General features: G+C 62.2%; 46 protein-coding genes and 1 pseudogene. 21 read left to right on the top strand and 26 right to left on the bottom strand.

From position 1 onward, the window contains the following. From AWB82_RS28850 to AWB82_RS28840, 3 genes and pseudogenes are all read left to right on the top strand, one after another. Positions 1-193: transposase (locus AWB82_RS28850; RefSeq protein WP_143756905.1), on the top strand; the 193-nt coding region annotated here is incomplete at its 5' end. Positions 194-212: 19 nt separating this feature from the next. Next, positions 213-1,565, top strand: a pseudogene (locus tag AWB82_RS28845) (glutamate decarboxylase); the annotation flags it as partial. 213 nt (positions 1,566-1,778) lie between these two features. Further along, a complete protein-coding gene (locus AWB82_RS28840; protein ID WP_086972740.1) occupies positions 1,779-2,342 on the top strand; it encodes a low affinity iron permease family protein in 564 nt (187 codons plus the stop codon). 161 nt (positions 2,343-2,503) lie between these two features. Here AWB82_RS28840 and AWB82_RS28835 read toward each other — a convergent pair whose 3' ends face one another. The 8 genes from AWB82_RS28835 to coxB form a co-directional block, all read right to left on the bottom strand. Then, a complete protein-coding gene (locus tag AWB82_RS28835; protein ID WP_086972734.1) occupies positions 2,504-3,379 on the bottom strand; it encodes a manganese catalase family protein in 876 nt (291 codons plus the stop codon). A 268-nt stretch (positions 3,380-3,647) separates the two neighbouring features. Continuing rightward, on the bottom strand, positions 3,648-4,883 hold the full coding sequence (locus tag AWB82_RS28830) for a cytochrome c (protein ID WP_235023479.1): 1,236 nt from the start codon (positions 4,881-4,883) through the stop codon (positions 3,648-3,650). A 50-nt stretch (positions 4,884-4,933) separates the two neighbouring features. Further along, the gene (locus AWB82_RS28825) at positions 4,934-5,293 is read right to left on the bottom strand and encodes a c-type cytochrome (RefSeq protein WP_086972732.1); all 360 of its coding nucleotides are present in this window, start codon (positions 5,291-5,293) and stop codon (positions 4,934-4,936) included. Between the two features lie 4 nt (positions 5,294-5,297). Next, positions 5,298-6,224, bottom strand: coding sequence for a cytochrome c oxidase assembly protein (locus AWB82_RS28820; protein WP_086972731.1), 927 nt, complete (start codon positions 6,222-6,224; stop codon positions 5,298-5,300). Continuing rightward, complete coding sequence (locus AWB82_RS28815; RefSeq protein WP_086972730.1) at positions 6,203-6,535, bottom strand: hypothetical protein; 333 nt, start codon at positions 6,533-6,535, stop codon at positions 6,203-6,205. Before AWB82_RS28815 ends, AWB82_RS28820 begins: the two co-directional genes overlap by 22 nt. Before the next feature lie 8 nt (positions 6,536-6,543). After that, positions 6,544-7,197, bottom strand: coding sequence for a cytochrome c oxidase subunit 3 (locus tag AWB82_RS28810; RefSeq protein ID WP_086972729.1), 654 nt, complete (start codon positions 7,195-7,197; stop codon positions 6,544-6,546). Continuing rightward, positions 7,194-9,128 (bottom strand): cytochrome c oxidase subunit I, encoded by a 1,935-nt coding sequence (ctaD, locus tag AWB82_RS28805; protein WP_086972728.1) that lies wholly within the window; start codon positions 9,126-9,128, stop codon positions 7,194-7,196. Before ctaD ends, AWB82_RS28810 begins: the two co-directional genes overlap by 4 nt. After that, entirely contained in the window at positions 9,125-10,081 is a 957-nt protein-coding gene (gene coxB / locus AWB82_RS28800) for a cytochrome c oxidase subunit II (RefSeq protein ID WP_086972727.1), read from the bottom strand. Before coxB ends, ctaD begins: the two co-directional genes overlap by 4 nt. Positions 10,082-11,449: 1,368 nt before the next feature. On the opposite strand from coxB, the gene AWB82_RS28795 reads away from it, so the two are divergent. Further along, a complete protein-coding gene (locus AWB82_RS28795; RefSeq protein WP_086972726.1) occupies positions 11,450-12,376 on the top strand; it encodes a hypothetical protein in 927 nt (308 codons plus the stop codon). Beyond that, the gene (locus tag AWB82_RS28790; protein WP_086972725.1) at positions 12,373-12,627 is read left to right on the top strand and encodes a hypothetical protein; all 255 of its coding nucleotides are present in this window, start codon (positions 12,373-12,375) and stop codon (positions 12,625-12,627) included. Before AWB82_RS28795 ends, AWB82_RS28790 begins: the two co-directional genes overlap by 4 nt. A 371-nt stretch (positions 12,628-12,998) precedes the next feature. Here AWB82_RS28790 and AWB82_RS28785 read toward each other — a convergent pair whose 3' ends face one another. The 3 genes from AWB82_RS28785 to AWB82_RS28775 form a co-directional block, all read right to left on the bottom strand. Then, positions 12,999-13,808 (bottom strand): DeoR/GlpR family DNA-binding transcription regulator, encoded by an 810-nt coding sequence (locus tag AWB82_RS28785; RefSeq protein WP_086972724.1) that lies wholly within the window; start codon positions 13,806-13,808, stop codon positions 12,999-13,001. A gap of 47 nt (positions 13,809-13,855) precedes the next feature. Beyond that, positions 13,856-15,205, bottom strand: a complete 1,350-nt coding sequence (locus AWB82_RS28780; protein ID WP_096031469.1) for a GntT/GntP/DsdX family permease — start codon at positions 15,203-15,205, stop codon at positions 13,856-13,858. Between the two features lie 62 nt (positions 15,206-15,267). Further along, complete coding sequence (locus AWB82_RS28775) at positions 15,268-16,650, bottom strand: homoserine dehydrogenase (protein WP_086972738.1); 1,383 nt, start codon at positions 16,648-16,650, stop codon at positions 15,268-15,270. A gap of 181 nt (positions 16,651-16,831) precedes the next feature. Between AWB82_RS28775 and otnK the strand changes: the two genes are divergently transcribed. Both otnK and otnC read left to right on the top strand, forming a co-directional pair. Beyond that, complete coding sequence (gene otnK, locus AWB82_RS28770) at positions 16,832-18,133, top strand: 3-oxo-tetronate kinase (RefSeq protein ID WP_086972723.1); 1,302 nt, start codon at positions 16,832-16,834, stop codon at positions 18,131-18,133. A gap of 8 nt (positions 18,134-18,141) precedes the next feature. Then, a complete protein-coding gene (gene otnC / locus AWB82_RS28765; protein WP_086972722.1) occupies positions 18,142-18,789 on the top strand; it encodes a 3-oxo-tetronate 4-phosphate decarboxylase in 648 nt (215 codons plus the stop codon). A gap of 47 nt (positions 18,790-18,836) precedes the next feature. Here the strand turns inward: otnC and AWB82_RS28760 are convergent, their stop codons facing one another. The 3 genes from AWB82_RS28760 to AWB82_RS28750 form a co-directional block, all read right to left on the bottom strand. Continuing rightward, positions 18,837-20,249: a DEAD/DEAH box helicase gene (locus AWB82_RS28760; RefSeq protein WP_086972721.1), complete on the bottom strand. Its 1,413-nt coding sequence runs from the start codon at positions 20,247-20,249 to the stop codon at positions 18,837-18,839. 417 nt (positions 20,250-20,666) lie between these two features. Next, positions 20,667-21,956 carry an McrC family protein gene (locus AWB82_RS28755; protein WP_086972720.1) on the bottom strand — a complete coding sequence of 430 codons (1,290 nt, stop codon included), beginning with the start codon at positions 21,954-21,956 and terminating at the stop codon, positions 20,667-20,669. Next, the gene (locus AWB82_RS28750) at positions 21,953-22,513 is read right to left on the bottom strand and encodes a hypothetical protein (protein WP_143756903.1); all 561 of its coding nucleotides are present in this window, start codon (positions 22,511-22,513) and stop codon (positions 21,953-21,955) included. The genes AWB82_RS28755 and AWB82_RS28750 overlap by 4 nt, the downstream gene beginning before the upstream one ends. Before the next feature lie 146 nt (positions 22,514-22,659). Between AWB82_RS28750 and istA the strand changes: the two genes are divergently transcribed. Together istA and istB are read left to right on the top strand one after the other, a co-directional pair. After that, positions 22,660-24,159, top strand: a complete 1,500-nt coding sequence (istA, locus tag AWB82_RS28745) for an IS21 family transposase (protein ID WP_086972718.1) — start codon at positions 22,660-22,662, stop codon at positions 24,157-24,159. Then, complete coding sequence (gene istB / locus AWB82_RS28740) at positions 24,156-24,977, top strand: IS21-like element helper ATPase IstB (RefSeq protein WP_086972717.1); 822 nt, start codon at positions 24,156-24,158, stop codon at positions 24,975-24,977. The genes istA and istB overlap by 4 nt, the downstream gene beginning before the upstream one ends. Before the next feature lie 68 nt (positions 24,978-25,045). Here the strand turns inward: istB and AWB82_RS28735 are convergent, their stop codons facing one another. From AWB82_RS28735 to AWB82_RS28680, 11 genes are all read right to left on the bottom strand, one after another. Next, positions 25,046-26,116, bottom strand: a complete 1,071-nt coding sequence (locus AWB82_RS28735; protein WP_086972716.1) for an McrB family protein — start codon at positions 26,114-26,116, stop codon at positions 25,046-25,048. A gap of 959 nt (positions 26,117-27,075) precedes the next feature. Continuing rightward, positions 27,076-27,810, bottom strand: a complete 735-nt coding sequence (locus AWB82_RS28725) for a uracil-DNA glycosylase family protein (RefSeq protein WP_086972714.1) — start codon at positions 27,808-27,810, stop codon at positions 27,076-27,078. A gap of 642 nt (positions 27,811-28,452) precedes the next feature. Continuing rightward, positions 28,453-29,100, bottom strand: coding sequence for a glutathione S-transferase family protein (locus AWB82_RS28720; RefSeq protein WP_086972713.1), 648 nt, complete (start codon positions 29,098-29,100; stop codon positions 28,453-28,455). 75 nt (positions 29,101-29,175) lie between these two features. Continuing rightward, complete coding sequence (locus tag AWB82_RS28715; protein ID WP_086972712.1) at positions 29,176-29,922, bottom strand: glucose 1-dehydrogenase; 747 nt, start codon at positions 29,920-29,922, stop codon at positions 29,176-29,178. A 189-nt stretch (positions 29,923-30,111) separates the two neighbouring features. Next, positions 30,112-31,311, bottom strand: coding sequence for an MFS transporter (locus AWB82_RS28710; RefSeq protein ID WP_086972711.1), 1,200 nt, complete (start codon positions 31,309-31,311; stop codon positions 30,112-30,114). Beyond that, entirely contained in the window at positions 31,311-32,057 is a 747-nt protein-coding gene (locus AWB82_RS28705; RefSeq protein ID WP_086972737.1) for an SDR family NAD(P)-dependent oxidoreductase, read from the bottom strand. Before AWB82_RS28705 ends, AWB82_RS28710 begins: the two co-directional genes overlap by 1 nt. Before the next feature lie 45 nt (positions 32,058-32,102). Next, positions 32,103-32,969: an alpha/beta fold hydrolase gene (locus AWB82_RS28700; protein ID WP_086972710.1), complete on the bottom strand. Its 867-nt coding sequence runs from the start codon at positions 32,967-32,969 to the stop codon at positions 32,103-32,105. 195 nt (positions 32,970-33,164) lie between these two features. Beyond that, positions 33,165-33,908, bottom strand: a complete 744-nt coding sequence (locus tag AWB82_RS28695; protein ID WP_086972709.1) for an SDR family NAD(P)-dependent oxidoreductase — start codon at positions 33,906-33,908, stop codon at positions 33,165-33,167. A 9-nt stretch (positions 33,909-33,917) separates the two neighbouring features. Next, the gene (locus AWB82_RS28690) at positions 33,918-34,316 is read right to left on the bottom strand and encodes a DUF427 domain-containing protein (protein WP_086972708.1); all 399 of its coding nucleotides are present in this window, start codon (positions 34,314-34,316) and stop codon (positions 33,918-33,920) included. Between the two features lie 16 nt (positions 34,317-34,332). Beyond that, the gene (locus AWB82_RS28685; protein WP_086972707.1) at positions 34,333-35,481 is read right to left on the bottom strand and encodes an alkene reductase; all 1,149 of its coding nucleotides are present in this window, start codon (positions 35,479-35,481) and stop codon (positions 34,333-34,335) included. A gap of 76 nt (positions 35,482-35,557) precedes the next feature. Next, on the bottom strand, positions 35,558-36,304 hold the full coding sequence (locus AWB82_RS28680) for an SDR family NAD(P)-dependent oxidoreductase (protein ID WP_086972706.1): 747 nt from the start codon (positions 36,302-36,304) through the stop codon (positions 35,558-35,560). A 204-nt stretch (positions 36,305-36,508) separates the two neighbouring features. Here AWB82_RS28680 and AWB82_RS28675 point away from each other — a divergent pair, with 204 nt between their 5' ends. Further along, positions 36,509-37,387 (top strand): LysR family transcriptional regulator, encoded by an 879-nt coding sequence (locus AWB82_RS28675; protein ID WP_086972705.1) that lies wholly within the window; start codon positions 36,509-36,511, stop codon positions 37,385-37,387. Positions 37,388-37,472: 85 nt separating this feature from the next. Here the strand turns inward: AWB82_RS28675 and AWB82_RS28670 are convergent, their stop codons facing one another. Beyond that, complete coding sequence (locus AWB82_RS28670) at positions 37,473-38,186, bottom strand: IclR family transcriptional regulator (protein WP_086972736.1); 714 nt, start codon at positions 38,184-38,186, stop codon at positions 37,473-37,475. A 199-nt stretch (positions 38,187-38,385) separates the two neighbouring features. Between AWB82_RS28670 and AWB82_RS28665 the strand changes: the two genes are divergently transcribed. The 11 genes from AWB82_RS28665 (at position 38,386) to AWB82_RS28615 (ending at position 50,900) form a co-directional block, all read left to right on the top strand. Continuing rightward, positions 38,386-39,078 (top strand): RraA family protein, encoded by a 693-nt coding sequence (locus tag AWB82_RS28665; RefSeq protein WP_086972704.1) that lies wholly within the window; start codon positions 38,386-38,388, stop codon positions 39,076-39,078. Then, a complete protein-coding gene (locus AWB82_RS28660; protein ID WP_086972703.1) occupies positions 39,078-40,022 on the top strand; it encodes an NAD(P)-dependent oxidoreductase in 945 nt (314 codons plus the stop codon). The genes AWB82_RS28665 and AWB82_RS28660 overlap by 1 nt, the downstream gene beginning before the upstream one ends. A gap of 20 nt (positions 40,023-40,042) precedes the next feature. Next, the gene (locus tag AWB82_RS28655; RefSeq protein WP_086972702.1) at positions 40,043-40,969 is read left to right on the top strand and encodes an SMP-30/gluconolactonase/LRE family protein; all 927 of its coding nucleotides are present in this window, start codon (positions 40,043-40,045) and stop codon (positions 40,967-40,969) included. Positions 40,970-41,040: 71 nt separating this feature from the next. After that, on the top strand, positions 41,041-42,420 hold the full coding sequence (locus tag AWB82_RS28650) for an MFS transporter (protein WP_086972701.1): 1,380 nt from the start codon (positions 41,041-41,043) through the stop codon (positions 42,418-42,420). A gap of 47 nt (positions 42,421-42,467) precedes the next feature. Next, entirely contained in the window at positions 42,468-43,619 is a 1,152-nt protein-coding gene (locus tag AWB82_RS28645; RefSeq protein ID WP_086972700.1) for a porin, read from the top strand. A 12-nt stretch (positions 43,620-43,631) separates the two neighbouring features. Then, positions 43,632-44,675, top strand: coding sequence for an amidohydrolase family protein (locus AWB82_RS28640; RefSeq protein WP_086972699.1), 1,044 nt, complete (start codon positions 43,632-43,634; stop codon positions 44,673-44,675). Further along, positions 44,675-45,955, top strand: coding sequence for an MFS transporter (locus tag AWB82_RS28635; RefSeq protein WP_086972698.1), 1,281 nt, complete (start codon positions 44,675-44,677; stop codon positions 45,953-45,955). Before AWB82_RS28640 ends, AWB82_RS28635 begins: the two co-directional genes overlap by 1 nt. Further along, entirely contained in the window at positions 45,952-47,181 is a 1,230-nt protein-coding gene (locus AWB82_RS28630; RefSeq protein ID WP_086972697.1) for an MFS transporter, read from the top strand. The genes AWB82_RS28635 and AWB82_RS28630 overlap by 4 nt, the downstream gene beginning before the upstream one ends. 25 nt (positions 47,182-47,206) lie before the next feature. Further along, entirely contained in the window at positions 47,207-48,532 is a 1,326-nt protein-coding gene (locus tag AWB82_RS28625) for an MFS transporter (protein ID WP_086972696.1), read from the top strand. A gap of 2 nt (positions 48,533-48,534) precedes the next feature. After that, complete coding sequence (locus AWB82_RS28620) at positions 48,535-49,467, top strand: amidohydrolase family protein (RefSeq protein WP_086972695.1); 933 nt, start codon at positions 48,535-48,537, stop codon at positions 49,465-49,467. Positions 49,468-49,964: 497 nt separating this feature from the next. Continuing rightward, a complete protein-coding gene (locus AWB82_RS28615; RefSeq protein ID WP_086972694.1) occupies positions 49,965-50,900 on the top strand; it encodes an FkbM family methyltransferase in 936 nt (311 codons plus the stop codon). Positions 50,901-51,107 lie beyond the last annotated feature (207 nt).

Below are 51,107 nucleotides of genomic sequence, written 5' to 3'. Positions count from 1 at the left end.
CGCTCGGCGCGGTCAGCCCCACGGTAGCGGATTAGGCAAAACACGCTGGGTGGTGGAGCGGACCATCTCGTGGCTTCACAACTTCCGCAGACTGCGCATCCGCTTCGAACGGCTCGCTTTCATCCACGAAGCCTTCATGAAAATCGCTTGCTGCATCATATGCTGGCGACACCTGCAAAAGTCATTCTGTTAACACCTCTTACTCTGCAAACCCTTTTTCCCAGCGGAGTTTGCCAAAGTTCCGGCTCCCGGAACATTCCAGCGCCCCTGCTACCGCCTATAACCTTGTTCGCGACGAGCTTTTGCTCGACGGCAACTCTCGGCAAAATCTCGCTACATTCTGCACAACTTGGGTAGAGCCTGAAGTTCAACGGCTAATGGCGGATTCGGTCGATAAGAACATGATCGATAAGGACGAGTATCCGCAGACAGCAGAGATAGAAAACCGCTGCGTGCATATCATTGCAGACTTGTGGCATGCGCCAAAATCGTGGGACACGGTTGGCTGCTCGACTACCGGTTCAAGTGAAGCATGCATGCTTGGCGGTCTCGCTATGAAATGGCGCTGGAAAAAAAAGCGTGAAGCGGCGGGATTACCCACGGACAAACCGAACTTCGTATGCGGACCGGTCCAAGTCTGTTGGAAGAAATTCGCACGTTATTTTGACGTGGAGATTCGTGAAGTGCCTCTGCGAGGGGACGCGCTTGGCTTGCAGCCTTCCGACTTACGGGAATACTGTGATGAAAACACAATCGGAGTTGTCGCGACCCTCGGTGTGACATTCACCGGTATCTACGAGCCTGTGGCAGATCTTGCGGCAGAACTCGACGCCATGCAGCGCGATCTCGGCCTTGACATTCCCATTCACGTGGACGCCGCTAGTGGCGGGTTCGTCGCGCCCTTTGTCCAAAAAGAGCTTGACTGGGATTTTGCCATTGAGCGTGTCAAATCCATTAATGCCTCGGGGCATAAGTATGGCCTGGCACCCCTTGGCGTCGGCTGGGTCGTATGGCGCTCACGATCTGACCTTCCGGAAGATCTCATTTTTTATGTTGATTATCTGGGCGGCAATATGGCGACCTTCGCTCTTAATTTCAGCCGCCCTGGCGGCGAGATTATCGCTCAATACTATAATTTCTTGCGGCTCGGGCGCGAGGGATATACGCGAATCCAACAGGCGTGCATCGATACCGGAAAATGGCTAGCTGAAGAGATCCGGACGATCGAATCACTGGAATTGGTCTATGACGGAAACGGCGGCCTCCCCGCGGTGTGCTACAAGCTAAAAGAAGGAAAAGAGCACGGCTTCACCTTATATGACGTGTCTGAACGAGTCCGCATGAGAGGATGGCAAATTGCTTCGTATCCTCTTCCCTCGGATCGTCAAGAAGTCATTGTCCAGCGTGTGCTTATTCGTCATGGCGTAAGCCGAGATCTCATCAGCCTTTTGCTGGACGACATCAAGCGTGCTCTTGAGCACTTGCAGCGCAATCCAGTTCAGAATTCGGACGCTGGCCCAACCTTCAACCACGGCGCGATTAGCGAAGTAAAAGTGAACGCCTAAGGAGATATAAGCATCGAGGGCGCCCTTTGCGTCCTCGGTCTTTCGCCTTCCAGGGGCCGCGACTTATACAGCCGTATCCTTCGTCCGCTGAGCGGCAAGCAAGTCTGGCATGAATTGAGTTGGAGGCATGAACCGGACCCGAAAGGCGCCGGACGTATGTGCTTCGAAAGCTGCGGTTGATACATTGGTTCATTGCCAATCGAAGACACGACCATGAACCTGAAAAATCCCCTTCCCGATGCCGCGCCGATGGACACGGTCCCATCGACGTCGAGCCCGGGCTACGCAAAGGCGCACCCCGTCGCGCGCGCGTTCGATGCGTTCGCCAGCACCGTGACGCGCTGGGCGGGCTCGCCGGTTGCGTTCGGGCTTGCCGTCATTTCCATCGTCGTGTGGATCGTGGCCGGTCCTATCTTCAAGTTCTCGGAGGGCTGGCAACTGGTCATCAATACGGGCACGACCATCGTCACCTTTCTGATGGTGTTTCTCATTCAGCAAAGCGCGAACAAGGACAGTGTCGCAATGCACCTGAAGTTGAACGAACTGCTCGCCTCCGACAAGGGGGCGAGCAATCAGCTGATCGGTATCGAAGACGCGACCGAGGACGATCTGCGCAAGCTCGCCGCCGCGTATCTTCAGCTTGCCGCGGAGAAGGAGGGTGACGCAGCGTCCGCTCATGACGACGGCGCTGCGGCGGAGATCGCGCGTCGGCTCGCGAAGGCGCACGCGAGGAACGCGCGGAAGAATGGAAGCGAAGAAAGCGTCGGCGCGCAATGAGAGCGCGAGCGGCCGGCGCACGCGTTAGCGGCACGCCGGCTTTTACGCGTCAGCACAGGCAAACGTTCATCGCAGGCAAGGATGTTTCGAGCGATCAAATGTCGGGCGCTCGATAGCGCCACGACCGGCGCTGCCCCAAGTTGCAGCAGCGCCGGTCAGTCTTACATTTCGTTGGCCTTTCCCGCGCCCAGATCCGCGCCCGTGGTCGGGTCGGCGGACGGGTCCGAAGCCGTGCGCGACGCCATCGCCTGCAGCACTTCCACGTCCCGTTCAGTAACCGTCACGGTGGCCGTTCCGTCACCGCCATCGACGGCCGGTTGCGGATCTTCGACGAACTTCCAGTCGCCGCCCTCGTTCCACGGCCCGCGCGCGTCGTCGCCCTTCGACATGTTGAAGTAGACGTTCGTGAACTCCGGCACGCCCGGCAGCTTGCCTTGCGGGAAGTTCGGCTGAATCGAGTGAAGCGCCTTTTCGAACGACTTCTGATGCGCGATTTCACGCGTCATCAAGAAGCCCAGCGCTTCCTTGATACCCGGATCATCCGTCACGTTGATGAGACGTTCGTAGACGATCTTCGCGCGTGCTTCGGCTGCGATGTTGGAGCGCAGATCGGCCGTCGGCTCGCCGATGGTGTCGATGTAAGCGGCGGTCCAGGGCACGCCCGCCGAGTTGGTGAGCGCGGGGCCGCCGCCATAGAGCAGCGCGGTGGTGTGCGAATCGTTGCCGCCGCCCGTGAGCGACCGGTACAACTCGGCCTCCGACTCCACGGCTTCCGCGAGTTGCCCCTTCGCGCCCTTGTTCAGCATCGCGACGATCGAGCCGATCACTTCGAGGTGGCTGAGTTCCTCGGTGGCGATATCGAACAACAGGTCCTTGCGGCCCGGATCGTCTTCGCCGACAGCTTGCGTGAAGTACCGGCAGGCGGCCGCCAATTCGCCCTGCGGACCGCCAAATTGCTCAAGCAGCAGATTGGCCAGACCCGGATTGGGGGTGCCCACGCGGACGGTGTATTGCAGACGCTTGTTATGAACGAACATTTGGACGACTCCATTTTTTGAGCGCACGAAACCCTTCACGGTCTCGGCGCGAATCATTAAAGAGAACGGTTTTGCTCGCAGCGACCAAGAGGACCTCGAAGGTCGCTTACGGTCATGCTGCTGCGAGTCTCAGAGCGAAGAATTCGCGCTGGCGTATCGCGGGGGAAGTCCGCGTCGTGACATTAAGGGCCGGTGCCCGATTCGGTTCGGTGACATCGGCCTGAATGCGAATTAGCAACGCGTGTGCCACGCTTTTCGGCTGCTCTCGCTATTTATGAATCGTGGCGCGAAACGAGGCGACGTCGTTCGTCGTGACCGGGCGAGCGTCGTTGCCCCATGACGCGCGCACGTAAGTAAGCACCAGCGCGATTTGCGCGTCGGTGAGGCGTCCGGCGAATGGGGGCATCGGCTGGCGTGCTGGACCGTGGATCGTCGCGGGACTGTTGCCGCCTTCGACGACAAGCCTGATCAACGAAGTCGTGTCTTCGCTAATGACCGAAGGATTGCCGGCGAGCGCCGGAAACGCATTCGGCACGCCCTTTCCATCGTTTCGATGACATTGCGCGCAGAACCCCGCATACACAGCCGCGCCTTGCTCGGGCGGGACGTCGGGCGCGCGCGTCTTCAGGCGTCCCGGCTGCGCGAACGCCGGATCGAAGGCGCCGTCCGCGGCGTTGGTGGCGGGCAGTGTCTTGAGATAGACGGCGATCGAGCGCAGATCGTCGTCGCTCAGATATTGCGTGCTGTCCTCGATCGTCTGGACCATGCTTCCGTATGCAACCATGCCCGCGCCGTGCCCCGTCTTGAGAAACGCGGCGACATCTTCCCGCGCGATGCGGCCGAGCCCCGAACCCGCGTCGGCGCGCAGGTTCGGTGCGAACCAGTTGTCGTTGACGCCGCCGGACAGAAACGTCTTCGACGACTCGTCGTAGCCGCGTTCCTGATACCCGATGCCGCGCGGGGTGTGACACGAACCGCAATGCCCGAGCGACTGTACGAGATACGCGCCGCGATTCCAGTCCGCACCGCGACCGGCGTGCGGCTCGAACCGTTCCTTGGGCGCGAACACGGCCCGCCAGATGCGCAACGCCCAGCGCTGATCGAACGGAAACGGCACCTTCGTTTCGGGCGGCCGATGCTTCACGGGCGGCACGCCGTGCATCATGAACGCGTAGAGCGCGCGCATGTCGTCGTCCGTGATTTTCACGAAAGCGGGATAGGGCATCGCGGGATACAAACCCTTGCCGCCCCGTCCGACGCCTTCGCGCAATGCCTTCGCGAAATCCTCGTAGCTATACGCGCCGATGCCCGTCTCGCGATCCGGCGTGATGTTGCTGCTGACGATGGTCCCGAACGGCGACGTCATTTCGAGGCCGCCCGCATAAGGTGCGCCGTTCGAAGCCGCGGTGTGGCATCCCGCGCAATCCGCCGCTTTCGCGAGATATGCGCCGCGCGCGATCAGTTGCGCGGACGGCGACCCGTCATCGGCGTTGGCGTCGGCCATGACGGCGATGGGCCATAGCAGCAGGCACAGAACGAGGCGTGAGAGAGGGTTCATTGATGGTAGAGATAAGCGGCGATATCGCGTGCGTCGATTTCACTTACGTCGAGATCGGGCATCGCGTTTCCAGGCACGATGCGTTGCGGGAAACGAATCCATTGCTGCAGATTCCCGGGCGAATTCGGCAGCTTTCCCGCGATGTAGGCGCGCTCGCCGATCCGCTGAAGCGTCGGCCCGACCGTGCCGTATGCGCCCGGCGCGCCGTCGATCCGATGACACGCGCCGCAGCCGTAGCGCTGGATTGCTTCGAGGCCACGCCGCGGATTGCCGCCGGTGATCGCGTCCGATGAAGGCGGCTCGCCGGTGCAGGCCGTCAGCGCGAGCATCAGAAGCGCGATTTCCATGATTCGCATGAGATCAGCCCTCGCGCGACATGCCGATCTCGACGCGCGGCGGCGGACGGCGCATCAGCCAGCGCGCGCCGATCAAAAGCCCGCCGGTCAGGTACGCGAGGCCGCCCGGCACCCACATCACGAGGCCGCCGAGTTGCTGGTCCTGCAACGGATCGAAGCCGAGCGCACGCGTCGTCTCGATGCACGACGGATACCAGACGCCCGGCGCGAGCGTCAGCAGCGCGCCGAGCGCGCCGGTATGGACCATCGTCGTGAAAAGCGAAAGCATCGCGTGGGCATTGGACGCGCCGTGCGCATCTGCGGCGCGGCCGAATACCGTCCACCAGAACAGCAGCGCGCTCGCGAGAAAGCTCGCGTGTTGAAGCGTGTGGATACCCGGACGCGCGAGCGCCGCCTCGAAGAAGCGCGGCGCGTGCCAGCACCAGAGGGCGGCCGCGTGCAGTATCCATGCGACGAGGGGCAGCGTGAGCCAGCGCCACGGCCGCCTGATCCAGCGCGAACGCGTCGCCGCGCCGATGCGCATTCGCGCGGCGGCGGGAAACGCCCAGAGCCATACGGCGAGCGGCCGGCCGATCACGAGCAGCGGCGCGGCCACCAGCATGAAAAGCTCGTGCTGCAACATGTGCGCGGAAAAGAGCCATTCGCTCAGCGCGTGCAGCGGCGACACCAGCGCGACGACGAGCACGAGCCAGCCCGCGACGAATGCGGCGAGGCGCCCCGTGCGTCCGGCGCGGCCTTGCGCGCCGCGCGACTGGAGCCGCACGTAACCCGCGACGTAGAGCGCGAGACTCACGGCAAGCGCGATGACGACCCACGGTTCGAACGTCCACGCGAACGGCGACGCCTCCGTCGTGGCGGCGTGGGCGTGGGCATCCGCACACGCGAGGAGCGCGCAAAGAAACGCGCATTTCAACAGGCGGACAGTAGCCATTGCGGTATCGATATGGCGATCACGGACAGAACCGACAACGCGCCGACACCGGCCGCCACCGCAGCGATGAACCCGGCGCGCGCGGGCCGCGCGGTTGAATCGGCCGATGGCGCGGGCGAGCGGCGCGTTTCGCGCCAGCGCTGCCACGCGAGCAGCGTCGCGGCCGTGCAGACGATGAAGCTCGCGCCGCTGACGCCGTCGAGCAGCGCGTGTCCTCCGAGGCGACAAGCGGGCGTCACCAGCGCGTAATTCACGCTGAGACATGCCAGCACGATCGACGGTGCGCCAAGCAGCGCGAGCCACGTTTTCATATTCGTAGTCAGTATCGCGAGACCCAGTAGATGACGCCGTAGATCGGCAACCAGCTCAACACGACGAAATACCAGTAGATCGCGTTCTCGCTGACGTCGACGAGGCGCTTGCCTTCGAACGGTCCGGTGAAAAGCAACACCGCGAGCACGGCGGTATCGACGGTATCGGTGACGAGATGAGTCGTATGCAGGCCGAGCAGCAACCAGACGACCGAGCCGTATGCGTTCGCGTACCAGTTCACGTTCAGCGCCGCGAATTCGAATCCGCGGATGACGAGGAACGCGACGGATGACACGAGGCAAACGGAAAGCCATAGCGCGGCCTTCGCGCGGTCGCCGCGTTCCGCCGCGTTTTTCGCGAGCTGGTTCGGCCACAGGCTCGCGAGCAGCACGGCCGTGTTGAGCGTGCCCCAGAGGAGGCCGGGCGCGTCGGCGGCCATCGGCCAGGCGGGGGCGCGCGTGCGCAGATAGAAGACCATCATCACCGCGATGGCGAATACCGTGCCTTCGATCAGCATCAGGCCCATCGTGCTCCACCACATCACGCTGCGGTGTCCGAACGCGAAGCTCGGCAGCGCGCGCACGTCGAGCACGAGATCGCGCGTGTCGCTATCTTCGCCATCTTCGGGACGGGTGCGCGCCGTGCGCGTATCGGCGTTCATGGCCTGCGCTCCCGGGCGACGGCCAGCCGGTTCTCGCCGCGCTTCGGCCAGAACCAGCCGATCATCGCCACGGCGACCGGCAGCGACGCCCACACGACCGCCCAAGGCGTATAGATCGAGCCGATGAAAAGCACCGTCGTCGCGACGGCGCTCGCGAACGGCCAGATGGAAGGCGTCGGAAAAATCGGGCGATGGTCCGGCTGCGCATCGAGCACGCTCGTCACGAGCACCTCGCGGGCGTCGGCGGCGAGCCCCGCGACGAAGGCCGGCTGCGCGGACGGCTCCCATAGCGGATCGCGGCCATGCACGACCGGAATCGCATCGAAGTTATGCGGCGGCGGCGGGGACGGCACGCTCCATTCGAGCGTGCCCGCGCCCCACGGATCGGCGGCGGCGCGTTCGTCGCTGCGCAGACTCCTCACGACATTGACGATAAAGAGAAGCACGCTCAGCGCGATCATATAAGCGCCGATCGTCGCCGTGAGATTCATGCCGTCCCAGCCCATTCCGTGCGGATACGTCCATACGCGACGCGGCATGCCTTCGAGTCCGAGCACATGCATCGGAAAGAAGGTCACGTTGAAGCCGATGAAGAACAGCCAGAACTGCCACTTGCCGAGCCGCTCGCCGAGCATGCGCCCGGCGAACTTCGGGAACCAGTAGAAGAACGCGCCGAAGAGCGGAAACACCGCGCCGCCGAGCAGCACGTAATGCAGATGCGCGACGACGAAATACGTGTCGTGAACCTGCAGGTCGAGCGGCACGGACGCGACCATGATGCCGGTCATGCCGCCCATCACGAGGATAAAAAAGAACGCGAGCACGAACAGCAGCGGCACGCGCAGATTGAGCTTTCCGGTCCATAGCGTGCCGATCCAGCAGAAGATCTGAATGGCCGACGGAATCGCGATCATCAAACTCGCGGCCGTGAAGAAGCTCTTGCCTAACTCGGGAATGTTCGTCGCGAACATGTGATGCACCCACAGCCCGAACGCCAGAAACGCGGTGGCGATGAGCGACAGCACCATCGCCGGATAGCCGAACACCGGACGGCGCGCGAAGGTCGGAATGATCGACGAGATGAAGCCGAGCGGCGGGATGAAAATCAGATACACCTCGGGATGGCCGAAGAACCAGAAGAGGTGTTGCCACAGTAATACGTCGCCGCCCTTGGCCGGGTTATAGAAATGCGTGCCGACGAGGCGGTCGAGAATCAGCGCGGTGCTGCACAGCATGATCGAGGGCATCGCGAAGATCACCATGAACTGGGTGACGAGGGTTGCCCACACGAACAGCGGCATGCGATTGAGCGACATGCCGGGCGCGCGCAACTTGAAGATCGTCGTGATGAGGACGATGGCTTCGAGCAGGCCGGACAACTCGGTGAAGGTGATCATCTGCGCCCAGATGTCCGCGCCCTTGTTCGGCGAATAGTCGGGTCCGGCGAGCGGCACATAGCTGAACCAGCCCGCGTTCGGCGCGGTGTTCACGGCGAGCGCCGCGAACAGCAGCAGTCCGCCGAACAGGAAGACCCAATACGCATAGGCGTTCATGCGGGGAAACGCGATGCTGCGCGCGCCGATCATCAACGGAACGAGGTACGCGGCGACCGCCTGCATCACCGGCACGGCGAAGAGGAACATCATCGTCGTGCCGTGCATCGTGAAGAGTTCGTTGTAGAGGTTCGGGCCGATGAGACGCTGGTCCGGACGCGCGAGTTGCGTGCGCATCGCGAGCGCGAGAAGTCCAGCGAGTACGAAAAACACGAACGTCGTCACGATGAAGCGGCGCGCGATCGTCTTGTGATTGACCGCGCTCAACATGCCGATGAAGCCTGGCGGATCGCTCCATGTCGCCGCGAGCGCAGCGCGCACGGCGGGCGATGCATGCGGACCGTCGACGGGATAGCTGGCGTTGCGCTCGTCGCTCATTTGAGCGTCTCCATCCAGGTGAGCAGCGCTTGCAGATCGGCGGGCGGCAGGCGCGTCGGCGGCATGACCGTGCCGGGTTTGAGCGTGCGCGGATCGACGATCCATCCCGCGAGATTGCCGCGATTGTTCGACAGCGTGCCGGCGGCGATGAACTGCCTGCTCGCGACGTGCGTGAGGTCGGGGCCAACCGTGCCTTGCGCGTCGGTGCCGCGCACGGTGTGACAGCGCGCGCAGTCCTGGTTCATGAACACGTCGCGGCCGCGCGTGGCGATTTCATCCGATGTCTGCGCTGCTGGCGTGCGTTGTCGCGCGGCCCACGCTTCGTACTGCGCGGGCGGATCGGCGATGACCTGGAACGCCATCAGCGCATGTTCGTAGCCGCAAAATTCGGCGCATTGCCCGCGATAAACGCCCGCCTTGTCCGCGCGAAACTCGATGGTCGCGTCGCGGCCGGGAATCATGTCCTTCTTGCCGTGCAGGTTCGGCACCCAGAACGTGTGGATGACATCGGCGGCTTTCAGCGACACGATCACCGGCCGTCCGACCGGCACGTGCAGTTCGTTGGCGAGCGTGAAGCCGGACGATTCGCCATCGGCCGGATAGCGCACTTGCCACCACCATTGATAGCCCGTCATCTCGATGCGCAGCGCGTTGTCGACGGGCAGGCGCGAGAGCGCGCGGTCGGTGAGGACGTCGGCCAGAACGAGGCCGAAGAGCAGAAACGTGGACACGCCCGTCGCGGCGACGACCCACGAGCGCACGCGCGGCTCGCGATGTCCGACGACGGAGAGATCCGCGGGCGTCGCGCGATTGGCGCGAGGCGTGCGCAGCATCGCGATCATGCACGCAAGCAGGATCGCCGCGAAGACCACGCAGCAGACGGCCAGCGTCAGATGCCAAAGGTCGAGGATGCGGCTGGCCTGAATGCCCGCCGGATTCAGTGCGCTCTGCATGGTCGCTCATCAGGGTTCTGGAATGCATCGTCCCGGCGCGAGGCGCGCTGGACAGAAGCCGGACGTGCGTATGCGTTAGCAATCCGCGTGCCGATGGAGGCGCTGGCTTTGCGATTGGAATGGCCTGCGACGAGGGGCGTGGCGCTCGCGCCATGTGGGACGAACGGAAGCGCGATGGGCTTTTAGCTGAAACGTAGGGGAAGAAAGACGCCGATGCGGCGGATGCGGAGCCAGCGCTGGTGCGCGTTTGGCGACGGTCGGTCGATCCTTGTCTGCCGTCGCGGTCAGGTCTTCGCGCGTCAGTGCCACGCCTGTGGCGAAAACAGCGTTGAACGCATATTCGTGCGCGAACAACGCGCAGCCGCGACTGAGCGTCATCTAGCTATTCGATGCAGTGCGCCCAACGTGTGGCTCCACGCTTCGCTAGTGGAGCGTTGCCTTCTTTTCGCTCAAGGAATCAGTGGCAGCGGGAGTGGCCGTCGGCGGCGCGGGTGCATTCGCTGTCGGCGGCGTGGGCGGCATCGAAGCTTTGAAGAGATATCCGCTCGACGTGAGGAAAATCGCAAGTAGAAGAACGAATTCCATGGCGTTCACCTTGCCCGCGCGCGTGGCTGCGAGCGGGCAGACATTTGCCTGTGCAACCGAAAGGAACGCGGCGTCGGAAGAACATCCCGCGTCGCGACGTCTTGCAGATACTCCTACGATATGTAATGGACGGATTTCGTACAAGAGGAATTGCCTTGGCGAGCAATCTAAATCGCTCACATAGGCTGGGCGAACGAGGGCGCTACTGCAAGCGGCGACTCACGTTTGCGCGGCAGAGACCAGCACGCAGCACGACGCGCTGGACCGGCTGACTCCGCGAGATTCGGCAGAAGATTGGTTGCGGCGAATCGAGTCGCACTCGAACAGGCTCGCCAGATCGAACGATGCGCGTCGGCCGCAGGGGTCGTGCTGCCTGCGATACTGAAAAACTACGTCGTCAGAGAATCGAAGGTACGTGGTGGTTCGGACGCGGACTGAGGGCGATCATCAATCACGGCTCACCTTCGATCGCCACATTCGTCTGCGACCGCTTAAAAAGAAAACGCCCGCGCTACACGCAGGCGTTTCCGTGGCCCGCTACCGCGCCCCAACGAACGATTTCTCATCCGCTTTTATCTCCGGGGCCGGCTTCCGCGCGGCTATTTCCAGTATAGGCGCTGCCGCGAGATTTCCAAGTCGACACTGGACCCGTCCGACATTCCGATGGCGCGAGGGTTCGTGTACCCGGCGGCGCGTATCGGGCGGCTGACAATTTTTGACGCTCCCGCCCGAAGGCCACGTTTATTCTGTGCTCTCAATAAGAAGTGAGAGGTTCCGATCCAAATGGGCTTTGGTTTTGGCGAATGGAGGCCGTCCTTCAACACGTTGGACGTGCCGCTGAATATTGGATGGCAATGCACGCTCGTTCCGCGTCGTCAATGCGGCACAGAATTCTGGTTCCTGAAAAAAGACGCGCGTAAGACGGTCGATGAAGATCGCATCGCTTTCGATCGATACTTCCGGCCGAACCTCGATTTGCGCACGGTCGCGGGCGGTAAAGCATTGCGCACTATTCAGCGCTTCCTTCAAATTTTCTTGAATGTCGTCCACTGGAAACAGCCAGCCTCGAACAAAGAGATCGAGCGATTCTTTCGCAAGGCCGTGCGCGATGGCGAGTTGATCCCGGTGGTGGATCGGGGATGGCGCCTGTCGCCGAGAGTCGATGTGCCATCCGACGCGCCGCAGCGTTGGCCGAAGAAAGTCGACTTCCAATACGCACCGCGAGATCCCTATTACATTCCGATCAGCCAGCGCGGCGGGCTAGCGGCCAGCGGTGGATTAGTGGGAAGTCGTGGCCTTGACGGAGTTGCGGCGAAATCCGGTGCGGGTGGCTCTCTCATGGACAGCGTCGGCGGCAGCAGTGGATTCGATTGGCTCGGCGCTGTGGATGACGTTGCAGGGGCAGCTCTCGGAGGATACGCGTCGGAAGGCGATAACGGATCGACGATGAGTTCCGGAGATGACAGCGCGCCCCTGGGTGATGCGTCGCCGTTTGAGTATTCTGAAGACTCACTGTTGGGCGACGATGTAACGGAACTGGCGGCCCGAGGGGTCAGTGCAGCGCAAGAAGCTGAATGCGACGCAATGTATGAGGCCCGTATGACTTATTGCACCGCGTTAAGCAAAATGTATGGCGGCGATGCCCGCACCTATTTCACTTGCAAAGAGCAAGCATTTCGAGATTATCAAGCGTGCCGAGGATACCTATGATCGAATATTTTGTCTCTTATTTTGACCCCGAATCGCAGAGCATTAAGACCGGGTTCGTGGATTCCCGTATCTTTGACAACGTCAGGATGAATTTGGTAGCGGAACATGAAGTCGGACCGCAGCAGCCCATCGATGATGAATTTGCCCGCAGGTTCGGCGGGACTGCTTTGCTCTGGTTTGCGACCCAGTATCCCGAACTAAGGAAGTTTCTTGGGATCACCGACGGAAACGGCAACGTGGTGTCTCTCTAACGACGGCGACTTCCGCGAACACGTGGCGCAGGATCGCTCTGAGGCCGACCTAGGCAGATAGTCAGATGGATGTCACGAAGAAGGTGTCTTCGCTAACCCGATGTCGTGCGCACATCCGCGTCTGTTGCGCTATCAATTTCGCGACGGATCTCTACCTGTTCATTGTGTCTAGAACAGCAGTAAGAGGCTGGCAGAAACAGAGACCGCTTGCGGCGCGGCTCCGCTTCGCCCTGTATGGGAAGGTCCTACTAGCGCAGGAGCGGAACGACGGTAAGGAGCGGTCTGTCATCGCTAGCCATTGCGGCCGCGTGCCTTCCTGTTCGTCACACGCAACGCCCTCGCCGCCTACAGCACAGCAGTACCCCCACACATCACTCCACCTCGGCCAGCGCCAGATCGATGCCCGACTGGCGAATGCCCGTCGCGGCGGCCGGGGCGAGCCCGTCGTCGGTGATCACCTGATCGAAGCTTTCCAGACTCGCGACCTTGTAGAGCCCGACGGTACCGTACTTCGAACTCGCGACCGTGAGCACCGTGCGCGATGCGGACTCCATCGCGGCGAGCTTCACTTCCACTTTCGGCGCCGATGGCGTCGTCACGCCGCGACGCAGATCCCACGAGCTCGCCGATATGAAAGCCACGTCGAGCACGACCTGACGCAGCGTCGCCGCCGCGAGCGTGCCGACGCTCGACAGATTCTTGTGGTCCAACTGTCCGCCGATATGAATGACGTTCACGTGCGTCGCGCTCGCGAGTTCGCGCACGATCTGGAAGTCGTTGGTCACGACCGTCATGTCCGACAGTTCGACGATATGCGGCACGAACGACAACATGGTCGTGCCGGCATCGAGGTAGATCGACATGCCCGAGCGCAGGCCTTCGGTCGCGCGACGCGCAATGGCCTGCTTCTGCGGCTGCTCGACCACCGACTTCGACTGATGACTCGGCTCGCTGTTCAGATGACTCGCGATGCGCACGCCGCCCGGCACGGTATAGACAAATCCGGCTTCTTCCAGCGCGGCGATATCGCGCCGGACCGTCATGTGCGAACAGTTGAACGACTCCATCAACTGATGCACCGACAGCACCTTGTCCCGGCGCAACTGGCGCAGCATGGCCTCGCGCCGCTGATCGGGAATCAGCGGGACATCGGATGCATCGGGTTTGACCTGACTCGACATGGGAAGACCTTCGTTAAGCGGCCCGCCTGCACGACGGGTCGCTTATCTTAGCCGATGAACATGCTGATGAGCATCACGCCCGCGAGCCCCACCAGCGACTGGAGGCACAGCATCAGCGTCCACGTCCGCAAGGTCTGCGCGACGGTCAGCTGGAAGTACTCCTTGAAGAGCCAGAAGCCGGAATCGTTCACGTGCGACAGCATCACCGCGCCCGATGCCGTGGCGAGCACCATCAGTTCCGGCGATACACCCGGATGCGACACCAAAAGCGGCGCGACGATGCCCGATGCCGCAACGGTCGCGACCGTCGCCGAGCCGACGCACACGCGCAGCAACGCGGCGATCACCCAGGCGAGCACGAGCGGGCTCACCGACCAGTGCGCCGTGTGCGACACGATGATCGTGTCCAGGTGAATCGACGTGAGCATCTGCTTGAAGCCGCCGCCCGCGCCGAGAATGAGCAGGATCGCGGAGAGCGGCGCAATGCCCTTGCCGATCATCTTTTGCATCTCGTCGAGCGCAAAACGTCCCTTGATGCCGAGCGCGAAGAACGCGAAGATCACGGCCGCGAGCAGCGACAGGATCGGATCGTTGAGCGACTGGAAGAACACATACAACGCCGTGCCCTTCGCGCTGTAGTCCATGCCGAGGGTGCCCGCGAGCATCAGCCCAGGCGGAATCAGCAGGCAGACTATGGACAACGCGAGCGACACGTCCCTGCCGTTCTCCGCGTCGGTGCGCGTGCCGCCGGGACCCTTCGACAGATCGGGCGCCGGCCCGAAGCTGCGCCGCGCGAACGCCGTGAAGAGCGGGCCGGTGATCACGGCAGCCGGAATCGCGATGATCAGGCCATAGAGCAGCGTGAGGCCGGTGTTGGCGTGGTACGCGGTGACGGCGAGCGTCGGCGCCGGATGCGGCGGCAGCAGACCGTGCGACACATAGAGGCCCGCGGCGAGCGGCAGACCGATATACAGCAGATGGCTGCCCGTGCGGCGCGCGATCGTGTAGACGAGCGGCGCGAGCATGATGAAGCTCACATCGAAGAGATGCGGCATGCCGATCAGCAGCGCCGCCGCGCAGACCGTCCACGGCGCGAGCCACAAGGGCCGCTTGCCGACGAACGCATTCGCGATGCGGTCCGCGCCGCCCGTGCCGATCATGATGCCGCCGAGCACCGCGCCCAGGCCGACGACCGGTCCGGTACGCGCGAGCGCGCCGCCGAAGCCCTTCGTGAAGCTGTCGATCGCGTGTTCCGGCGTCACGCCGGCCGCGAGCCCGAGCCCGAGCGCCGTCAACGTAAGTGCAATGAACGGACTCAGCCGCCAGCGTGCGATCAATACGATCAGCACGACGATGGCAAACGCGGCCATCGCGATCGTCCCGAATTCTCCCCGCATGGTGTCTCCTCTTATTGACTCGGTATTTGAATGATTTGGTGTAGTTCGAGTGCGCGCCGCGCTTATTCGCAGCCGGCTTGCCACGCGCCGAGCAGCGCATCGTCGGGGTTGTGCAGATCGGCGATTGCGATCAGTTCGCCTGCCTTCACTTCGCGTGCAAGCGTCGCGTGGGCCGCGAGATACAGCGGCGCGACATCGGCGGGAGCGGCGGCGCGACGATCGAGCAGGACGGCCTGCACGCCAGTCACGTCATGATGATGGCCGCCCATGTGCAGCACCGTGCCCGCGGGAATATCGACATTCGCGCGCCCCGCCAGCACGACGCATTGCGCAGGCTTCGCCGCGCCCGAGGGCCGGCCGTTCAGCACGGCGTCGAGCAGCGTGATCGGCGTCTCGACGCCCATGAAGTGATACGGCAGATACATGCACGCATAGCGCCCGTTGCGGCTCACGACGTGGCCCTTCTGCGCGAGCAGTTCCCACGTCGGCGCATCGAAGGTGCGCACGACGACGAACACGCCGCCCGCGAAACTCGCCTCGTCGGGACGGCGCAGCATGTTGAACACGTCGATGACGCCCGCACGCGTGAGCACGCCGCCGTCCTCGCGCAGCGCGTAGATATCGGCGAGTTCGGTCGTGCGCGCAACCGGGTAATGCAGCAGTTCCACGTCGGACACGAGGTTCGTGTTCGTCGCGACGACGCTCATCTCGCAGTAGTCCGCCGTCGCCGAGGTCTTGCGGCCGCGCAATGCTTCACGGCGGGCCGCGAGCGTCGCGGGGATGTCGTCGCCGAGCGTCATCAGCTCCGCGAGTTCCGGCGCGGGGAAGGTCTGGTCGAGCTGCGTGACGTTGCCCGTCGCGGCATCGAAGACCAGATCGTATTCGCTCGACTTGCCCGCCGCGACGACCTCCAGACCCAGCACGCGCGCCCACGTCACCCAGCCGATCAGGTTCGACGGCTGGTCGCCGTCCGCCGTCGTATACACGACGCCCTGCCGCTCCGCGAGCCGCGCGAGCGCGACGCCCGCGACCGAATCGACTTCCTTGCTGACCATCGCGACATGACGTTTGGCTTCGAGCGCCTGCACCGCGACGCGATAGCCCACCGACGGATTGCCGGTCGCTTCCACGAGGATGTCGTAATCGGCTGCGGCGAGCAGCGCGACATCGGCGACGAGCGCGATCTGGCCCGGCGTGAGCGCAGCCACGCCCGCGGCATCGGCGCATTCGACGAGCGACGCCGCGTCGAAACCGAGTTCGATGCACATCGCGCGCAGGCCCGCGACGCCGAGATCGCACAGCGCCGCCGGCACGAGACGATCGATCAGGCGCGTCTGCGCGAGCAGCGTGCGGGCGAAGCCGCCCTTCGCGCCGGTGAGGGCGTAGCGCACGGTCTGGACTGCCTGCGCCGATGAAGGCGCGGAAAACAGAAGTTCGAAGTTCATCTTGGCATTCGCAGAAAGCGTTGCCGACAGCGCTTCGCCGGCGAACGGGATAAGAGGCCGCAGACAGGTCTGCAACGGATCACTCAGACGTTAACGATATTTATCATTACAGTCAATTTAATTAACATGAATTCACATAGAACGTTCACACAGGCATACAATCGCCAGCCGGAGGAACACCATGCACACACACATGCACCGTCCCGTTCTGGGATGCATCGCCGACGATTTCACCGGCGCCAGCGATCTCGCCAGCACGCTCGTCCGTGGCGGCATGCGCACGATTCAAACCATCGGCGTGCCGGAAACCAGCGTGCTCGATGACGTGGATGCGCTCGTCGTCGCGCTAAAGTCGCGCACGATCGACGCACAGGAAGCCGTTGCGCAATCGCTCGCGGCACTCGACTGGCTGCGCGCGCAGGGCTGCCGCCAGTTTTTCTTCAAGTACTGCTCGACCTTCGATTCGACCGATGCGGGCAACATCGGCCCGGTCGCCGACGCGCTGCTCGATGCGCTCGCGGCCGGCACCGGCGGCGACTTCGCCATCGTGTGCCCGGCGTTTCCGGAGAACGGGCGCACGGTGTATCGCGGACACCTGTTCGTCGGCGACGCGCTGCTCAGCGAATCGGGCATGGAGAACCATCCGCTGACGCCCATGCGCGATTCCAATCTCGTGCGCGTTCTGCAGCGTCAGTCGAAATCGAAAGTCGGCCTGATCGCGAGCGCGACGGTCGCGGCGGGCGCGAACGCGGTACGCGATGCGATCGCGCGTCTGCGTGCGGACGGCGTGCGCCTCGCGATCGCGGACGCGCTCACCGACGCCGACTTGCGCACGCTGGGCGAAGCCTGCGCCGAGTTGCCGCTCGTCACGGGCGGTTCGGGTGTCGCCATTGGCTTGCCGGAGAACTTCCGCCGCGCCGGACTCATCGAGCCAAACGAGAAGGCGGCGGATTTGCCGGCCGTCGCGGGCGCGGCGCTCGTGCTGGCGGGCAGCGCGTCGAAGGCGACCAACGCACAGGTTGCCGAATGGATCGCCAAGCGCCCCGCGTATCGCGTCGATCCGCGCGCGCTGGCGCGTGGCGAAGCGGTCGTCGAGGCGGCGCTCGCCTTCATCGATACCCATGCGGAAGAGCCGGTCCTGATCTATGCGACCGCCGCGCCCGATGAAGTCGTGTCGGTTCAGCGCGAACTCGGCGTGGCGGCCGCAGGCAAGCTCGTCGAAGATGCGCTCGCCGCCATCGCACGCGAGGCGAAGGCGCGTGGCGTGCGCAAGTTCGTGGTGGCGGGCGGCGAGACTTCGGGTGCGGTGGTTCAGGCGCTCGGCGTCGACCGGCTGCTGATCGGACCGCCGATCGATCCGGGCGTGCCTGTCACCGTCGCGCTGGGCGAAACGCCGCTTGCGCTCGCGCTCAAGTCGGGCAACTTCGGCGCGGGCGATTTCTTCGCGAAGGCGCTGCGCTTTATCGACGGAGAACGTTCGTGAGCCAGGCCATGATCAGCGCACACGGCGACGCGAAACTGCGCGAGGAAATCTGCACGATCGGCGCGAGTCTCTACGCGCGCGGCTACACCGTGGGCAGTGCGGGCAACATCAGCGCGCGCTGCGATGATGGCTGGCTCATCACGCCCACCGACGCGTGTCTCGGCCGGCTCGATCCCGCGGATATCGCAAAGGTCGATGCGCAAGGCCGGCATGTGTCGGGCGCGCGGCCGTCGAAGACGCTGGAGTTGCATCGGCGTATCTACGAGGGCAACGCCGAAACGCGCGGCATCGTGCATACGCACTCGACCTCGCTCGTCGCGCTGACGCTTGCGGGCGTGTGGAGCGATGAAGACGTACTGCCGCCCATTACGCCGTACTACGTGATGAAGGTCGGCCACGTTCCGCTCGTGCGGTACCGGCGTCCGGGCGATCCGCAAGTGGCCGCCGAAATTGCCGGGCGCGCGGCGTCCGTGCGAGCCGTATTGCTCGAACGGCTGGGGCCGGTCGTGTGGGAGCGCAGCGTCTCGCACGCTTCTTATGCGCTCGAAGAGCTCGAAGAAACGGCGCGTCTGTGGCTCATGACGACGCCGCGTCCGGCCCCGCTCGATCAGTCCGCGATTGACGAGTTGTGCGACACGTTCAACGTGCGCTGGTAGTGGCGTGCAAAGGGCGATTGGCCTGTTGATGCAAGAATCCCAACGGATCACGGTCCGCGTTTGCTGCGGCCACCAGCTGGCTTGCTGGCGGGCTTGCTACGTGGCTTTCGCACGCTGAACGGATTACCGCTGGACGGGCTTGTGCCTTCGCCCGCGGCCACAGCGCGCTGCGCCGCAGGCTTGCGTTTGTTCTCGCCACCTTGCGGACGCGGTTTATTGTTAAGCACCTGCACAGCGCCCGGCACCGCTTGCGGCGCTTTGGGCTTCTTGGGCTTTTTAGGTTTCTTGATGATCTGACCCGTCGCGCTGGTTTGCGGCACGCGGTGTTCGGCCTCAAAACCCGGCTCTTCTTCACGGGGCAGCGTTTGCCGAATCAGCGCTTCGATCGCGGCCAGTTGCGGTGCTTCATCGGCACACACGAGGGACACCGCTACGCCGCTGGCGCCCGCGCGGCCGGTCCGGCCAATACGGTGCACATAGTCTTGCGCCACGATCGGCAGATCAACGTTGATCACCAGCGGCAGGTCGTCGATATCCAGCCCGCGCGCAGCCACATCGGTGGCGACCAGCATATTTACTTCGCCTGTCTTGAAGCGCTCGAGCGCACGCAGGCGCGCGGGTTGCGGTTTGTCGCCGTGGATGGTGTCGACCGCATAGCCCGCTTCATCCAGCATGGATGCCAGATAATCCACGCCATTGCGGGTTTTAACGAACACCAACGCATGCTCCCAGTTGTTCTCAGCCACAAGGTGCATGAAGAGCTCAGGTTTGTTCCTTTTATCCACCGGCACCACCCATTGCTTGATATTGCTGGCCGTGGCATTGGGCGGGCTGACGCTGATATTGACCGGGCCGCGCAGAATGGTCGCCGCGATGGCGCGGATATCATCGGTAAATGTGGCGGAGAACAGCAGGGTCTGTCGCTGAGCGGGCAAGGCAGCAAAGACGGCGTCGAGTTCGCGCGCAAAGCCCAGATCCAGCATGCGGTCGGCTTCATCCAGCACCAGCGTTTGTACTTGATCGAACTGCACCGCGTTCTGGCGATTGAGATCCAGCAAACGGCCCGGCGTGGCAACGAGCACATCCACGCCTTTACGCAACTTCATCATCTGCGGGTTGATACTCACGCCGCCGTAGGCCGCCAGAAATCGTAAGTCGAGGCCTTTGCCGTAAGCCATAAAGCTTTGCAGCACTTGTTCAGCCAGTTCACGTGTGGGCACCAGCACCAGAACACGCGCGCGGTTGCTGGACACCGCCGGACCGTGTTGCGTCAGCCGTTGCAACAGCGGCAGCGCAAAACCCGCCGTCTTGCCAGTGCCGGTTTGCGCCGCGCCCATGACGTCCTTGCCGCTGAGCACAGCAGGAATCGCCTTGGCCTGAACCGGCGTAGGCGTCTGGTAATTGAGGTCCTGCAAATTACGCAGCAACGGATCGATCAGGCCAAGCGAGGCGAAAGACATGCGCGTATTCCGAGCTAAAACCGCAATTTTAGCGGTTGCGGGGCTGATTGAACCGCGCAGATCAATGGTCAAAAAGATCGACGTCGATCGCCGCTGAAGAAGGTAGCGGCCGACGAACTGTGCAACGAGACAAAGACGAGCAGCGCTGCGGGCAGCACCGGTCCTGATTAAACTTGAACCTGCCCGGTAGGTGCCGATTATCCTTCGATCACCACTGATTCTTCTAGCTCGGAACCAGTCGTAGATGCCATCTGGATCAAAAGACGGTTTTCGGATCGTAAGTGCGAGTTTGAAGAATGCAGAAAGCGGCCGTTCCGCGCCGCGACGCCGTTACCGTCGGCAAAACGCCATCTTGCTAACGTCCAGTCGAGCCTCGTAGAACGTCGGCCAAGGCCGAAGTGTTCGCTTCGAATACGCTTAAAGTGCCCGGGCCGAAGTAATTTTCAACGGCAAGGGCTCGTCCGTCCAACTTTGCGGTAGAAGCAGCATCTTCGCTTCCAGATCGAACGGAAGCACCCACAGTCGCAACCCGCGCTGCATCTCAAATGGCGGCAAAGGTTCAGAGAAATCCCGGCCTTTCGGATAGATCAGCGCCATATCCCCCTGACCGCCCTGATAGTGATGTCCGTATGCAAACATCTGGTAGAAGTCACCCTGAGCGATCCCGTACTTCTGCGCCGGAGCCGTCGCGTCGAGCCGTTTCCATTTGGTGTCCATCGCCCAGCGACGATCTCCCTGCTCCAGCAGCAGATCGGGCCGCAACTGGAACATCTCTCGTCCCCGATGCCGGCACAGCGAATGTCGCCTTGCTTGCGTCACGAGGCGAGCGCCGTTCTGAAGATGACGATGTATCCATCGCGCCACGTAGTCCTCGAAGAGCCGCTCCATCGGAAACAGAAAGCTGATGCCGCGCCAGTCTCCGTGAACCGAGTGCGGCAGCTGCTGGCGCAAGATCAGTTCGCACCACGGCTTCACCGGCCGGTAATGCACCATCAATCTGTCGTCGTGCCACTTGCGAAAGTCCTGCTCCGTATCTTGCGATGCAGGCAGCTCGCGCAACACGCCACTGAGTTCGTGCGATAGTCGCCAGTTCTGCGCATCTCTCGTACGTCTGGCGACCGCGTCCAGCGCCTTCTTGAGGAGACGATTTTCAGGCCGGTTGGCCAGGAAGACATCGTGACGGATGTGAAGCAGATGTCCCTTGTGGGGTGGTTGACGCAATTGGCGCGCGATATCGAGCTGGCCGCGCAGGTAACGAGACTCCTCCTCCACCCGCAGATAGTCGAATCGCAGCCCGCGCTTGAGCAGATGCTCGAGCGCCGTCAAGAATCGGCCCATTATCCATTCCGACAGGGGCGTGCGAAACAGTCTCAGCCCAGCCTCATCCGCTTCGTGCGGTGGAAGATTCAGCGCGCCGGCAATGAGTCGGCACATGAGTGCTCGTGCCGGCTCCGGGTCGTCCAGGTCGTGATGCTTGGGCAGGATTTCGATGACTTGACCGCACGGCGACTCCAGAACACCCACGAAGCTGCGTAACTGCAATTCGTTGCGGCCCACGACGCTCAAAAGCCGCCCGCCCTTCGTACGTCTTTCCTCCAGACCGCAAAGCCAGTCGAAGGCAGATTCGGGGACTTGTGCATGGTCCAGCGTGTTTTGCACCAGCGAAGTCGTAAGGTAGGCATATTCGCGTACGACAATGGGATTCATTGTTGTTCCGTAATGGCGTCGATGACCTTTTTCCCCAATTGCCGTGTGTTATGTCGAGTTTCGCCATTGTTTTCGATGCTGACACCCAGCGAGCCAGCCAATTCCCGCAACTGCGACATTGCGTTCTTCTGCAATTGGCCGTCCTTTAAGACTTCTATCGTGCCGGATGTCAGTTGCCGGATGACCCTTCCCGAGTACTCGACTTCGCGCCTGACACGACCTGCATCGTTCGGGTTGTCGCCGCCGTTGCCACCAATTTCCCAGTATGCTTGGGCGCGCTCCAACGCATCGGCGTTGATCCGATATTCGAGCGCATCCTGCCTCGCGCCGATATCCACGCCAAACAGTTGGTCGAGATCGGCCGTGCATTCCTGAACAATCTGATAATCGTAGGCCTTTCGATGATCATTCAACACCCATCGAATGTGCTGCCAGTCCTCGAAGAAATACTCTTGTAGTAACGGCAGGACGTTATTCCGAAATATCGCCGTCAGCCGTTCGAGACGGGGATCGCCTATGAGACTCATGAAGTAGGCATGGCCGATAGAGAACGACAATTATCTTGGCCGGTCCTTTGACAGTTACCTTGGCCGGTGGTGAGGAGTCGAAGGCGGCGTAGCCGCCGGAGACGACGAACTACCGGCGGCGCCGGAGTAGCGGGGTTTTACGATGGCTGATCGCGTCGAAGAAGAAGCGAACAGCCATGTCTGGAACCTACGTGACGGACCAGCAGGTCCGACTCTATATGAGCAAGCGCAAACATCACACTCAGGAAGTCGCCGCGGCGATGGCGGACTTGAGCGTTCGCACGGCCCGGCGCATCGAGCATGACGGCCGTCTGCCGTCGCAGAAGCCATCACGCACGTGGCGTACACGTCACGATCCGTTCGCGGAAGTTTGGGAGAGCGAGGTCGTGCCATTGCTGAGCCACGCGCCCCGGCTCAAGGCCATCACGCTGCTGTCCAAGCTGCAAGAGGCGCATCCCGGCCTCTTCCCCGACAGCATGCGGCGTACGCTCGAACGGCGCGTCAGCAAATGGCGCGCACTCGAGGGCCCTAACAAGGAGATCTTCTTCCCGCAGCAGCACTTGCCCGGCGTGCAGGGGCTCTCGGACTTCACCGACATGCGAGATCTGCGCGTGACGGTCGCCGGCGCGCCCCTCCATCACCGGCTCTATCACTTCGTGCTCGCGTTCTCGCACTGGGAATACGCCTATGTCCTCGAAGGTGGTGAGAGTTTCGAGGCCCTCTCCACCGGATTACAGAACGCACTGTGGCAGGCCGGCGGCTGCCCGCATGAGCATCGCACCGACAGCCTATCGGCAGCGTTCAAGAATTTGCAGACTGAAGAGGACTTCACGGCTCGCTATGACGCACTGCTGGTGCATTACGGCATGGCCGGCACGCGCAATAACGTCGGCGTGGCCCATGAGAACGGTAGTGTGGAATCCTCGCACCGCCATCTGAAGGAGGCGATCGACCAGGCGTTGATGCTGCGTGGCCATCGCGACTTCGACGATCGTGCTGCCTATGAGGCGTTTGTTCGCGACGTCGTCATGCGCCGTAACCGTCGTAACGCAGCGGCGTTTAACGCTGAGCGCGAACATTTGCAAGATCTGCCCGCACATCGCACGACCGACTTCATCGAAGAGGAAGCGCGCGTGACACGCTGTGGCACCTTCACCGTGCGGGGCATTCTCTACAGCGCACCGTCGCGCCTGATTGGTCACCGTCTGAAGGTGCGCGTCTTTGCCGATCACCTCGACTGCTATCTGTCCGGCGCGCTCGTGCACAACACAGCACGCGGCTCGCATGCGGCCAATAGCCGCCGTCGCAAGCTCGACTACCGGCACTTCATCGAGGCGCTCAAGCGCAAGCCCCAAGCGTTCAAGGGGCTGGCGTTTCGCGACGACTTGTTCCCGCGCGAGGCGTACCGCCGGACGTGGGAGCGGCTTGAGGCTCGGCTCACGCAGCGGCAAGCCTGCAAGACCATGGTCGGCTTGCTGGAGCTGGCCGCGAATCACGGAGTCGAGGCCGTTCTTGCTGAGCGGCTCGAAGCATTGCTCGTCGTCGGTGAGCTGCCCGATCTCGAGCAACTACAGAATGAATTTGCGCCGCGGCAGGCGCAATGCCCAGACGTGGCCGTCGACATGCCGACGGCAGCTCTCTACGACGCGCTGCTTGGCGAGGAGGTATCGGTATGAATGCGCCCGCAATCTACGATGCCGCCCGTATGGGGCTGATGCTCACCGAGTTGCGCTTGCCGACGATCGCGCGGCTATGGGCTGAGTTCGCTCAGCGCTCCGACAAGGAAGGCTGGCCGTCGACGCGCCTGCTCGGCGCGCTGCTCGAGCACGAACTGGCCGAGCGCGCGAAACGGCGCATCGAGCGGCATCGCGTCGAATCGCATCTGGACCCAAGCAAGACGCTCGAGGCCTTCGACTTCGGCTTGGTACCGATGGTGTCCAAGGCACATGTAATGGCGCTCGCGAGCGGCGACTCGTGGCTCGAGAAAGGCGCCACGATCCTGCTGTTTGGGCCGCCGGGTGCCGGGAAGAGCCATTTAGGCTCCGGCATTGGTCATGCGCTGATCGACGCCGGGTACCGGGTGCTGTTCACACGCACCGGCGAAATCGTGCAGAAGCTGCAGGCGGCACGCCAAAGCCTGCTGTTGCCATCGATGCTCGCCAAGCTCGATCGCTTCGATCTGATCATCCTGGATGACCTGTCGTACGTCAGAAAGGACCAGGCCGAAACGAGCGTGCTGTTCGAATTGATTGCAGAGAGATACGAGCGTCGAAGCCTTCTCATTACGGCCAACGCCGCGTTCTCCGGCTGGAATGATGTCTTCCCCGATCCCTCAATGACGGTCGCCGCCATCGACCGACTGGTCCATCACTCGACGATCTTCGAGCTGAACGTGGAAAGCTACCGGCGTCGCAGTGCCGATGACAACAAGCGCGCGCGGCGGCGTCAATTACACCACCCCGAATCGGAAGGAGCGACAACTATGGCGAGCTGAGCAGCGACAACTAACCCCGTCGACCGGCCAAGATAGTTGTCGCCCGGGCGGCCATCGTAATTGACAATCTACAGGCCGATGGCATGGTCTCGATCAAGCAGCACGGAAATGCGCTGATTCATGATCCGCAACAAGTGGCCGACATTGATGGTCGCGCCTTCCTCGCTTTCGATCACGACGTCGTTCAGCAATTCGGGCCGGGGCGGCATCTCGACAAAAGTGAAGCGGCGACGCAGTGCCAGATCCAACGCTGCCAGCGAACGGTCGGCGGTATTCATCGTGCCGATGATGTGTAGATTGCTCGGCACGCTGAATCGGTCCTTCGAGTAAGGCAGCACGACCTGCAACGACTCTTCGGCGCCCGCACGTTTCGACGGTTCGATCAGCGTGATCAGTTCGCCGAAGACGCGCGAAACGTTCCCGCGATTTATTTCGTCGATGACCAATACGAAGCGCGCTTCATTCGTCGCATCCGGGTCCGCTGCGTCGCTCGCATCGGCATGTGATTTTCGCGCTCGTTCGCACAGCCTCTTGAACACGCCGTCCTCGACCTCGTAGCACAGTTGTCCGTTTTCGACTTTGGCGCGCAAACCCTCTACGAAGTCCTCGTAACTGAAACTCTGATGGAAGGTAACAAACGCGATCTGCCGGGCTTCGACGAGTTCATCGAAGCGTCGCTTCAACGCACTGCGCTCCTGATTCTCTACGAGGAATTCCGGATCGAGAATCTCCAATGCCTTCTCAATGGTTTGATACGTTTTTCCAGTCCCCGGCGGCCCATAGAGGATCTGGTTGAGGAGGGAAGTGTTCATGTCCGATGATGTATTTTCGGTGGCTGCAGGCATGTCCGAATCCGCTGCACTCGGTTCGCTGTTGCCGAGAGGATCAGCAAGTTCAAAAACATATTCGTTGCCTTCGTGGACCCAGATTTCCCGAAGACTCTTCCCACTGGTCAACAGGCCACGAGTCTTGATGTGTTTGTTCGTGGGATCGGGAATTCCGAAGTGCTTCAACGCTGCGGTAAAACTGGAGAAGCGCACGCCGTTGCATAGAATGCTATGGCGATCCGAGCGCTTTCTGCGAATGTCAGTGTCTTCCCAAGATTTGGCGACGGACTCTGAAATTTTGGATGTTGACATGGGTGTTGTGCGAGAGCGGGCGCGAAGTTCCTGTGATCATAAAGCAATGTGCTAGCTCGAATCGATTGGATCGCTCGACGATAGTGCATGGCCGATTCCTTGGGATTGCAAGCGTCCGCTTCGTATTTGATAGAGGACCTGCAAATGCGGCCGACTGGACGGCAGCAAAGGTCGAGGATACGCATACGCGTCAATACAACCGACATTCGCGCTCGCGAAGCTTTTGAAAGACGGGAAAGGAGTCTGGAGCCGCCGCATGGAGGACGATACCCGAACGTCCGCTATGGCCGAGGTCCTTGCATTGACCATCCGGCAGGGCTCGGCTAGGAATCGTCATTCGACATTGGGCTGCGAATCTCGGACAATCGACCAGCCAGACCGCCGAAGACGGCGCTTGCTCGCGCAGCGGAGTCAGGAAAAATTCATGGCAGCGCCCGCAATCGGCTATTCCTGGCACAGGATGACGCAAGCGCGTTAATCCGAGATTCTGACGGGAATGGCGCGGTCCTACTTGGATCCCAAGTAAGTGAAAGATACGATGACGAGAATCCGTCCCAGCACGACAGCCAGCGACACTTGAATCCAGAGCGCCGGCGTCGCGTCGGAATTTGCGACCATGTCTGGCACGAGCACGAGTTCAAAACAATCCCCAACACCTCGCACACGTCATGAAGCAGCACGTACGGATAAAGCTTGTTCAGAGACGACAAGCACGGCGGCGTGCGGCCCGCAACCCTGCAGCCGGAACGAAGGGATATGCGGACGATGACTATGGGTTGCGACTTGCCTCCATCTACTCTCAGCACAAAGACTTGTTCAAACGACTAGAAGACGCGTGAGCAGGAGAAGGTCACGCATGCGTCGGTTTCTGCCTTCCGGCTCATAAAAACACCGCCAGTGCGCGGACGACCGTGCGGAAGAACATCGATTTTCAAGGGCTACGTTGAGACGAAGCCAGCCTATGCCGAACCTTTCTGCATCGGCAGGCGCTCAGCAAACACCTTCGAAGCGGTGTCGATAATCTCCTGGTAGTACTGTCTGATTGTTCTTGGGGCGTGGCAATCCCACGCATCTGGATGAAATGTCCTAAAACACTCGATGCCATTCGACCGGAAATGCCACAGAGCCTTTGGCTCAACCTTCACAGCTTGACGCTCGGGAAGCACGGCTTTCAAGGCGCGGTCGTACTTGTGGCCGCAACCGAAGATGATTAGGTCTGGCTTAAGCAGTTCGATTTCGAAATGGACGGCCGCCACCGAGAAATCAAACAAATGAGCGGAATGCCCAATCGAGGTCCGAGAGTAGCCGCGCTTCGGGCGGTGCCAGTCCATCTTCATTAGATTGTTCCAGCAGACAGCCGCTCGATTGCCTCCAGCGAACGCATCAGCGAACCGCTTCCACTGCCTTAAGAACTCACTATTGCCGGTGCCACGGGCTTGTTGATCCTCGTAGCGAGTCTTCGCAATGGCAATTCCGTCTGGACGCTCGTAGAAGGCTCGCAGCTTGCCACACCAACCGTTGGTTTCCTTCCCGATGAACATTACCCGGAGGGGCGCATCCAGGTAAGCCTGAGATACGCTAAGGAGGAACGGCGCCGACAACTCGTGAAAATATGCCATAAAGCCGGACTCGGCCGCGGTAAGCGCCTCCGCATAGTAAGAATCCAAGACCGCTTGAACGTTGTGTTTGAGCATGGTTTCACCGGATGCTATGCCGTGGTGGCGGCCGAGCCCATCGAGTTAAGTTACAGCTTCGGCGGCAATTGTGGCATACGTGGATCGGATTTCGGTTGAACGCGCGAGTGTCCGCTTTGGCTTTCAGCTACGGTCTCTTCCAGGTTGCGAAGACTCAACTGCCGACCATGGATTCAGCGTTTGCGGGGGCAAAGCATCTAACGACGGAAAAGGGACCCGACGCTGCCTCGCTTGTGCGACCACCTGAACGACTGCTAAGACCGACAACGCGCAGTGCCCCTGTCTTTGCCAACCGGTACCGCCCGTCCGCTCCCAACGCGAACGGGCCCCCATCACCGGGGTCGATGCTGCCATCGTCATGCGTTCGCCCGCCGTCCGTAGTTCCGCCGCGCGCCGACGATGCGCACGCACCAGCGCAACATTCGGCGGCTTTGATTTCGGCGGCACGTCGTTCAGGGCGACAGAGGCTACGACGACGGTCGGCCACTTCCAGCCGTTTGCCCGCGGAGCCGCCAAGACTTTCGATTGGCGGCGTCTCTTGGAGACCAGACCTCCGGCACGTGGCAGTGGAGGACGAAGATCGGTCCCCGACATGCTCAGGTCCGATGCGACCGAATAACGGCGATAACAACGTCCGCTCGCCTATGCCTTCGACGATGCCCGGTCCGATACCCTGCCGTACCAACTCCGCAATGCATCGAAGTCAGCGGGAATGTTAATCTTCATGCCGCCCGCCGCGAAGTCGATCGTCACCAGCGTTGTGATGTCGGCCGCCGAGAACGCTTCGCCGGCCACGAAGGGAACCGTCTTCAGGCGCTCGTTGAAGTCAGCGAAGAAGTTCGCCACGCGCAGCTTGCTGCGCTCGACGATCTCGGGAATCTGCTTATAAGCATGAGGCCCCGACAATGCGCGTCCCTTCAGTCCGGCGACCGCGTTTCGCACGCCTTCCATCACGGCCGCAATGCCGTCGAGTTCCGCGCGCCGCTCCCACATCGCGATGAGCGCTTTCTGTTGCGGCGTCGCGCCCAGCAAAGCATGTTTCCCCGGATACGCTTCTTCGATGTAACTCCAGATTGCGGGGACTTCGCCGATTGCCGTGCCGTCTTCCAATACAAGCGTGGGAACCTGCCGGCGAGGATTGATCGCGATGTACGCATCGGAGAATTGCTTTTTCGCGCCGAGGTCTACTGACTTGATCGGGATCTCGATGCCCTTCTCGGCAAGAAAAATTCGAACCCGCCGAGAGTTGGGCGATGCCTTGGATTCATAAAGCGTGAGGTCGGTTTTCATGCACGTTCCATTCCGATACGAGGATTTGAACCGCCCGCCAGGCAGCGAGCACGCAGGCGAGCGGGTTAAGTCGCTTTAGCCTGCCGTCTTCCCGCCGTCGACAGTCAGGATCTGACCGGTGACGAACGCGGCGCCATCCGCTGCGAGATAAAGCACGGCCGAGGCAATGTCGTCGGGCTTACCAATACGCGCGAGGGGTACGGCGGCGGCGAGCGCTGCCTTGTTCTCCGCCGTGCTGGTGAAGCGATCCAGCATTCCCGTATCGGTCGGACCGGGCGCGACGGCGTTGACGCGAACGCCCGACGACGCAACTTCGAGCGCGGCCGATTTCGTGATGCCTTCGACGGCGTGTTTGCTGCCCGCATAAACCGATGCGAATGCCGCGCCTTCATGACCGTAAGTCGACGAGATGTTGACAATGCTGCCGGCCTTCTGGCTAGTCATCACGCGCAACTCGTGCTTGAGGCTCAGCAGCGTTCCAAGCACGTTGGTGTCGAAAGTATCGGCATAGCTGTCGGCGGTCTGCTCGACGATGGGCCCAGGCCGGCCTTCCGTGCCGGCGTTGTTGACGGCCACGTCCAGCCGGCCGTAGCGGGCGACGGTCTGATCGACCAGATTGCGGACTTCTTCGTCGCGGCGCACGTCAGCCTGGACGAAGTGTGCTTCGGCGCCAGCCTCGCGAAGTTCGGCTTCGAGCGCTGCGCCTTCGGCTGCACGGCGACCCGATACGACGAGCCGCGCGCCTGAACGGGCGAACGCGAAAGCGGTTGCACGGCCAATGCCCGTGAGGGCGCCAGTGATGAGGACGACGGGTTGGTTCATTCGAGACTCCTGTCAGTTGGGTTCACGACACGCTGTTCGTATCGCGCTGCTCGGTGAGCATGACAGAGCTAACTTTATGCGCCTCGTGCCTTTTTGAAAAAGACTTTCCAGGTTGGGTGGCATGCCTGATAAGCATGCCCGCGAGAAGCACGGGTACGCAACTTCGATGCGTTATAACCGATCGTTCGTTCAGACAGTTCGCTCATCCCGGTCTCCGCGACGCGTATCGAACGTTCCTGCGTGCGCTGCCGTCAGAACGCACGCCACGGCTATCGCGATAGCGCCAAAGGTGACGGCATCGCGCAAGCGTATGTGCGACGCTGCGATGCCTAGCGCAAGAGCGGTGATCGCCTGCATCGCGTAGCCCGCGAAATACAGCGTCGATAGCGACAAGGCCCGGTGACGATGATCGATGCGATTGCCGACGAGCGCGATTCCCCCCATGAAGAGCAGCGCGTACCCGATGCCCGCCGCGAAAACGGAGACGATCAGGATGGCTAACGAATGGATGTGCGCGGCGAATGCGAGCGTCAGCATCGATATGGCTGCGATGCCGCCTCCCGCGCGAATTGCCAGGTGAGAAGGCAGACGTTTGAATAGAAGACTGGCCGCGCCCCAGACGGTCGCGAACGACGCGATCACCACGCCGTTGATCAGCATGTTTTGCGAGCGCACCAGATCGCGCGCGATCTGCGCGCCCAGCGAGAGCATCACGGTGCCGACCACGAACGCGGACATCACGGATGGCGCGGCGCTCAGCACGGTCGCGCGCATGTCGGGCGGAAGACGCGCAGCGCGCAGACCCGGATCGGCCGACACACACTGCCGGCCACGCGGCAGATAGCGCCAGCACGCGACGAACAGGGCGACCAGCAATAGCAGCAGTACGTCGAACGTGCGATGCGCCGGATCGGGCGCGTACTGGATCAACGCGCCGCCGACGATGGTGGCCGCCCCAAGCCCCGACACTTGCGCAGCAGTGTTGATCGCACTGGCAAACGCGCGGTCCCCTGCAGGCGCGTGGTCGAGCAATTCCGCCGATGCCGGGCCCGCCGCCAGCCCGACCCCCAGTCCCATGAAAAGTCGACCGACAAAAAGGTGGCCGACGCTGCCGGCCATCGCGAACGCCGTCACACCGACGATCGATGCCGCGAGTCCGAGCAGCACGGTCGCGCGTCGTCCGATGGCGTCGGACAGGCCGCCGAGCGCAAACAGCGTGAGCGCGACGACCACGGGGTACGCAGCGAAGATGGCGGAGATCGTCGCGTTGCTCGCGTGCCAGACGCGCGCATACCACGCGTAGCTCATCGCGGGCGCAGCGCTCGTCCATAACGTCTGAACGATCACGCACGCCGCGATCCAGAAGGCAGCGCCCGAGCGGGCGCGCATCAGAGCTTCGATCCGCCGTCCACGCGCAACGTGTCGCCCGTTACCCAGCGCGCGTCGTCGGAGGCGAGGAACACCACGGCGCCCGCGATATCGTTAGGTTGCGCCACGCGCTTGAGCGCCTGCATGCCCAGCGTGAAATCGCGGCCCGCGTCTGTCTTCGCGAAGTTCGACATGTCTGTTTCCACGACGCCCGGCGCGATGGCGTTGACGCGAATTCCCCGCTCGCCGAGCGCCGAGGCGAAGTGGCGCACGAGCGTGTCGACCGCGCCCTTGGTCGCGGCATACGCGGACAGGTTGTTGACGGACGCGCGCGCGGCCAGCGACGACAGCAGTACGACGCTGCTGCCATCGCCCAGCACCGGCAGCAATTGCTGCACGAGGAAGAACGGAGCGCGCACGTTGACGGCGAACAGATTGTCGAAGTCCTCGACGGTCGTGTCCTCGATCGAGGCGGCCTTCGAGATGCCCGCATTCGCGACGAGAATGTCGAGCCGTTCGCCCGTCAGCGATCGCACGCGCTTTGCGAGTTCATGCGGACCGTTCGCGTCGCGCAAGTCGGCGGCGACCTTGTCCGCCTGTCCGCCTGCCGCGCGGATCGTCTCGACGACATCGTCGGCGGCCTGCGACGCCTTGCTTGCGTGAACCAGCACGCGCGCGCCGGCTTTGGCGAGCGCGATGGCGGTGGCGCGGCCGATGCCGCGGGAAGCGCCGGTTACGAGCGCGGTCTTGCCTGTCAAAGAGGTCAGAGAGGTCATGATGAAAATCCAGTGAGCGTTGTGTGGGAAGGCGCGTTACGCGGACGTTACGTTCGCTTCGGAAAGAAACTGCTCGACATGCGCGACGAAGCGCGCCGGGTACTGATAAAGCGAGCCGTGATTCGCATCCGGATAGATGATCAGTTGCGCGTTCGGGATGTGCTGTTGCAGGATCCACGAGTTGATCGAATAGATGATCACGTCGTTGTCGCCGTTGACGACGAGCGTCGGCTGCTTCAGCGCGGCGAGATAGTCGTACGGGTTCTCGCGCGGCGCGCCCCACTTGGCGAGCGCGGCGAGTTGCGCGGGCGCGACCTTGTCGTCGGCTTCGGGATCGCGGTTATCGGTGCGAAGACGGAAGCGTTCGATAAAGCCACGGCCCGCCGCCTGGCTCGCTTCGGACGGCGCGAAATGCACGCGCAGCCACAGATGGTCGGGATGCACATACGACGCGCCGAAAATCTCCTGCGCTTGCGGCGTGAGCGTGGTCATGCCTTCGCCGCTGCGCGGCCCGGTGCCGACGAGAATCACTTTGCGCACGAGTTGCGGCTTCGCAATGGCCAGTTGCTGCGCGATCAGTCCGCCCATCGAAAAGCCGAGCACGTCGACCTGCTTCAGGCCCAGCGCTTCGATGAACGCGCCCGCATTGGCCGCCATCTCTTCGATCGACTCCGGCACCTCGCCCGAGCTGCTCGAAATCCCGGCGTTGTTGAACAGGATCACTTCGCGGTGTTGCGCGAGTCCGTCGGTGACGGCCGGGTCCCAGTGATCCATCGTGCCGGTGAAGTGAATGTTCATCACGAGCGGCACGCCCGTGGAATTGCCGAAGCGGCGGTACGCAAAACGGATGCCGTTGGTCTCGACGAATTGCGTCGGCGCGGTCCGGTGAGTGTGGCGGGTCATGGCGGTAGTCCTTTCAGAAAGCCGTTGAAGGTAGCGCGGCGCGATATAGCTCAAACGTATGGGTTGCGACTTGCTGCGATGTTTCGCGTGACCCATTCGTGCTTCGTATCGCGCCGTCCTGAGAGGTAATGTAGGCGTCGCGCGTCGTCAGGAAAAAGACTTTGTAGGCTGCGCGGCATACCTGGCAAGCATGGCTCACGACGCCGTGCGGCCGCCGTTCATGCGCAGCACTTCGCCCGTCATGAAACTGGCCGACGCCACGTACACGATTGCTTCGGCGATTTCGTCCGGCGTGCCCGCGCGTCTCAGCGGTACGGTGTCGAGGAACGCCGCCTTGCGTTCGGGCGTCTGCGTGAGACGGTCGAGCATCGGCGTTTGCACCGGGCCCGGCGCGACCGCGTTGACGCGCACGCCGAAGGCCGCCGCTTCGAGCGCCGCCGACTTCGTCAGCCCTTCGACGGCATGCTTGCTGGCAACATAGAGCGATGCACCCGCCGCGCCGCGCGCGCCCATCGTCGACGAGACATTGACGATGCTGCCGCTGCGTTGTGCCGACATCGCGCGCAATTGATGCTTCATCGCGAGCAGGGTGCCCAGCACGTTCGCATCGAAAACGTCCGCGTAACGCGCGGTGGTCTGGTCGACGACGGGGCCCGATTCGCCTTCCGTCCCGGCCGCGTTCACGGCGATATCGAGCCTTCCAAAGCGCGCGATCGTGCGCTCGACCAGCGCCTGCACGTCATCTTCGATCCGCACGTCGGCGGCGATGAACTCCGCTTGCGCGCCGAGCGAGCGAAGCGTGTGGGCGAGCGCCACGCCTTCGTCCGCGCGGCGGCCCGAGATCACGACGCGGGCCTTTGCGCGCGCAAAGGCGAGGGCGGCGGCGCGGCCGATGCCGCTCAATGCGCCCGTCACGAGTACGACTGCCTGTTCGTTCATGCTGGTTCCTTACTGGTGTTGTTCGATCGAATCGACACGGTCGGCATAGAACGCGAGGTGGTCGCGGATCGGCTCGACAGCGGGAAACGGGGACTCGTAAGTCCAGATCGCATCGACGGCGCGCTCGCCGCCCGAAGGAATCGAAAAGTACGCGGCGTCGCCCTTGTATGGGCAGTACGTCGAATGGTCGGTGCGTTCGAGTAGCGCCATGTCGACATCCTTGCGCGGGATGTAGAAGACGGGCGGATAGTGCGCTTCACGCAACATCAGCGCGTCGCGCGTATCGGCGACGATGCGCCCCGCGACCGTGACCACGACACGCGAAGGATTGCGCTCGATCGTGATCGGATGATCGGGGCCGGGCGTTTTCACGCTGCGCGCCGGGTTCGGAACATTGCTGGTGGACATGAGTTCCCTCCTTGAATCAGGCGGTTTCGTCGGCGGACGGTTCGAGGGCAACGGTGTTGTTACTCGTCTCGTCATAGGCGGGAAAGTCGATGTACGCGCGTTCGTCGCCGCCCCAGAACGCGTCGCGTTGGTACGGCGCAAGCGGCAGGTCGCGGCGCAGGCGCTCGGGCAAATCCGGGTTCGACGAAAACCAGCGGCCGAAGGCGACGAGATCCGCATCGCCGCGTTGCAGAATCTGCTCGGCGCCCGCGCGGTCGAAGCCACCCGCCGCGATAATCGGACCGTCGAATACGGTGCGCAGGAACGACGACGCGACTGGCGGCTGCTTCTCGTCGAGCGTTTCCGTGCCCATCACGCGCGGCTCGATCACGTGCAGATACGCGAGGCCGTAGCCGTTCAGACGCGCGGCGAAATAGCCGAAGGTTGCTTCGGGATTGCTGTCGGATATCGCCCCCCAGCGGCCGCTCGGCGACACGCGCACGCCGACGCGATCCGCGCCCCACACGGACGCGAACGCGTCCACGAGTTCCAGCGAAAAGCGCGCGCGTTTTTCGATCGTGCCGCCATACGCGTCGGTGCGCCGGTTGGTGCCGTCCTGAAGGAACGTGTCGGCCAGATAGCCGTTCGCGTTATGCAGTTCGACGCCGTCGAAACCGGCCGCTTTGGCGCGCTCCGCCGCGCGGCGGAACGACTCGACGATGGCGGGAATTTCATCCGTCTTCAGCGCGCGATGTGGCGAGTTCGGCACCCAGCCGTTCTGTGTGAACACGGTGGTTTCATAGGGCACGACGGACGGCGCAATGGGCGCGTTGCCCCGGCTCAAATCGACGTGCGACTGGCGGCCGTCGTGCGCGATCTGCATGAAGATGCGCGCGCCTCTCGCATGAACGGCGTCGGTGATTTGCTTCCATGCGTCGACGTGCGCGTCCGTATAGATGCCGGGCGCGCCGAGATAGCCACGGCTGTCGTGCGAAGGATGCGCGCTCTCGGTAATCAGCAATCCGCCTTTGGACGCGCGCTGGCGGTAGTACTCGACCATCATCGCGCTCGGGCTGTCGTCGGCGTCGGAGCGCAGGCGCGTCATCGGCGCGTGCACGACGCGGTGGGATAGTTCCAGCGGGCCGATTCGGGTCGAAGAGAATAGTTTGAGGTGCGTGCCTGACATTATGGATACCTTATCGATTAATAGCGATGCGATGCGATGCGATGCGATGCAATGCGTTGCGGTTGCGTCGTGATCGTCAGAGCTTCGAGCCGCCGTCGACGCGGAGCGTGTCGCCCGTGATCCAGTTGGCTCTGTCCGACGCAAGAAATGTCACCGCGTCGGCGATATCGTCGGGTTGCGCGACGCGCTTGAGCGCCTGCAAGCCGAGCGTGTAGTCACGGCCTTCGTCGGTGGTCGCGAAACTCGACATGTCGGTCGCGACGACGCCGGGCGCGACCGCGTTCACGCGCACGCCGCGCTCTCCCAGCGCCGACGCGAAGTGCCGCACGAGCGTATCGACAGCGCCTTTCGTCGCGGCATACGCGGCCAGTTCGCCCACCGACGCGCGCGCCGCCAGCGACGACAGCAGCACGACGCTGCTGCCTTTGCAGAGCGTCGGCAGAAGTTGCTGGACGAGGAAGAACGGCGCGCGCACGTTGACGGCGAAGAGATCGTCGAAGTCATCGACGCTCGTGTCTTCGATGCTCGCGGCCTTCGCTATGCCCGCGTTCGCCACCAGCACGTCGAGCCGTCCGCCGACCACGGCGCGCACGCGTCGCGCGAGCGTGTGCGGGCCGTCGGCCGTGCGCAGATTGGCGGCGATCTTCTGCGCGTGCCCGCCGGCGGCGACGATCGCCGCGACGGTCGAATCGGCCGCTGTTTCGTTGCTGCTGTAGTGCACGAGCACTTGCGCGCCCGCGCGTCCGAGTGCGAGCGCGACGGCGCGGCCGATGCCGCGAGACGCGCCCGTCACGAGCGCGGTTTTTCCAGCAAGATCGTTCATGGCGAAGCTCCGTCTGGTGGGTCGGCGGCGCCGGTCAGCGATAGCCGACAGGTATGGCTGCAAGGCTGCTGCTGCGGCGTCCGCACTGCTCGATGTCTGCTGGGATGTAATCTAGCGCTCGCTTGCACAAAGAAAAAAGACTTTGTAGGCTTGCGGGCATGCCTCGAAAGCATGGCGACCCACCGAGACGAAACGGGAGAAGACATGGAGCTGCGCCACCTGCGCTATTTCGTTGCGGTAGCGGAAACGGGCAGCCTCACGGTCGCCGCCGAGCAACGGCTGTACACGTCGCAGCCGTCGCTGAGCCGGCAGATTCGCGATCTGGAAGACGAAGTGCGCACGGAACTCTTCAGCCGCAGCGCGCGGGGCGTCGAGCTGACGGCATCCGGCAAGGCTTTTCTGGACCATGCACGGCTCGCGCTCGCCCAGGTCGATGCCGCCGTCGAAGCCGCGCGCCGCGCCGCGCATCCCGCCAAACAGGTCTTCGCGCTCGGCTTTCTGACCGGTCAGGAAATGACATGGCTACCGCGCGCGATGCAGGTCTTGCGGGAAGAGCTGCCGAATATCGACGTGACGGTGTCGAGCGGCTACTCGCCCGATCTCGCCGATGCCGTCGCGCGCGGCAAGCTCGACCTTGCTTTCGTGCGCTGCGAGCCGGGGCTGGACCTCGACTACCGCGTCGTCCATCGCGAGAAACTGATCGTGCTGATGCCTAGCGACCATCGGCTGACGGCGAAAGAAGCGATCTCGCCATCGGATTTGGAAGGCGAGGCGTTTGTCATGGCGTCGAACAAGGCCCGCGTGCTGCACGATGTGGTCGAGCGATATTTGCGCGAGAACGGGCTCGATCCGAAGCCTGAATATGGCGTCGACAACCTGGCGATGGCGATGTCGCTCGTCGCGTCGACGCGCGGATTGTCGTTGATGCCGGAGTACGCGAACAATCTGCTGCCGTGGTCGGTGGTGAGCCGGCCGCTGGAAGGCGACGCGCCCACGGTCGATCTCGCGATCGGCTACAGCCGGTCGAATGCATCGCCTGTGCTGAAGCTGTTTCTGTCGAGAGCGGATGAACTGATCGCCTGAGTGGAGAACACCAGGGAAGAAGATAACGAACAAACGCCCGCGCCAATGGCGCGGGCTGGCACATGCGCGCTATGGCTCCCTACGTTCAGCGGGCGGCGTACATGTGCTCGCAGAACGCGATGCTCGCTCCGAGCTTGCGCGACAGATCAGCGGCCGCGTTCAGTTGCAGCGGGATCAACTCGCCGGTCTTATGGGCGGCGTTGAGCCTCGACGCTGGTCCGGAGAGGGTAAGGGCGGCCATAAACTTGTCAGACGCACCAAAAATCGGCGTTGCGAACGCGGCAGTGTGCTCATCTCGCGCTCCCGAGGTGAAGAGAGGCAAAGAAGGTGCGCTGTCATAAAGCGGCTCGCCCAATCCCCAGTATCTGAGTACCTGACTGATGGCCGTGTCATCCAGGGGCAAGGATGTTCCCGCAAGTCTGGTTTCTCTCAGACCTTCCGACGGCTCCGCGCGGAAAAGGCAGAGACGCTGCATCTTGTCGATGACGTAGTACGAAGCACTCTCCCTTGTCGATGCAGCAAGGGAATGCAGGATCGGCTCGACAATCGCGGAAAGGTGGAAAGACTGCTCGTACAGCTTTCCAAGATATAAAACCCGATGACCTAGAGAGTAAGACCCTGCATCGGACCGAACGACGTAACCCATTCGTTCGAGCGAGTTCATCAGCCGATAGACGGTCGTCTTGTGCATGCCGGACGCTTGCGCGAGCGCGGCAAGTGAAAGCGACTCTACCCCTGGTTTGAAGCAATCGAGTAGCGAAAGGGCCTTCTCGACCGCTGCCACGCCTTCGTTTCCCAAGCTTGTTATCTCCGATTTTCGTCTCAGGACGCATTTTACACAGTAAAACGACGTCCCCATCGTTGTACTGTGTACACCATCGTTTCGTACAGTAAAAGGGTTAACGCCGATGGTTTCACGTGAGCATCGTGCTTACTATAGTTTCACCATGTACACCACTGTTGTACCTGATACAACATTCACCCGAGGTGATAGCTAAATGAGCACGACGTCTAACTCTTCCATCAATCGCAGTGTCGAGCGTGTGAGCCCCGCGCTCGTCGAAGCGGCTGCCAAATTTCAGGCCGCCATCCTCGCCGATGTCGCCGGCCGCCGCGGCACGCTCAATGGCCGCGTCAAACCGCTCGCGCCGACGATGAAGGTCGCCGGACCCGCCATCACCGTCGAAGTGCGGCCGGGGGATAACCTGGCCATTCATGCGGCGCTCGCTGTCGCCAAGCCGGGCGACGTGATCGTGGTGGACGGAAAAGGCGACGTCAGCTGCGCCCTGATCGGCGAGATCATGGCGACTCAGGCTCACGCCACGGGTATCGCGGGCTTCGTCATCGACGCCGCGGTGCGCGACTCGCACGAACTCGCGCAAGGCGACTTCCCCGTCTTCTCCGCCGGCCTCAATCCTTGCGGTCCCACGAAGAGCGTCGCGGGCCGCGTCAATTTTCCGATTTCGGTGGCGGGCGCCAGCGTCAATCCGGGCGATCTCATCGTCGGCGACGCGGACGGCGTCGTCGTGATTCCGAAGAATGACGTTGCGCGCATCGTCGAACTCGCGCAAAAGAAGCTCGACGCCGAGACCGCTCGTATCGCGGCGATCCGCAAAGGCGACACGCGTGCGGGCTGGCTTGAGAAGGAGCTTCGCGCGGCGGGCATGCTCGTAGAAGGCGAGGTGCTGTAATGGCCGCGATTTCCGCCAGGCCCGTGCTGCTGGTGACGGCAGCGGACCTCGCTCCGCAAGCGCTGGAGATGCTCGACGACTTCGAACTCGTGTTCGCCGGCAAGCAGCCGACGGAAGACGATGTCGTCGCGCTGTGCGCACAGCACAAGCCGGTTGCCATCATCGTTCGGTACGGCAAGGTGAATGCCCGAATCATGGACGCGGCCGAGAACCTGCAAGTCATCTCCAAGCACGGCAGCGGCATCGACGTGATCGACCAGGAGGCCGCCGCCGCGCGTGGCATAGCGGTTCGCGCGGCTGCCGGAGCCAACGCCGCGGCCGTCGCGGAACACGCGTGGGCGCTCATCCTGGCATGCGCGAAATCGGTTCCTCACCTCGACGTGCGGATGCGCGCGGGTCACTGGGACAAGTCGACCCATAAGTCCTTCGAACTCGAAGGACGCACGCTCGGACTCGTCGGCCTCGGCGCGATCGGCCGTCGCGTCGCGAAGGCGGGTCTTGCTTTCGGCATGCAGGTTCAGGCGTTCGACCCGTTTGCGAAGGAAGCGCCCGAGGGCGTGACGCTCGTGACGCTCGACGCGCTTTATGCCACGTCGGACATCGTCTCCCTGCATTGCCCGCTCAACGCGGAGAACCGCGCGATGCTCAACCGTGAAACGCTGGGCCGATTCAAGCGCGGGGCGATTCTGGTCAACACGGCGCGCGGCGGTCTCATCGACGAAGAAGCGTTGATCGAAGCGCTCGCGAGCGGTCAATTGCGCGCGGCAGGCCTCGATAGCTTCGCTGTCGAGCCGATGACGACGCACTCGTTCCAGTCGGTTCCCAACGTCATCCTTTCGCCGCACATCGGCGGAGTAAGCGATGCCGCCTACGTGAACATGGGCAAGGGCGCGGCGGCGAATGTCCTGGCCGTGGTCGCGGAAAACGCGCGCAACGCGGCCTGATCCGGTCAGAGAGGTCAAGCATGTTCTATCTCACATCGCCCGAAGTCCGCACGGCCGAAGTCTTCACGCGCATGCCGCAGAAATTCCGTCAGCCGGACGTTCAGACGGAATGGGCGCGCGCGAACCGCGGCGGATTGTCTACGGACTCCTTCCTCGAAGGACCCGTCTGGGACCCGGCCGGCTTTCTGTTCGTGACCGATATACCGCACGGTCGCATCTTCAGGATTTCGCTGGCGGGCGAGTGGGAACTCGTCGCGAAGTACCACGGCGAGCCGAACGGAATGAAGCGTTTCGACGATTCGCATCTGCTCATTACGGACTATCGCAACGGACTGATGCTGCTCGACATTGCGCGCGGCGAGGTTCGTCCCTACCTGGAGCGGCGCAATACAGAACGCTTCCGGGGCGTGAACGACCTGACCTTCGATTCTGCTGGAAATCTCTACTTCACCGATCAGGGGCAGACGGGGCTACACGATCCGACCGGCCGCGTTTATCGGCTCTCGCCGGACGGCAAGCTGGACGTGCTGCTCGGCAACTGCCCGAGTCCCAATGGTCTGGTGCTGTCGCCCGATGAAAAAGTGCTGTTCGTCGGCATGACGCGTGGCAATTGCGTATGGCGCGTTCCGCTTCAGGCCGATGGTTCCGTGAGCAAGGTCGGCCAGTTTTTCACGTCGTACGGACCGAGCGGCCCGGACGGACTGACCGTCGATCTCGACGGACGCATCCTGGTCGCCAATCCTGGGCTTGGCCGCGTATGGGTCTTGAATCATCGCGCCGAACCGGTCGAGATCTTGACGAGCCCGGAGGGCGCTTCGCTCACGAATCTCTGCTACGGCAGCGCCGATATGAAGACGCTTTTCATGACCGAATCGGTCTCCGGAACGATCTTGCGCGCCGACATGAAGGTCGCCGGTCCACTGCCGAAGCGAGCGAAGCAAGCCTAGTCCGCGCGCCCAACTCATCCAAGCCACGACAGAAATACCTCGCGCCGTAAGAGCGCGATGGAGGAGCACACATGAACATTTCGCAATCCGTGAACGGCGCACAGACTTCGCCGAAGGCCGACACGAAGCCGGTCCAGAGCATTAGCGGCGACGAGTATGCCGCGAGCGAGCGCACCCTGGCGAAAGTCTTCCGTCGAATACTGCCGTTCATCTTCGTGTGCTACGTCATCAGCTATCTCGACAGAACGAATGTCGGGTTCGCGGCGCTGACCATGAACAAGGACCTCGGCCTGACCGCCGAGCAGTTCGGATTCGGCGCGGGCATGTTCTTCATCGGCTATTTCCTGTTCGAGATTCCCAGCAATCTCATCATGCAGAAGGTCGGTGCGCGCATCTGGATCGCTCGCATCATGATTTCCTGGGGCGTTTTGTCGATGGCGACGGCGTTCGTCGTCGGTCCGAAAAGCTTCGCGGCGGCACGCTTTCTTCTCGGACTCGCCGAGGCCGGTTTCACGCCTGGTATCTATCTTTATTTCACGCACTGGTTCCCGGGAAAGTGGCGCGCCAAAGTGACGGCAGCCTTTCTCGTCGGTATCCCGGTGGCCAACATCATCGGCTCGCCCATCTCCGGCGCGCTGCTCCAAGTGGGCAGCCTGCATGGGCTGCGTAGCTGGCAATGGCTGCTGCTGATCGAAGGCTTGCCCGCCGTGTTGCTCGGCATCGCGTGCCTGTTCGTGCTGGCGGACCGGCCCGAGAAAGCGAAGTGGCTGAGCGACGACGAAAAAGCAGCGCTTGCGCGAAGGCTTGCGGCTGAACAACGCGACATCGGCAACAAGCACGGCAACACGCTGCGCGACGCGATGACCAACTGGCGCGTGTTCGTGCTTGCCTTCATCAACTTCTGCGGCATCGTCGGGTCGATCGGCGTCGGTCTGTGGATGCCGCAGATCATCAAGCAGCTCGGTGTGGATCATGCCGTCGTCGGCTGGCTGACGGCGATCCCGTACGTCGCGGGCGCCGTGGTCATGCTGCTGTGGGCAAAGATCGCGGCCCGCGCGGCCAACCGCATTCCGTATGTCGCGGGCGCCCTGGTCATTGCGGCAGCTGCCCTTTGCCTCAGCACGTATGTGGACGGCGCCGTCCTCAAGCTGCTGTGCCTGTGCTTCACGGTGAGCGGAATCCTGTCGTTTCAAGCCACCTACTGGGCGATTCCGTCGGGCTTTCTCACGGGCCGCGCGGCGGCGGGAGGTCTCGCGCTGATCGTGTCGGTCGGCAATCTCGGCGGCTTCGTCGGCCCGTCGATGATCGGTGCGCTCAAGCAGATGTCAGGTGGTTTCACCGTTCCGTTGTTCGCCATCGCGGCAGTGATGCTCGTCGGCGCGGCGACCATCGCGTGGCTTGGCGATCCCGGCGCCAATGCGGGCGAAGCATCGGCGGGGAATCAGAAGTAACGCGCGTCGCATAAAACAAAACCTATTACCAACTGTTTGGAGACACCATGTTTTTGATGAAGGCTCCCAAGAAAGCCAACCGGAACAACACTCTCGCGCTTGGCGCCGTCGCAGCGGCAAGCCTGGGATTCGCATCCAGCCTGGTTCACGCGCAGAGCAGCGTGACGCTCTACGGCATCGCCGATGTCGGCGTCGAATTCCTCAACAACACGACGACGGGCGGATCGCAGGTCAGGGAAGTGTCGGGCAACCTGTCCGGCTCGCGCTGGGGCCTGAAAGGCGTCGAGGATCTGGGCGGCGGCATGAAGGCCATCTTCCAGTTGGAGAACGGTTTCAACATTAACGACGGTACGACCGCGCAATCGACGCGCGGTCTCGGTGCGAATCCGACAACGACCAGCCGGCTTTTCGGCCGCCAGGCGTGGGTCGGGCTTTCCTACAAGGGCCAGCAACTGACGTTGGGCCGGCAGAACGCACTCATCTACGAGCAGTCGATCGTGTTCGACCCGATGGGCGTGTCTTCGCGGTACTCCGCACTCTCGCTCGACTACGCGCTGGCGGCGCGCATCGACAATTCCGCCAAGTACACGGGGAAGTTCGGGCCAGTGACGGCTCAGGCGATGTACAGCACGCGCTATGACACGGGATACGGTGCCGAAGTACCCGGCGCGCTCATCACCGGCCGGTTCTTTAGCGGCGCCCTGACATACGCGAGCGGCCCGGTTGCCGCGACTGCTGTCTACGAGCAACGCAACAGCAATACGCTCACGACCAATACGAGCACCGAACGCCGGGCACTGGCCGCTGCGAACTATAACTTCGGGTCCGTGACGGCTTACGCTGGCTACCGCTATCTGCGCGCGTCGAATGCGTTCTTGCCCGCGAATCCGATCGCGGTCGCCAACGGTTCGGAAGCCAATGCCGCGAACCTTTACTGGCTCGGCGCGCAGTATCTGATCACGCCGTCGTTCCAGTTGACCGCAGTCGGCTATTACCACGACGTCCATTCGACAGGCGCGGATCCGTGGCTCGCCGTACTTAACGCCGACTACTTCCTGTCGAAGCGTACGGACCTGTACGCGACCATTGCGTACGCGCACAACAAGGACAACTCGGCGCTCGGCGTGAACGGCTACGGTACGGTCGCAGCGGGTCATAACCAGACTGGCGTCACCGTCGGCCTTCGCCAGAAGTTCTGACGAGCAACCGCCGTGCAAATAGTCCATGCCCCTCATTTGCCCGTCCGCGAAGACTGGCTTGCCTTGCGCGAGGAGCCGATCCTCGAACCCGAGCTTCCCATCGTCGACGCGCATCACCATCTTTGGGATCGTCAGACGGGGCGATATCTGACCGACGAGTTCGGCCAGGATCTGCGCTGCGGTCATCGAGTCGTATCGACTGTCTACGTGCAGTGTCGATCGATGTTGCGCCACGACGGTCCCGAGTCGATGAAACCCGTCGGCGAGATCGAGTTCGCGAGCGGCATCGCGGCGATGTTCGCGAGTGGAGGGTATGGGCCCGCGCGCGCTTGCGAGGTCATCGTCGGCGGCGCGGATCTCACGCTGGGCGACGACCTGGAGAACGTGCTTGAAACGATGCTTGCCGTCTCGGGTGGGCGCTTGCGCGGCATTCGCAACCCGCTGGCGTGGCATGAGAGTCCCGAGGTGAGTTCGAGCCCGGTCACGCCGCCGCGCGAACTGATGCTCGATCACGCTTTCCAGCGCGGTGTGAGAACGCTGGCTCGTTTTGGCTTATCGCTCGACGCGTGGGTATATCACACGCAGCTGGGCGAGTTGTACGAGCTTGCGCGCGCTGCATCGGACGTGACCATCGTCATCGACCACTTTGGCGGACCGGTCGGCGTCGGGCCACATGAAGGCAGGCGTGAACAGGTTTTCACCGACTGGAAGCATGGGCTTGCGCGTCTGGCGACTCTGCCGAATACGCGCATCAAACTCGGCGGCGCAGGCATGAGCGTGTTCGGCTCCGATTTCGCGCGCCGCGATATGCCGCCGTCTTCCAGCGATCTCGCCGCGGCGTGGCAGCCGTACTTCGATACGTGCATCGACTTGTTCGGTGTCGAGCGCTGCATGTTCGAGAGCAATTTTCCCGTCGACAAGGGCATGTTCGGCTACGGCGTCCTGTGGAACGCCTTCAAAAGACTGGCCAGTGCGATGACACCCGCAGAGAAGGCCGCGCTCTTCAGCGAAACCGCGGCGGCGACTTATCGACTGTCACTTCACGGAGACAAATGATGAAGACAAGCGCGAGCCTCGCGCAGGTTCGGCCCGATAACAAGGTCGAGGAAAACCGCTACAGGGACATCACCCGCGTCGAGTGGCGATCGCTCTCTCTCGCGGGACTCGGATGGACGTTCGAGAGCTACGACTCGTTCCTGCTGTCGCTACTTCTGCCGACGCTCGCCCTCCAGTTCGGTCTGTCGAAAGCGCAGCTCGGGCTGTTCACGAGCATAACGGCGGCGGGGCAGATCGTCGGCGGGATTCTGTTCGGCTATGTGTCGGACAGGCTCGGACGCGTGCGCACGGCCATGCTTTGCATCGGCATCTACTCGCTGTTCTCGGGATTGCTGGCGTTTGCACCGAACGAGCACTGGTTCGCGACGATCCGATTCTTCGGCGCGTTGGGGATGGGCGGAACGTGGACCGCCGGCGCGGCGCTGATTGCCGAAACCTGGCACGCGCGTCGTCGGGGCAAGGGCGGCGCGCTCATGCAGATGGGCCTGCCGATTGGCGCGATCCTCGCCATCACGGTTTCGGGCATCGTCACGAGCGTCAACGATGGCCTCGGTGGGAACGGCTGGCGCGTGCTGTTTCTGATCGGCGCGTTGCCGTTCTTCATCCTCTTCTTTGTCGCACGCAAGACGCCCGAGTCGCCGATCTGGCTTGAGCGCAAACGCGCGAACGCCCAGCCAGCGATGCAGAAAGCAGCGAGCGACGAAAAGCTCAACGTTCGCGGCCTCGTGACGGCGTTCACGTTCATTTTCTTTCTCCAGTACCTCTACTGGGGCGTGTTCACCTGGACGCCGACGTTTCTCGTCGCGGTGAAACATCTCGACTTCGTGCACAGCCTCAAGTTCGTTCTTTCGTTGCAGTTCGGCGCGATCAGCGGCTTTCTGTTGTTCTCGGCGTTCGTGGACCGCCTTGGCCGACGGCCCATGTTCATGGCGTATCTGCTCGTCGGCGCGGCTGCGGTGTTCGGCTACATCATGTCGTCGAGCGCACTGGTTCTGATGGTGGCTATCTTCTTCACCGGCTTCAGCGTGAACGGCATATTCGCGGGGGCCGGGCCGTTTCTCGCGGAGATCATCGGGAACACCGCGTCGAGAGGGTTCTACATGGGGCTCGCATACAACGGCGGCCGGCTCGGCGGATTCATCGCGCCATTGGTCATCGGCGCGCTGGCGTCGACATCGGGCGGCTTCGTTCTCGGACTATCGACGACCATCGTTGCGTTCATCGCGGCGGCCATCGTCGTGTTCTTCGCGCCGGAGACGCGAGGCAAGGCGCTGTCATGAACACGGCCGGGCGATCATCGGGCATTGTGAGCCGGCTTTTTCCCGCGCTGACCGAGCCGGCGCTGCGGCGTTATCTCAGTGGGCAGGTCGCTTCGGTTCTAGGCAGCTGGACGCAGAACGTGACGTTGAATCTGCTCGTGTATCACCTGTCGGGTTCGGCGGCGATTCTCGCTTTGCTGAACTTCCTGCTGTATGGGCCGCAACTGGTTGTCGCGCCGCTTGCGGGTTCGCGGATTCGCTCCGAGAACGCGAGGCGCGTCACGCTTTGCGTATTGACGGTGTCGCTCGTTCTGACCGGCAGCCTGATTACCTTATCGGCGTTGGGCGTGCTGGGCGTCAAGCTGATCCTGGCGCATGCGCTGGCGATAGGTGTTTCGAGCGCCGTGGAAGTGCCCGCGCGCCAGGTGCTGCTGCTGACAAGCTTGCGAGACGCGAGCCTCACGTCCAATGCCGTGGCGATGAACACCATGGTCTACAACGTCGGGCGGATGGTCGGTCCCACCATCGCGGGCTTCGTCTATCCGACGCTAGGACCGCGAGCATCGTTCGTAATCTACGCATTGGCGCTCTGCTTCATGGCGACCTGCGTGCGCTCGATTCGACTGTCCGGTGCTGCCAGACCGTCCCGCGCGGATAGCAGCCTGCGCGATGCGGTCGGCTATGTCATGTCGGACCCTTTTTCAGCGCGCTATCTGCCGATTCTCGCGTGCATCGGTTTGTTCGCGGCGAGCTATCAAACGCTGGTCCCGCTGCTCGCGGACAAGGCGTTCCACGACGCCGCGCGCTTCACCGGCGTGTTCTTCGCATGCGCGGGCGCCGGCTCGCTGAGCTCGGCCGTGCTGTTGTCGTCGGCGCTTGGTCCGCGCGCATCGGCGCGATTCATCGCATGGGCGCCGTGGTTCGCCATCGCTGCATTGATGGTCCTCGCGACGACCGATGCCGCCGCCGCGTCCATGCCGGCGTTTTTCATCCTGGGCTTCAGCCTGACGTTCGCCGCTACCTCGACCAACGCAACGATCCAGCGACAGTGCCCGGAACACGTGCGCGGCGGACTCGTGGGGATGTACGGCATGGCCTACAACGGGACGATGCCGTTCGGCTATCTGCTTGTGGGGACGGTATCCGAGGCGCTGGGCGTGCGTCACACATTCGCGGCGATGGCCGTGGTGCTGGCGGTGGGCGTCGTTTCCATCGCCGCATGGCAACGATTCAAGGAACAGCGCTAAAGCGCAAAATATATTGGAGACAAACATGCAAGCTACCGGTGTCATGGCGAAATCGGACATTGAGCGCCGCACCATACGGAAGGTCGTATGGCGGCTGATTCCCTTCCTGATGATCTGCTATCTGCTGGCGTTCATCGACCGCGGTAACGTGGGCATGGCGTCACTGCAGATGAATCACGACCTCGGCATGTCGGCGAGAGTGTTCGGATTCGGCAGCAGCCTCTTCTTCATCTCGTACTTCTTCTGCGAAGTGCCGAGCAATATTGCGCTGCAAAAGTACGGCGCGCGAATCTGGATTGCGCGCATCATGATTTCGTGGGGCATTGTGTCGGCGGCAACTGCATTGGTGCAGAACGCGACCACCTTCTACATCCTGCGCTTTCTGCTCGGCGCGGCCGAGGCCGGATTCTTTCCGGGCGTGTTGCTGTATCTGTCGTACTGGATTCCCGCTTCGTATCGGGCGCGCATCGTCGCCACGTTCATGGTCGCGATCCCGGCCGCGAGCTTCATCGGCTCACCCATTTCGGCGTTGTTGCTGCAGATGAACGGGTTCTGGGGCCTGCGCGGCTGGCACTGGCTCTTCATCCTCGAAGGCATTCCCACGGTGCTGCTCGGCGTCGTCTGCCTGTTTGTCCTGACGAACAAACCCGCGGATGCGAAATGGCTCACGGACGACGAACGAAAATGGCTCGTCGATGCGCTCGCCAGCGAGACGAAGGCACCCAAGAAGGTGCTCGACATGCCGCTGACCAAGCTCTTCCGCAATCGCTATGTCTTGTGCCTCGCGCTCGTCGATACCTGCGCTTCGGCTGCCGGCAGTACGTTGTCGGTGTGGCAGCCGCAGTTGCTGAAATCGTTCGGCCTGTCGGTCATGCAAACGGGTCTCATCAATTCGATTCCCTACGCAGTGGCATCGGTCCTGATGGTCTACTGGGGACGCCGTTCCGACCGTTCGGGAGAACGTCGCTGGCACACCGTCGTGCCTATGCTTTTGATCGGCGGCGGATTGTTTGCAACGTCGCTGAGCGGCTCGCTCGTACCGACGATTTTGATGCTGTGCGCCGTGCTCGTGGGTGCTTACTCCTTCAAAGGGCCGTTCTGGGCGCTTGCCACGGACATGTTGTCGAACAGCGCGGTTGCGGCGGGCCTCGCGACCATCAACGCGATCGCGAACCTTCTCGGCGGCGGACTGATGGTCAATGTGTATGGATGGGTCAAGGAAGCGACGGGCAGCTACGCGTTGGCGCTGTTGCCGCTCGCGGTCCTTACGCTCATCAGCGTCGCAACGCTTTTGATGCTGACGCGCAACGGACAGACGAAACATCTGGCACGCAAGACGGAGACCGTCTGACCATGCAAAAAGCGACCAGACGCGGGTTCCTCAAGATGGGTGGGGCGCTGATGGCGGCATCGACCTTGCCGGCACATGCCGAGACGCCCGAAGCGTGGTCCAGCGGGTCGGAGCAGCCCTCGCTCCGATTGCCTGCCGGAGCCGTCGATTGCCATATGCATGTGTACGATGCCCGCTTTCCTGTTGCTCCCGGCACGACGCTGCGGCCGCCCAATGCAACGGTGGAACAGTACCGGCTGCTGCAGGCACGGCTTGGAGTGGACCGGAATGTCGTTGTGACGCCGTCGACCTATGGAACCGATAATCGCTGCACGCTCGATGCGTTGAAGCGATTCGGCAGCAACGCGCGCGGCGTGGCGGTCGTCGATACTTCGGTAAGCGACAAGGAGCTGCACGAACTTCACGCGGGCGGCATTCGAGCTATACGGTTCAATCTCAGTTATCCCGGCGCAACGACGGTGGAGATGCTGGCGCCGCTTGCAGCCCGAATCGCCGCCATGAAGTGGCATATCGAACTCGTGGTGCAAGGCGTCCGGCTGCCAGAGTTGGAGGGACGTCTCTCAGCGCTTCCTTGTCCGCTGGTGATCGACCACATCGCGCATATTCCGGAGCCCGGCGGTCTCTCGTCGGAGGCGCTCCGGACGGCGCAGCGTCTCGTCGACAAGGGCAATACGTTCATTACCTTGTCGGGGCCTTACGTCGATACGAAGACCGGCGCGCCCGCTTACGCGGACGTTGCGCCCGTCGCGAAGACGCTAATCGACATGGCTCCAGAGCGCATGCTTTGGGGCACCGATTGGCCGCATCCTACAGAGAAGGGCGTCAAGCCAGATGATGCAGGTCTTCTCGATACCATCGCGGGGTGGATTGGCAGATCGGGCTGGCAGCAGATGATTTTCGTCGACAACCCAACGAAGCTCTATGGGTTTGACTAAAAGCCGACGGCGGCTCGTGAGGACGTGAAGCCCGAGTCGCCGCAAGCTTGCTGGGCTGCTAAATATCTCTTACGACTATGGCGGCTGGGCGGCGCGAACGTTGGGAATGGGTGTATTTGGGTATTTCATACTACGGAATGCCATCATCGTTTACCCGAAAATGGCGAAATCGGCCGCTGAACGGTGCGGGATGACAGGGCAGGGAAGGCGTGAGGGGGTTTGACGCGGTGTAGCGCGATGCGCTTCGGCGTTGAAAATACTTCGGCACGCTGGCTCTTTTCGAAAAAAAGCGCGTTCACGAAGAGATACTTCAACGGCCTGCTAAAGAAATTCAGAGCGTGTTTACTCGAAGCGGTCGCCCGTTAGATATCGGACAAGCCCCTGCCGTTTTACGCCAGCAGCCCGCCGCGAATAGCGATCGCACTAATGTACGACGTGCGGCATCCGTGCGGGTTCGACGCACTGAGAGGCACGGCATCCGCCATTTGGAGACGACCATGCGGACCAATATGATGTCGGCCATCTGCGACCTGGAGCAAACCGCCTACCGCTCGAACACATACACGAATCGAATGCTCCGGTACGGTCTCAGCAAGCTTGTCAAGAACGTCATACTTCCTTTCCGCGACCCGCTCGTCAAAAGGACGGTTCGCTCGACCGATATGATGCTGCCGCTTTCGCACATGCTGCCGAAATACGCATTGGTGCATCCTTACTACGACAGCTTGCTTCCGTCGCTCGTGAAGTATCTGATCGCGAAGGGCGACATTGTCTTTGTCGATATCGGCGCGAATATCGGGGACACGGCGAAGCTCGTTCACGCAGCCGGCGGCGACAAGGTCTCGTTCATCTGTATCGAAGCCGATGAGACTTATTTCCCCGTGTTGCAGATGAACCTGCGCAACGTGAATGCCTCATGTCATCTCGTGCTTGCTGGAGCGGAAACAACGTTGCTATCGACCTCGGCACAGCGGAATTCCTTCGGCACCACGTCTTATGAGATTGGCCAGGGAAACAAGACGCAAGTTATGGCAACCGATGACATCATCGACGGACGCCGCGTCGACATCGTCAAAATCGATACCGACGGTTTTGAACTGGAAGTCCTGAAAGGAATGACGCGCACACTTGCGGAGCAAAATGCCGCCTTGTTCATTGAGTTCTCGCCGTGGCATCTGAAAACTTATGGCAAGGCCCGCGTGGAAGATATCGTCGCCTTGCTTCGCGAAGCCGAGTATCGGCACGTGATTGTCTACGACCATGTAGGAATGCCGCTCACGCTCACCGATATTGAGCAACTCTCGTATATGGCGAACTACTGCGCAATGCAGAAGGGTTTCTACTTCGATCTTCTTTGTCACAAGCAGAAGCCGTTTCTCGAATCGTTTTATCAGGCTGACTTGCCGAGATTCGAGACGCGTTCCTGGGATTAGGCTGGCCAGATAGATCCGGCTGCGGCGCTAGCCGTAGCGCCGATATTGCGCCGACATGATGCGCATTGCGGCCAAGGTTCAAGAAGTTTTCCTTCCGACCGACTGACTGCCTCATATAGTTTTTCAGCTGGGCGGTTTCAAGGTTGAAGTGCAACAGCGGTTTTAATGTTTAGAGCCATGAGGTTGAGCTGCCGAAGCGAGTGTTGC

It is taken from the genome of Caballeronia glebae (assembly GCF_001545035.1).
Taxonomy (GTDB): Bacteria; Pseudomonadota; Gammaproteobacteria; order Burkholderiales; family Burkholderiaceae; genus Caballeronia; species Caballeronia glebae.
The sequence above is the reverse complement of the archived record's forward strand: the minus strand, read 5'-3'. Positions and strand labels throughout refer to the sequence as shown.

What these genes read in the sequence shown, in the direction of transcription:
- AWB82_RS28615 (WP_086972694.1), top strand. Translation starts at nt 49,965, where the DNA reads ATGCGGACCAATATGATGTCGGCCATCTGCGACCTGGAGCAAACCGCC.
- AWB82_RS28835 (WP_086972734.1), bottom strand. Translation starts at nt 3,379, where the DNA reads ATGTTCGTTCATAACAAGCGTCTGCAATACACCGTCCGCGTGGGCACC.
- AWB82_RS28700 (WP_086972710.1), bottom strand. Translation starts at nt 32,969, where the DNA reads ATGACCCGCCACACTCACCGGACCGCGCCGACGCAATTCGTCGAGACC.
- AWB82_RS28795 (WP_086972726.1), top strand. Translation starts at nt 11,450, where the DNA reads ATGGGCTTTGGTTTTGGCGAATGGAGGCCGTCCTTCAACACGTTGGAC.
- AWB82_RS28755 (WP_086972720.1), bottom strand. Translation starts at nt 21,956, where the DNA reads ATGAATCCCATTGTCGTACGCGAATATGCCTACCTTACGACTTCGCTG.
- AWB82_RS28830 (WP_235023479.1), bottom strand. Translation starts at nt 4,883, where the DNA reads ATGGCCGACGCCAACGCCGATGACGGGTCGCCGTCCGCGCAACTGATC.
- AWB82_RS28650 (WP_086972701.1), top strand. Translation starts at nt 41,041, where the DNA reads ATGAACATTTCGCAATCCGTGAACGGCGCACAGACTTCGCCGAAGGCC.
- coxB (WP_086972727.1), bottom strand. Translation starts at nt 10,081, where the DNA reads ATGCAGAGCGCACTGAATCCGGCGGGCATTCAGGCCAGCCGCATCCTC.
- AWB82_RS28620 (WP_086972695.1), top strand. Translation starts at nt 48,535, where the DNA reads ATGCAAAAAGCGACCAGACGCGGGTTCCTCAAGATGGGTGGGGCGCTG.
- AWB82_RS28810 (WP_086972729.1), bottom strand. Translation starts at nt 7,197, where the DNA reads ATGAACGCCGATACGCGCACGGCGCGCACCCGTCCCGAAGATGGCGAA.
- istB (WP_086972717.1), top strand. Translation starts at nt 24,156, where the DNA reads ATGAATGCGCCCGCAATCTACGATGCCGCCCGTATGGGGCTGATGCTC.
- AWB82_RS28625 (WP_086972696.1), top strand. Translation starts at nt 47,207, where the DNA reads ATGCAAGCTACCGGTGTCATGGCGAAATCGGACATTGAGCGCCGCACC.
- otnK (WP_086972723.1), top strand. Translation starts at nt 16,832, where the DNA reads ATGCACACACACATGCACCGTCCCGTTCTGGGATGCATCGCCGACGAT.
- AWB82_RS28680 (WP_086972706.1), bottom strand. Translation starts at nt 36,304, where the DNA reads ATGAACGATCTTGCTGGAAAAACCGCGCTCGTGACGGGCGCGTCTCGC.
- AWB82_RS28735 (WP_086972716.1), bottom strand. Translation starts at nt 26,116, where the DNA reads ATGTCAACATCCAAAATTTCAGAGTCCGTCGCCAAATCTTGGGAAGAC.
- AWB82_RS28820 (WP_086972731.1), bottom strand. Translation starts at nt 6,224, where the DNA reads ATGGCTACTGTCCGCCTGTTGAAATGCGCGTTTCTTTGCGCGCTCCTC.
- AWB82_RS28675 (WP_086972705.1), top strand. Translation starts at nt 36,509, where the DNA reads ATGGAGCTGCGCCACCTGCGCTATTTCGTTGCGGTAGCGGAAACGGGC.
- otnC (WP_086972722.1), top strand. Translation starts at nt 18,142, where the DNA reads ATGATCAGCGCACACGGCGACGCGAAACTGCGCGAGGAAATCTGCACG.
- AWB82_RS28660 (WP_086972703.1), top strand. Translation starts at nt 39,078, where the DNA reads ATGGCCGCGATTTCCGCCAGGCCCGTGCTGCTGGTGACGGCAGCGGAC.
- AWB82_RS28630 (WP_086972697.1), top strand. Translation starts at nt 45,952, where the DNA reads ATGAACACGGCCGGGCGATCATCGGGCATTGTGAGCCGGCTTTTTCCC.
- AWB82_RS28775 (WP_086972738.1), bottom strand. Translation starts at nt 16,650, where the DNA reads ATGAACTTCGAACTTCTGTTTTCCGCGCCTTCATCGGCGCAGGCAGTC.
- AWB82_RS28720 (WP_086972713.1), bottom strand. Translation starts at nt 29,100, where the DNA reads ATGAAAACCGACCTCACGCTTTATGAATCCAAGGCATCGCCCAACTCT.
- AWB82_RS28695 (WP_086972709.1), bottom strand. Translation starts at nt 33,908, where the DNA reads ATGAACGAACAGGCAGTCGTACTCGTGACGGGCGCATTGAGCGGCATC.
- AWB82_RS28815 (WP_086972730.1), bottom strand. Translation starts at nt 6,535, where the DNA reads ATGAAAACGTGGCTCGCGCTGCTTGGCGCACCGTCGATCGTGCTGGCA.
- ctaD (WP_086972728.1), bottom strand. Translation starts at nt 9,128, where the DNA reads ATGAGCGACGAGCGCAACGCCAGCTATCCCGTCGACGGTCCGCATGCA.
- AWB82_RS28760 (WP_086972721.1), bottom strand. Translation starts at nt 20,249, where the DNA reads ATGTCTTTCGCCTCGCTTGGCCTGATCGATCCGTTGCTGCGTAATTTG.
- AWB82_RS28645 (WP_086972700.1), top strand. Translation starts at nt 42,468, where the DNA reads ATGTTTTTGATGAAGGCTCCCAAGAAAGCCAACCGGAACAACACTCTC.
- AWB82_RS28840 (WP_086972740.1), top strand. Translation starts at nt 1,779, where the DNA reads ATGAACCTGAAAAATCCCCTTCCCGATGCCGCGCCGATGGACACGGTC.
- AWB82_RS28665 (WP_086972704.1), top strand. Translation starts at nt 38,386, where the DNA reads ATGAGCACGACGTCTAACTCTTCCATCAATCGCAGTGTCGAGCGTGTG.
- AWB82_RS28635 (WP_086972698.1), top strand. Translation starts at nt 44,675, where the DNA reads ATGAAGACAAGCGCGAGCCTCGCGCAGGTTCGGCCCGATAACAAGGTC.
- AWB82_RS28655 (WP_086972702.1), top strand. Translation starts at nt 40,043, where the DNA reads ATGTTCTATCTCACATCGCCCGAAGTCCGCACGGCCGAAGTCTTCACG.
- AWB82_RS28785 (WP_086972724.1), bottom strand. Translation starts at nt 13,808, where the DNA reads ATGTCGAGTCAGGTCAAACCCGATGCATCCGATGTCCCGCTGATTCCC.
- istA (WP_086972718.1), top strand. Translation starts at nt 22,660, where the DNA reads ATGTCTGGAACCTACGTGACGGACCAGCAGGTCCGACTCTATATGAGC.
- AWB82_RS28825 (WP_086972732.1), bottom strand. Translation starts at nt 5,293, where the DNA reads ATGCGAATCATGGAAATCGCGCTTCTGATGCTCGCGCTGACGGCCTGC.
- AWB82_RS28685 (WP_086972707.1), bottom strand. Translation starts at nt 35,481, where the DNA reads ATGTCAGGCACGCACCTCAAACTATTCTCTTCGACCCGAATCGGCCCG.
- AWB82_RS28780 (WP_096031469.1), bottom strand. Translation starts at nt 15,205, where the DNA reads ATGCGGGGAGAATTCGGGACGATCGCGATGGCCGCGTTTGCCATCGTC.
- AWB82_RS28790 (WP_086972725.1), top strand. Translation starts at nt 12,373, where the DNA reads ATGATCGAATATTTTGTCTCTTATTTTGACCCCGAATCGCAGAGCATT.
- AWB82_RS28715 (WP_086972712.1), bottom strand. Translation starts at nt 29,922, where the DNA reads ATGAACCAACCCGTCGTCCTCATCACTGGCGCCCTCACGGGCATTGGC.
- AWB82_RS28710 (WP_086972711.1), bottom strand. Translation starts at nt 31,311, where the DNA reads ATGCGCGCCCGCTCGGGCGCTGCCTTCTGGATCGCGGCGTGCGTGATC.
- AWB82_RS28725 (WP_086972714.1), bottom strand. Translation starts at nt 27,810, where the DNA reads ATGCTCAAACACAACGTTCAAGCGGTCTTGGATTCTTACTATGCGGAG.
- AWB82_RS28690 (WP_086972708.1), bottom strand. Translation starts at nt 34,316, where the DNA reads ATGTCCACCAGCAATGTTCCGAACCCGGCGCGCAGCGTGAAAACGCCC.